37 protein-coding genes, 1 rRNA gene and 1 riboswitch (1 of these 39 running past the window's edge) are annotated in these 42041 nt (G+C 49.1%); of the genes, 6 read left to right on the plus strand and 32 right to left on the minus strand.

What is annotated here, in order from left to right:
- Positions 1–690: the 3' portion of a GntR family transcriptional regulator gene (locus KNO91_RS13015; RefSeq protein ID WP_074032977.1), read on the plus strand. Its footprint begins 39 nt before the window's first position; only the last 690 of its 729 coding nucleotides appear in the window; its start codon lies off the left edge, out of view; the stop codon is at positions 688–690.
- Positions 691–722: 32 nt separating this feature from the next.
- Here the strand turns inward: KNO91_RS13015 and KNO91_RS13020 are convergent, their stop codons facing one another.
- The 4 genes from KNO91_RS13020 to KNO91_RS13035 all read right to left on the minus strand — a co-directional run bounded on the left by KNO91_RS13020 (position 723) and on the right by KNO91_RS13035 (position 5362).
- Positions 723–1826 (minus strand): LCP family protein, encoded by a 1104-nt coding sequence (locus KNO91_RS13020; protein ID WP_214796268.1) that lies wholly within the window; start codon positions 1824–1826, stop codon positions 723–725.
- A gap of 150 nt (positions 1827–1976) precedes the next feature.
- Positions 1977–2741, minus strand: a complete 765-nt coding sequence (gene nagB / locus KNO91_RS13025; RefSeq protein WP_214796266.1) for a glucosamine-6-phosphate deaminase — start codon at positions 2739–2741, stop codon at positions 1977–1979.
- Positions 2738–3886, minus strand: coding sequence for an N-acetylglucosamine-6-phosphate deacetylase (nagA, locus tag KNO91_RS13030; RefSeq protein WP_371816669.1), 1149 nt, complete (start codon positions 3884–3886; stop codon positions 2738–2740). Before nagA ends, nagB begins: the two co-directional genes overlap by 4 nt.
- A 117-nt stretch (positions 3887–4003) precedes the next feature.
- Positions 4004–5362, minus strand: coding sequence for an MATE family efflux transporter (locus KNO91_RS13035; protein ID WP_214796262.1), 1359 nt, complete (start codon positions 5360–5362; stop codon positions 4004–4006).
- 39 nt (positions 5363–5401) lie between these two features.
- On the opposite strand from KNO91_RS13035, the gene KNO91_RS13040 reads away from it, so the two are divergent.
- On the plus strand, positions 5402–6175 hold the full coding sequence (locus KNO91_RS13040; RefSeq protein WP_214796260.1) for a CHAD domain-containing protein: 774 nt from the start codon (positions 5402–5404) through the stop codon (positions 6173–6175).
- Here KNO91_RS13040 and glsA read toward each other — a convergent pair.
- A complete protein-coding gene (gene glsA / locus KNO91_RS13045) occupies positions 6172–7113 on the minus strand; it encodes a glutaminase A (RefSeq protein ID WP_214790767.1) in 942 nt (313 codons plus the stop codon). The genes KNO91_RS13040 and glsA overlap by 4 nt on opposite strands.
- Positions 7114–7161: 48 nt before the next feature.
- Complete coding sequence (locus KNO91_RS13050; protein ID WP_214790769.1) at positions 7162–7326, minus strand: hypothetical protein; 165 nt, start codon at positions 7324–7326, stop codon at positions 7162–7164.
- Between the two features lie 115 nt (positions 7327–7441).
- On the opposite strand from KNO91_RS13050, the gene hemG reads away from it, so the two are divergent.
- The 3 genes from hemG to KNO91_RS13065 all read left to right on the plus strand — a co-directional run bounded on the left by hemG (position 7442) and on the right by KNO91_RS13065 (position 10260).
- Positions 7442–8806 carry a protoporphyrinogen oxidase gene (gene hemG / locus KNO91_RS13055; protein WP_214796258.1) on the plus strand — a complete coding sequence of 455 codons (1365 nt, stop codon included), beginning with the start codon at positions 7442–7444 and terminating at the stop codon, positions 8804–8806.
- On the plus strand, positions 8803–9888 hold the full coding sequence (locus KNO91_RS13060; protein ID WP_214818313.1) for a TIGR04053 family radical SAM/SPASM domain-containing protein: 1086 nt from the start codon (positions 8803–8805) through the stop codon (positions 9886–9888). Before hemG ends, KNO91_RS13060 begins: the two co-directional genes overlap by 4 nt.
- Before the next feature lie 69 nt (positions 9889–9957).
- Positions 9958–10260: a hypothetical protein gene (locus KNO91_RS13065; protein ID WP_214796254.1), complete on the plus strand. Its 303-nt coding sequence runs from the start codon at positions 9958–9960 to the stop codon at positions 10258–10260.
- A gap of 30 nt (positions 10261–10290) precedes the next feature.
- Here KNO91_RS13065 and clpB read toward each other — a convergent pair whose 3' ends face one another.
- The 24 genes from clpB to purE all read right to left on the minus strand — a co-directional run bounded on the left by clpB (position 10291) and on the right by purE (position 40845).
- On the minus strand, positions 10291–12882 hold the full coding sequence (gene clpB / locus KNO91_RS13070; protein WP_214818315.1) for an ATP-dependent chaperone ClpB: 2592 nt from the start codon (positions 12880–12882) through the stop codon (positions 10291–10293).
- A 19-nt stretch (positions 12883–12901) separates the two neighbouring features.
- Positions 12902–13771 (minus strand): DnaJ C-terminal domain-containing protein, encoded by an 870-nt coding sequence (locus KNO91_RS13075; protein WP_214796250.1) that lies wholly within the window; start codon positions 13769–13771, stop codon positions 12902–12904.
- 140 nt (positions 13772–13911) lie between these two features.
- Positions 13912–15084, minus strand: a complete 1173-nt coding sequence (locus tag KNO91_RS13080; protein WP_214818317.1) for a CamS family sex pheromone protein — start codon at positions 15082–15084, stop codon at positions 13912–13914.
- 130 nt (positions 15085–15214) lie between these two features.
- On the minus strand, positions 15215–16690 hold the full coding sequence (locus KNO91_RS15435; RefSeq protein WP_214818319.1) for an LPXTG cell wall anchor domain-containing protein: 1476 nt from the start codon (positions 16688–16690) through the stop codon (positions 15215–15217).
- 253 nt (positions 16691–16943) lie between these two features.
- Entirely contained in the window at positions 16944–18938 is a 1995-nt protein-coding gene (ligA, locus tag KNO91_RS13090) for an NAD-dependent DNA ligase LigA (protein ID WP_214818322.1), read from the minus strand.
- Positions 18939–18947: 9 nt separating this feature from the next.
- The gene (pcrA, locus tag KNO91_RS13095; RefSeq protein WP_214818324.1) at positions 18948–21164 is read right to left on the minus strand and encodes a DNA helicase PcrA; all 2217 of its coding nucleotides are present in this window, start codon (positions 21162–21164) and stop codon (positions 18948–18950) included.
- Positions 21165–21202: 38 nt separating this feature from the next.
- Positions 21203–21883: a heptaprenylglyceryl phosphate synthase gene (pcrB, locus tag KNO91_RS13100; RefSeq protein ID WP_214818326.1), complete on the minus strand. Its 681-nt coding sequence runs from the start codon at positions 21881–21883 to the stop codon at positions 21203–21205.
- Positions 21884–21972: 89 nt separating this feature from the next.
- The gene (locus KNO91_RS13105) at positions 21973–22206 is read right to left on the minus strand and encodes a hypothetical protein (RefSeq protein ID WP_214790791.1); all 234 of its coding nucleotides are present in this window, start codon (positions 22204–22206) and stop codon (positions 21973–21975) included.
- A 12-nt stretch (positions 22207–22218) separates the two neighbouring features.
- Positions 22219–23601, minus strand: coding sequence for a TrkH family potassium uptake protein (locus KNO91_RS13110; protein WP_214696732.1), 1383 nt, complete (start codon positions 23599–23601; stop codon positions 22219–22221).
- Positions 23602–23636: 35 nt separating this feature from the next.
- Positions 23637–23942: a YerC/YecD family TrpR-related protein gene (locus tag KNO91_RS13115; protein ID WP_026826878.1), complete on the minus strand. Its 306-nt coding sequence runs from the start codon at positions 23940–23942 to the stop codon at positions 23637–23639.
- Positions 23943–24009: 67 nt separating this feature from the next.
- Positions 24010–25752, minus strand: a complete 1743-nt coding sequence (locus KNO91_RS13120) for an adenine deaminase C-terminal domain-containing protein (RefSeq protein WP_214818328.1) — start codon at positions 25750–25752, stop codon at positions 24010–24012.
- Positions 25753–25933: 181 nt separating this feature from the next.
- A complete protein-coding gene (locus KNO91_RS13125) occupies positions 25934–28219 on the minus strand; it encodes a bifunctional diguanylate cyclase/phosphodiesterase (RefSeq protein WP_214818330.1) in 2286 nt (761 codons plus the stop codon).
- 90 nt (positions 28220–28309) lie between these two features.
- Positions 28310–29563 carry a phosphoribosylamine--glycine ligase gene (gene purD / locus KNO91_RS13130; protein WP_214818332.1) on the minus strand — a complete coding sequence of 418 codons (1254 nt, stop codon included), beginning with the start codon at positions 29561–29563 and terminating at the stop codon, positions 28310–28312.
- A 14-nt stretch (positions 29564–29577) separates the two neighbouring features.
- Entirely contained in the window at positions 29578–31098 is a 1521-nt protein-coding gene (purH, locus tag KNO91_RS13135; protein ID WP_214818334.1) for a bifunctional phosphoribosylaminoimidazolecarboxamide formyltransferase/IMP cyclohydrolase, read from the minus strand.
- Positions 31095–31673 (minus strand): phosphoribosylglycinamide formyltransferase, encoded by a 579-nt coding sequence (gene purN / locus KNO91_RS13140; RefSeq protein WP_214796228.1) that lies wholly within the window; start codon positions 31671–31673, stop codon positions 31095–31097. The genes purH and purN overlap by 4 nt, the downstream gene beginning before the upstream one ends.
- Positions 31670–32704: a phosphoribosylformylglycinamidine cyclo-ligase gene (purM, locus tag KNO91_RS13145; RefSeq protein WP_214796226.1), complete on the minus strand. Its 1035-nt coding sequence runs from the start codon at positions 32702–32704 to the stop codon at positions 31670–31672. The genes purN and purM overlap by 4 nt, the downstream gene beginning before the upstream one ends.
- 12 nt (positions 32705–32716) lie before the next feature.
- Positions 32717–34126 (minus strand): amidophosphoribosyltransferase, encoded by a 1410-nt coding sequence (gene purF / locus KNO91_RS13150; protein ID WP_214796221.1) that lies wholly within the window; start codon positions 34124–34126, stop codon positions 32717–32719.
- Entirely contained in the window at positions 34102–36321 is a 2220-nt protein-coding gene (purL, locus tag KNO91_RS13155; protein ID WP_214818337.1) for a phosphoribosylformylglycinamidine synthase subunit PurL, read from the minus strand. The genes purF and purL overlap by 25 nt, the downstream gene beginning before the upstream one ends.
- Positions 36305–36985 (minus strand): phosphoribosylformylglycinamidine synthase subunit PurQ, encoded by a 681-nt coding sequence (gene purQ / locus KNO91_RS13160; RefSeq protein ID WP_214790809.1) that lies wholly within the window; start codon positions 36983–36985, stop codon positions 36305–36307. The genes purL and purQ overlap by 17 nt, the downstream gene beginning before the upstream one ends.
- On the minus strand, positions 36982–37224 hold the full coding sequence (gene purS, locus KNO91_RS13165; RefSeq protein WP_074032936.1) for a phosphoribosylformylglycinamidine synthase subunit PurS: 243 nt from the start codon (positions 37222–37224) through the stop codon (positions 36982–36984). The genes purQ and purS overlap by 4 nt, the downstream gene beginning before the upstream one ends.
- Positions 37221–37925: a phosphoribosylaminoimidazolesuccinocarboxamide synthase gene (gene purC, locus KNO91_RS13170; RefSeq protein ID WP_147536348.1), complete on the minus strand. Its 705-nt coding sequence runs from the start codon at positions 37923–37925 to the stop codon at positions 37221–37223. Before purC ends, purS begins: the two co-directional genes overlap by 4 nt.
- A 48-nt stretch (positions 37926–37973) precedes the next feature.
- Positions 37974–39266: an adenylosuccinate lyase gene (gene purB / locus KNO91_RS13175; RefSeq protein ID WP_214790813.1), complete on the minus strand. Its 1293-nt coding sequence runs from the start codon at positions 39264–39266 to the stop codon at positions 37974–37976.
- Positions 39263–40357, minus strand: a complete 1095-nt coding sequence (purK, locus tag KNO91_RS13180) for a 5-(carboxyamino)imidazole ribonucleotide synthase (protein WP_214818339.1) — start codon at positions 40355–40357, stop codon at positions 39263–39265. Before purK ends, purB begins: the two co-directional genes overlap by 4 nt.
- Positions 40357–40845: a 5-(carboxyamino)imidazole ribonucleotide mutase gene (purE, locus tag KNO91_RS13185; protein ID WP_214818341.1), complete on the minus strand. Its 489-nt coding sequence runs from the start codon at positions 40843–40845 to the stop codon at positions 40357–40359. The genes purK and purE overlap by 1 nt, the downstream gene beginning before the upstream one ends.
- Positions 40846–40914: 69 nt before the next feature.
- Positions 40915–41016: riboswitch (purine riboswitch) on the minus strand.
- Between the two features lie 147 nt (positions 41017–41163).
- On the opposite strand from purE, the gene KNO91_RS13190 reads away from it, so the two are divergent.
- The gene (locus KNO91_RS13190) at positions 41164–41634 is read left to right on the plus strand and encodes an NUDIX hydrolase (protein ID WP_214818343.1); all 471 of its coding nucleotides are present in this window, start codon (positions 41164–41166) and stop codon (positions 41632–41634) included.
- Between the two features lie 44 nt (positions 41635–41678).
- Here the strand turns inward: KNO91_RS13190 and KNO91_RS13195 are convergent, their stop codons facing one another.
- Positions 41679–41870, minus strand: coding sequence for an NETI motif-containing protein (locus KNO91_RS13195; protein ID WP_015880702.1), 192 nt, complete (start codon positions 41868–41870; stop codon positions 41679–41681).
- Between the two features lie 84 nt (positions 41871–41954).
- Positions 41955–42041 (minus strand): 5S ribosomal RNA (gene rrf, locus KNO91_RS13200); the annotation flags it as partial.

The raw sequence follows: 42041 nt of genomic DNA on the forward strand, positions 1-42041 counted from the left end.
TATCAAATTGAAGCGTACTTAAAGCAACAAATTGATGACGGATTGTTAAAACCAGGAGACACCTTACCCTCAGAGCGAGAATTTTCCGAACAATTTCATGTGAGTCGTATGACGATTCGTCAAGCCATCATGAACCTCGTCAACGCTGGTTATTTGAGTCGGCAAAAAGGCCGGGGCACATTCGTTGCGAGTCAAAAGATTGCGATGACATTGTCCGGATTGACGAGTTTCTCTGAAGAAATCAAACATCGAGGTATGCGACCGCTCAGTCGTCTTTTGTCCTACGAGGTCATCCCGGCAACGGATCGAATCGCCCAGCAACTGAGTATCCCGAATCAAACGCCGGTATACGAAATGAAGCGACTCCGACTTGCAGATGATCATCCTCTCGCGCTCGAGACCGCCTACATTCCTGTCCGTTTATTGCCTGACCTGACGAAAGAAGACGCAACCGGTTCCATTTATGCGTACGCCGAACAGCACGGTTTACGTTTGAAAAATGCAACACAGACACTTGAAGCCCGTAGCGCCGGTCCCGAGGAAGCAAAACTGCTAACCATTTCTCCAAACGCACCGGTATTGCTGATCGATCAACGTACCTATCTCGAGAACGGTGACATGTTCGAGTATAGTCGTTCACTCTTCCGCGGAGACTCCTACTCCTTGACCGTCGCGATGGATCGCATATAAAAAAAGTTTGCCCCGAGAGAGGCAAACTTTTTTTATTGTGCTTCGTACGTTATTCCGTTCGGGTCTAACGTGTAAGACTCCAACTCCGTGTCCGTCATCGGCTCCACAGGATTGCCTGCGTCCGCTTGTTGTACACGATAGCGTACTTCTTCAAGAAGCGGTTCATTCAAGAAATAGTAGAAGTGGCCGTCATCTGCGCGGGCACCTTCACCTGTCAATTGATATTGCACCGTATTGTGCAACGCACCGACATCTTCAATCAAGCGCATATAATCATTCGGTCCGAGCGTCGTCTGCATGTTGTCACCGACGGCTTTCAAGACTTTATCGTAGTTATTGATCAGTGACGTGCCAAGTGATTGTTCGAGTACGGCGTTGATGACTTCCATTTGGCGTTGTCCACGGCCGATGTCACCACGTGGGTCGTCATATCGGTTTCGGACGTAGGCGAGTGCCTCTTCACCAGAAAGTTGCTGAAGTCCCTCTTCGATTTGAACGGTCTCACGCGAGGCGTCATAACTGTTTTGTTGTGATGAGAACGGTACGTCAATCTCAACACCACCTACCGCATCGATGAAATCAACAAACCCTTGGAAGTTGAGCGAGACGACATGGTCGATTTCAACGCCGACCAAGTCTTCGATTGTGTTCGTTGCCATGCGCATCCCGTTGTTCGGATTCGATTCATCCATCGAACCAAAGTAATAGGCGTGCGTAATCTTATCTTGATCAAGACCCGTCTTTCCATAAGGGATGTTGTATCCCGTGTAATCGATATTCACGTACGAATCACGTGGGATACTGAGCATCGTCGTCTGTTTTTCTTTCTTGTTCAAAATGACGACAATCATGACATCCGAGCGTCCATACTCTCCACGCGCTTTCTTTTGTGGAGAAAGGTCAGTCCCTAAAATCAAAAACGACTCTGTGTCTTCTTTATCAAAACGAGTCGGTTCGACTGTTGGGTCGTCCTCTAATGTGACCTGGGTACCGGACAACATGTTGTGGGCTTTATAAAATGCGGTACCGTAAATGCTAGACCCAGCAATAATCGCAATCAGCACGAGGGCACTAAATACCTTATAAAACGCAGACGGACCTTTGCGCTGTCTACGAGTATGTGTTCTAGAATTCATAATGGTCTCCTTCGAGTCAAAGTAATAAGCTTCACTCATTATAGAGGAAAGTGTGAAATTTGTCGAAAACGTTTTGATGACAAATTCATTTCTTTACATTTTCCCACAGTTGAAAACAGAAAAACCTGCGGAGATGTCTCCGCAGGTTAGTTAAGCCCGAATCGTGAAGAATCGTGTTGCCGCTTCTTGCCCTCGAGCTTGAAGGGCCTCTGCACAGCGCGATGCCGCCGCTTCATCGAGTACGACCGTTACACCAGGATGTGCTTGCAGAATCGTCGCCGGCCAGTCGACCGTCGGTACGCTTTCAATCATATGTTGTACAGCTTCCGCCTTCCGCTCGCCTGTCGCTACGAGAACAATCTCCCGCGCATTCATGATTGTATCGAGTCCCATCGTGATGGCGTGGGTCGGTACATCTTCAAGCCGATCAAAAAAGCGACGGTTTGCCTCCCGTGTTGATTCGGTGAGTTCAGTCACATGCGTCTTCGCGTCAAGCGCTGTACCCGGTTCATTAAATGCGATGTGTCCATTTTCCCCGATTCCAAGGAGTTGCAAGTCGACACCAAGTGTTCGGACGAGTGCTTCATACCGTTTCGCTTCCGCTTCGGGATCTGGCGCATCGCCTTGAGGAAGATGGCTTTGCTTGAATGGTACTTCGTCAAACAGTCGGTCTTTCATAAAGCGGTTGTAGCTTTGGGGATGCTCGGGTGACAGTCCGATATACTCATCCAGATTGACGCTCGTCACATGGCTACAATCGAGCGCGTCTTGTTTAAACATTTGATACATTCCGACTGGCGTGCTACCTGTGGCGAGACCGAGTACGAAGTCATGCTTCCCTGAAATCCGTTCTTTGATGAGCAAATATGCGATTCGTTCCGCGTCGTTCGCTGATTTGGCGACTAATACGTTCATCTTTGATCCTCCCGTTCATATGCGATGTTTCCTTTGACGATTGTCATCTGAACATGTGCTGTGTCATCCCAGACGACAAGGTCCGCATCAAACCCCGATTTGATGTCTCCTTTTGTCGTTAACCCGAATTCTTTTGCCGCATTCGTCGCAGTCATCTTGACCGCCTCTTCCACCGTACATCCGGTATACGCTTGAATGTTTCGGAATGCTGCATCCATCGTCAACACACTCCCTGCGAGATTGCCGGCTTCAAGGCGGGCAGCGCCGCCTTCTACGATGACCGGTTGTCCTCCCAATTCATACTGTCCGTCAGGCAAACCTTTCGCTCGCATCGCATCCGTGATGACGACGAGTTCATCTGCTCCTTTTAGACGGTAAGCAAAATCAACCATTTCCGGGCGGCTATGAATCCCGTCTGGAATGATTTCGGCCATGACACCTTTCTCTAACAGACAATATCCGACCGTTCCCGGTTCCCGATGATGCAAGCCTCGCATTTGGTTATATAAGTGTGTTCCATGTTTAACGCCCGCCTGTTTATTCTCTTCGAACGTCGCACTCGTATGTCCCGCAGAACCGATTGCGCCTGATTCGCGAAGCGCTTCTTCAAATTCACGGGCTCCTGGTCGTTCCGGTGCGTACGTGACGAGTCGAATATGGCCTCCAGCAAGCTGTTGCCATTTTCGAAACTGTTCCGCATCTGGGTCGATGATATATTCCACCGGTTGCGCCCCCGCCATCTCTACGTTAACGAATGGCCCTTCCAAATGAATTCCGGCGATGGTCGTATCTTCTGTTACCATGACGTTTCGAACGGCTATCAACGCTTGTTCAATCGCCTCTTTCGATTGAGTGATTGTTGTCGCAAAGAATGACGTGACGCCTTCTTGTAGCATGTCTTCACTCAATTGACGAAGCCGTGACTCGTCCGCGTCCATCGTATCGACTTCATATCCCCCGTGAATATGGATATCGATGAGACCAGGTGTGACGAGCGCACCCGAGACATCAATCACGTTCTCATCTCGTTGCACAAACTGTTCCATCGATCCGATTTCGTCAATCGATTGGCCACTCCACCTGATATACCCTCGCTCCCATGTTTGTTCTGCTGACACGATATGAGCATTGATCAATGTCCCCACCGGTTCACACTCCTTTTTGTTTTCCTCCATGTTATCATACTGGATAAAAGTATAGTTGTATAGACCAATTTATAATAAATAAAAGATTGTTCACAATTGCGAACAACCTTTACGTCCTTATGTCGATTGGAGCGTCCCGTAGCGCCGGACAATCCATACGAGTCGGAGGAATAATAAGACCGCTCCGGCGGCCAGCCCGGCAATCAATCCAATCCAATAACCGTCTGGTCCGAATCCAGCGTGTTCCGCCAATACATAACCGAGAGGTAAACCGATGACCCAATAGGCGACAAGAGAAAGGACCAACGTTATGTTGACGTCTTTGAACCCTCGTAAAATCCCTTGAATCGGTGCGGCGACAGCATCTGATAACTGGAAGAACACGGCGAAAATCATAAAGTGAGCTGCGAGGTCCACGACCGTCGGATCATTCGTATAAATGGCAGCGACCCGCTCATTTTGCCAAAACAACAATGCACCAGAAAAGATGGAGACAGCGAGACAAAGCGAGATCCCAATCTTCGCATATCGAACGGCATCTTGCAGCCGTCTCGCGCCGAGTTCGTATCCAACGACAATCGTTAGTGCGCTCGATGCCGAAAGCGGGAGCATATATACGAACGAGGCGAAATTAATGGCTGCTTGGTGTGCCGCGACGATTTGGTCCCCGTATGAGCTAAGCAGTAGCGTGACCGCCGCAAAGATACTAACCTCCGCAAAAATGGCAAGCCCAATTGGCGTCCCGAGTTGCAACAACTCTTTTTGTCTGAGCCAGATGATGCGCTCAGTCGTCCGTAAAAACTTATATTCACGGAATGGTTTTCCGTTTCTGACGAAAAAGAAAGCCATGAAAAAGAGCAACCAATAGGTGATGCTCGAGGCAATTCCTGCCCCGACGCCGCCATACGCTGGAACACCGAGTTTTCCAAAGATGAAGATGTAATTTAATCCGACATTAATGGGTAACCCTAATAGTATGAGGATCATCGAGACCCTCGTCTTGCCGAGCGCATCCATGAGTGTGCGAAGCACGTTGAACAAAAACATCGGTAAGACGCCGAAACCAAGTGCAAGTAAGTATTGGGTCGCGATTCGCTTCCCTTCCGTACTGAGTCCCATTCCCTCGATTGCAATCGGCACGAGGAAAGACCCTAATGTCAGCGTAACAATACTCAGTATGACGGCTAAGTAGATACCTTGAAATAGCGTGCGTTGAATCTGTTGACGATCCCGTGCGCCAAGCGCTTGCGATACAATCGGAGCCACCGCCAGCAAGATTCCGCTAAGTCCGGTATACACCGGCATCCATAAGCTTGATCCGACACCGACGCCTGCCAGATCGACCGCACCCGCGCGTCCGGACATGACGGTATCGAAAAAGCTAATCAAATAAAAAGACACTTGCGTGACTAGGATTGGGAAGAAAATCGTAAAGAATAGTTTTATTTTTTCGTTTAATGAATGTGTTTGGTACATGGACAACCCTCATCTCTTTTTCAGAAAGGAAACAATATCATGAATCAACGGCATGCAGAAAAACTTAAATTTGAGCTGTTAGAAACGTGGAACACGTTCAATCACTACGTGACCGAAGCTCTCACGTTCAACAATTCCGAGGATATTCACCGCGCCCGCGTTCATTTACGAAAGCTGATCACGTTCATGCAAATCTTTGAGACGAAGCCTGCGACGTTCCGGCAACTCAAACAATTGATGGAAGCACTCGGTCATGTGCGTGACCTCGACGTACTCGTCGAACAGTTTGATGCCGAAACGAATCTCGATGAAGCGTTTCTTCAAGCGATGGAAAAGCAACGTGCCATCGAACGAACGATTCTCTCAACTCGAGTCAGTGAAAAGATGACCCCTTCGCTCGATCAACAAATCCGCCGTTTCATCGGAGGACCTTTATTTCGTGCGTTTAAAAAAACGAACGCCTCTCCGATGTTAGAAAAGGCGAAAAGCGAGCGCAAACAGCGTATTCGCATCTATCATGAACAAACCAATGGGAAAGATCAAATCGAAGCGCTCCATAAAGTCCGCTTGGCCGTGAAACGTGAGCGATACTTACATGAATACTTGTTAAACTACGAGTCGGACGCGTCCATGGACACCGTCCGTACGTTAAAAAAGATGCAAACCGAACTCGGTGAGATGAACGACCATGACCAACTGTTGAAGCGTTGGCGTTCGTTCACACCGCCTGTCGACCTACAGTCTGCGTATGATACAAAAATCAAAACGTTGCAGCACGAACTGGATACATCCGTTGAACATCTAACCATTTAGCGCGATGTATACCGTTCAATCAACAGTTCGAGCAACTTCATCCCCGCAATCGAGTTCCCTTTTGAATCGAGCGCTGGACCGAAGATGCCAAACCCGACGTTACTCAAATCTAGTTCGTGGTTCCCAACCGCTAAAATGGCGCCGGACACTCCACTCTTACCTGGAAGACCGACACGGACGGCAAACTCCCCCGAAGCATCGTACATGCCACATGTCGTCATGATGGCTTTGACGATCCGAACAACACGACGCGGAATCAATTCTTCCCCTGTATCCGGGTCCTCCCCGTTCCCAGCGAAGACACGTCCGATTCGTGCCAAGTCAAAGCAGTCGATTTCAATGGCACACTGTTTCGTATACACATCAATAATTTCATCGACGTCTCCCTCTACAATCCCATGATGACGCATAAAATAGAGGAGTGCGCGATTCAAGTCGGTCGTCTCGTATTCAGAGCGGGCGACTTTTTCATCGTACGTAATTTCCTCCACCGGTCGATTTAACAACGTCGCTAAAAATTGACGGAACTGATAAATCTTTAACTCAGCCGTCTCCCCTAAAATCATACTCGTCACTGCTAACGCCCCCGCATTGATCATCGGATTCAGCGGTTTTGACGGGACCGTCTCCTCGAGTTTCGCAATCGAGTTGAACGCATCGCCCGTCGGTTCCATCCCTACTTTTGAAAACACATAGTCTTCCCCAAACTCCATCAGCACATAGCAAAGCGTCAGCGCCTTCGATACACTTTGAATCGTGAACTTATGATGAACGTCCCCAGCGTGAATATACGTACCGTCTGGCAAACAAATCGCCACCCCGAGTAAATCATTTTTCACATGCGCCAGTTCCGGGATATAGTCCGCTACTTTCCCTTGAGCTGTGTACGGACGACACTCATCAATCAAGTGGTTCAACTGTTGTTCGAGTACATTCATTCGATCACCTCATGTTCCATCAAATTTCAACCGGGTCATCTTATCATATTATCCGTCTGGCGGTCCATCTTCTTTATACCAGTCCTCATCCGCCCAAATCATCGATGGACTTTCCTCGTCCCCGACCAATTTTTCCCCATGTCGATTCATCGTCACAATAAATCCAATCACACCTGACACAATGACAGTCGCGACAATGATGAAGGCGATCATCTCATCGTCCCCTTTCGAATTCGTGACAAATTTGTCTAGAACTCCGTGACACTTATCCTATGTCTGCGTCTACATTCTCGGTACCGTTAGTAAGAAAAGAATTTTAAAGAAATGGGTGAATCGATTGAATCAGATTGCAATTATCGGAGGTGGCATCGCCGGGCTGGCCGCGGCACATTATGCCAAGGTCGCCGGCGCACACGTCACACTGTTCGAGGCACAGGACCGTCTCGGCGGAAAAATCAAAACCATCTATCGAGACGGATTCACATTAGAGACCGGACCGGATGGCTATATGGCACGAAAGCCAACTTTGACGACTCTCATTACCGACCTTGGCCTTGAGGACCAACTCGTTCGTTCTAAAACCGGGACCTCTTACATTTATGTCCGTCAACAACTGAGACAGATGCCAGAAGGATCGGTCATGGGGATTCCGACTAAGTTTTGGCCGATGGTTAAAACGGATCTCTTTACGTGGAGAGGAAAATTTCGTGCCGGACTCGACCTCGTGATTCCGCGTGTGTATGAAGGGGAGGACATCTCGCTCGATCGCTTCTTTCGGACGAGACTCGGTTCAGAAGTCGTCGACACGATGATCGAACCCCTTCTGTCCGGGATTTACAACGGAACGCTTGATGATATGAGCATCGAGTCTACTTTCCCTCAGTTTATCACGATTGAACAAAAAACTCGCAGTCTGATTCTCGGAATGAAAGCACTCACACCACCTGTTCAGGCTGGGGTGAAGCCGTCCGAGACCGGAAAGTTTTTATCCATCGACCAAGGGCTCGGTGCGCTCGTTGAGGCGCTCCGTCCTTCCATCGACCGCCTCGTGCTGAATACAATCGTCAAGTCCGTAAGACCGCATGAAATCACATTGGCGGATGGAACGGTCGAGCAGTTTGACGGCATCATCCTTGCGACTTCCCCAAACATGCTCGGGCCGCTACTCGGATTTTCTGAAGCCGAGCGTTTGTCGACTCGTAAGCGAACGTCCTCGATGACCGTTCTTGCCGCATTCGACGAATCAGAAGTCGAGGCGCTAGACGGAACAGGTTACGTCATCGCCAAATCGGAAGGCAACGCCTTGACCGCTTGCAGTTGGATGCATAAGAAGTGGCCGCATATGGCACCTGAAGGGAAAGCGTTGATTCGCATGTACATCGGTTCTGATTATGTTTCGTCCTTATTGCACGAGGACGATGATACGATTGCATCATTCGCTTTGCACGAGCTCCGTCGTATTCAACAAGTCGGGACACCACTCTTCACGAAAGTCGAACGCCACGTTCAAACGATGCCCCAATACGAGGTCGGTCATAAAGAGGATGTCCGCGCCTTTGAACAAGCACTCTCGAAGTGGGACGGAGTCGAGGCGTGTGGCGCCATTCTCCATGGGGTTGGTTTACCAGATTGTGTTGATTCTGCAAAACAAGCGGTTAACAACCTAAACCTCAAGCAGGGGGTGATGGTATGAAGCACATCGACTATCACGAGAACCCGTTTATCGTCATTTGGGAAGTAACGCGTGCCTGCGCGCTCTCCTGTGTCCATTGCCGGGCCGAGGCACAGTTTCACCGATACGAAAATGAACTCGACACGGAAGAAGGAAAGGCGCTCATTCGAGAGATTCATGCGATGGATAATCCGATTCTCGTCTTCACAGGTGGCGACCCCCTCATGCGTGAAGATTTGTTTGCATTGACCGCGTACGCTTCTTCTCTCGGGATGCGAGTCTCGATGACACCTTCTGCCACACCGCGTGTCACGCATGACGCCGTAAAACGAGCAAAAGCTGCCGCTTTGTCACGCTGGGCGTTTTCTATCGACGGTCCGGACGCACAGACGCACGATTACTTTCGAGGGACACGTGGCAGTTTTGAGCGTACCATCCGAGGAATTTCCTACTTCCGAGAAGAAGGGATGTCTTTTCAAATCAACACGACGGTGACCGAATACAATGTCGATCGCTTGCCCGAAATGGCGAAACTCGTAGAGTCCCTCGGTGTATCCGTCTGGACGCTCTTTTTCCTCGTCCCGACCGGACGCGGTTCACTGTTACAGCCCATTTCTCCCGAGCGACATGAAGAAGTGCTCAAGTGGGCGTTCTCACTACAGGAGACGGCACCGTTCATCATCTCGACAACAGAAGCCCAGTTCTATCGGCGGGTGGCACGACAAGAAAATCAGCGGCGAAAAGCAGATGGGCTCCCCCCAATCGGACATCCGCATGATGATTTAGCCAAGGCACCACGTGGGACGAATGACGGGAACGGGTTTGTCTTCATCTCGCACACAGGAGACGTACAGCCTTCCGGGTTTTTACCGATCCATTGCGGAAATGTAAGAACGACACCCCTCGCTGATATTTATCGTCACCATCCGACGTTCAAGGCGCTACGTGACCCCGATACACACCAAGGGAAATGTGGCTATTGTGAATATCGCTATCTTTGTGGTGGTTCACGGGCGCGGGCATACGCAGTTACGGGAGACTATAAGGAATCAGAGCCATATTGTATTTATCAACCTGAGCGACGAAACGCTTCACCTTTTTGATTCCCATTTATTTCCTCGAGGTGTAAGATGAAACTATATGATTCTTATGCTGTGAGAGGAGACATGTAGATGCAGTCTTTGCCGATTGATGGATTGTTCTATGTTGGGCTAGGTACGATTTTTCTTGTAACGGCTTTACTCGGGTTCGGAATCAAACGATTGACGAAACATGGCATGACGGGGTTTTATGCCCTACTCGCAACGAGTCTTGGTTTATTCTTTTGGTTACTGCTTTGGTTCCAGGAAGCGACACGCGCCTTGTTCATGGGGACCATCCCGTGGCTATTCAATTTATTTTTCGGAACGGTGCTTTACCTCATCTTTGTAGGCATCAGTTTTCTACTCTTGAAACGACAACCTCGGCATACATAAAAAGAGGAATCCGATCGGATTCCTCTTTTCTTATGCATTGACCGTCGACGGACGTAACGTCAATTCCCCGTTTTCGACATCGATGACGACCGTTTGGCCATCCTCGACATCTCCCGCTAGGATACTCCGGGCAAGCTTCGTCTCAATCGTTCGTTGCACGTAACGATTGATTGGACGAGCACCGAATTGAGGCTCGTACGCTTCATCGGCGACGAACGTTTTAGCTGCATCCGTGATTTCAATATGAATCGAGCGCGTCGTGAGCCGTTCACTCATTCGACCGACTGCTTTCTCGACGATTTGACCGATTTGATCTTTCGTAAGTGGATGGAACAAAATCGTTTCATCGACCCGGTTCAAGAATTCAGGACGGAAATGTCGGCGGAGCTTATCAAGCACTTGACGCTCTTCATCCTCATCGATCACACCATCTTTCGCCGCTTCGAGCAAAATGTCTGCTCCAATGTTCGACGTCATGATAACAATCGTATTTTTGAAGTCGACGATGCGACCGTGCGAATCGGTCAATCGACCATCATCGAGCAGTTGCAACAAAATATTGAAAACATCTGGGTGTGCCTTCTCGACCTCATCTAACAAGAGAACGGAGTAAGGGTTACGGCGAACCGCTTCCGTCAACTGCCCGCCTTCTTCGTAACCGATATATCCCGGAGGTGCACCGACAAGTCTTGATACGGCATGTTTCTCCATATACTCACTCATATCGAGACGAACGATATGATCTTCTGAATCAAACATCGCTTCCGCGAGCGCCTTCCCGAGCTCGGTTTTACCGACACCCGTCGGTCCAAGGAAGAGGAAGGAACCGATTGGGCGGTTCGGGTCTTTGATTCCGGCACGAGCCCGGATGACCGCGTCACTGACCAAGCGAATCGCATCATCTTGACCGAAGACACGCTTGTGTAGCACCGTTTCTAAGTTGAGCAGTTTATCCCGCTCTCCTTCTGTCAGTTTGGTCACCGGAATACCGGTCCATTTCGAGACGACCTCGGCAATTTCTTCTTCCGTCACTTCTTCGCGTACGAGTTCACGCGTCACCGAACTCGCTAGCTGTTCCGCTTCTTCTAGTTCTCGCTCGAGTTCTGGGATTCGTCCATATTTCAGTTCTGAAGCCCGATTCAAGTCGTAGCGACTTTCTGCCTCTTGTAATTCGAGACGTACTTTTTCAAGGTCTCCCCGGATTTGTTGCACGCGGTGCGTTGACTCTTTCTCATTTTCCCAACGAAGACGTAACGAGTCAGACTGTTCACGGAGTGATGCCAATTCTTGTTGAAGTGCTTCGAGACGCTTCATGGAAGCCGCGTCACTCTCTTTTTTAAGCGCCGCTTCTTCGATTTCAAGTTGCATGACCCGACGGACCAATTCATCGAGCTCAGCCGGCATCGATTCCATCTCAGTCCGAATCATCGCACACGACTCATCGACGAGATCGATAGCCTTATCCGGCATGAACCGGTCGGTGATATAGCGATTTGATAGCATCGCCGCCGCGACGAGAGCGTTATCGTGGATGCGTACTCCGTGGTGAATCTCGAAACGTTCTTTTAAGCCACGCAAGATGGAAACCGTATCCTCGACGTCTGGTTCAGCGACGAGCACTTGTTGGAAACGCCGCTCGAGTGCAGGGTCCTTCTCGATATATTGGCGATACTCGTCTAACGTCGTCGCACCGATACAGTGCAATTCTCCACGGGCGAGCATCGGTTTTAACATGTTTCCGGCATCCATCGACCCTTCCGACTTCCCAGCCCCAACAATCGTATGCAGTTCATCAATGAAGAGGATAATCGTGCCTTCTGCTTCCTTCACTTCTGATAGGACGGCTTGAAGTCGTTCCTCGAATTCACCGCGATATTTCGCACCAGCGACGAGTGAACTCATGTCGAGACTGAAGATTGTTTTGTCTTTCAAACTCTCCGGCACGTCTCCGCGAACGATTCGCTGAGCGAGTCCCTCGACAATCGCCGTTTTCCCGACACCCGGTTCCCCGATGAGGACCGGATTGTTTTTCGTTTTCCGACTCAAAATCCGGATGACGCGACGAATCTCACTATCGCGTCCGATCACCGGATCAATTTTACCAGTCTTCACTTCTTGAATGAGGTCTCGTCCGTATTTCGTCAAGACGTCATACGTCGCTTCAGGCGATTTCGATGTGATGCGGCGATTGCCACGTACGGCGACGAGCGCCTCGCGGAGTCGTTCTTCCGTGATGCCTTTTCGCTCAAGCATCACCTGCGCCTGACTGCTGTTCAACAAGATACCGAGTAAGATATGTTCGACCGATACGTATTCATCGTTCATCCCTGTCGCTTCCCGCTCGGCCGTCGTCAACACGCCTAACAAAGAAGCAGAAATCATCGGTGTCGTCGGATTTTGAAGTTTTGGCGCATTTTTCAAAGAAAGCGCGACTTCTCCTTCAATCTCAGATACGTTGATCTCCATTTTTTGAAACAGCAACGGCGCAATCCCGTCTGTCTGTGAAATCATAGATGCCAACACGTGCCACTCATTGATTTCACTATGATGATATTGTTTTGCTAACGCCTGTGAACTGACAATGCATTCATGTGCTTTATCTGTAAAACGATTAAAGTCCATCACGATTCCTCCTTATCCATTAACGTTCGATTTGCTCATAGACAGAACGGTATGTTTCATCAAGAGGCAGGTCGACCTCGAGTTGTACGAATAAGTCAGAACGTACTTTCGAACCGGTCATGACACCGCGACCTGGAATGCGCATCCGTTGCCCCGGTCGGCTTCCAGGTTTCACTTTCAACTTCACCCGTCCTCCGTCGAGTGTTGAAATGATGACGCTCGATCCATCTAAAAACTCGAGCGGACGCAATCGTTTCAACGTCACGATATGCTCTCCTTCACGTCGGTACGTATCGTCATCCGCAAAATGAAGCTCGACGTATACATCTCCTCGGTTCCCTGATTGTCCGACTCGGCTGCCTTTTCCTTTCAACCGCAACTTCTGACCTTCATAGGCACCCTGTGGAATTTTGACATTCACCGTGCCTGTTTGAAGTCGAAGGCTCACTTTCGATTCCTTCGTCAATTGGCTGAGTGGGATATTCACACGAACGGTCTCATCCAAGTCTTCTTCGACAGCTTGATCAAAGAAGCTCCCGAACATATCTTCAAATCCGAATGTTCGCGAAGTCGTACGCGACCCACCTCCGAATTGTCGGAATAAATCTTCGAACTGGGACGAACCTTCCCCGTAAGTTTCTCCACCGCCACCAAACCCCTGTCCGAACGACGGTCCATCCGGGCTACCATATCGATCATAGTTCGCTTTTTTCTCTGGGTCGCTCAACACGTCAAACGCTTCTTGGACTGACTTGAATCGCTCTTGTGCGCCAGGATCTTTATTGACGTCCGGATGGTACTGTTTCGCCAACTTCCGGTATGCACGTTTAATCTCTTGTTCGCTCGCCCCTTTTGAGACACCGAGCTCGTCATAATAGTTTTTAGCCATATGGATTCACCTCACCTATCCCTTTCCCGTTTCTGTTAACTCTATTCTACTCAATTGGTCAAATAAGGTCAAAGATAATCCTTTCACTTTTCATACGAAAAAAAGAAGAAGTTCGTTTCAAAAAACGAACCTCTTCTGAATTAGAAGTATACTTTTGGACTATCCATGCCATCCTCGAACACAATCGTCACTTCAGGGTCGCCACCGAGTGATGTCACGTTGATGCGGACCGGGACATTCCGGCTATATTCCCATCGGTTTTCAAGCAAGCCGACAACGTGTTGGGTGAATCCGACAAGTTCGGCACGACTATAGAATTGAATCGGGATATCGATTTCAAGTCGTGACAAATCGCCGTTCTGATAAAAGCCTTTCCCAATCATCCCGCTATAGTCTGGGAACAAATCGGCAATTCGGTCACTGAAGAGCGTAAATTTCTGTGCATCCTCGCGTACGTCATTCGTTGCCGTCGCAGATGGGAAGTAGTAGTACTTCTCATCGATGGCTTTCCAGTCACCTGATGTGACCTCATCATCCGTTCCGACGAAAGCGGATTTGATATAGTTCCCCGGCGTCGGTGAACCTTGCGTCGACTTCATATAAAGCGCGACGTTTACATCCAAATCTTTAAAGTCTTCTCGCTTCCGCAATTGAGCGACGAGTTCGTTCGCCATCCGTTCCCCTTCTGCGATCACTTTTTTCTGATCGAGTTTCACCGTATAGGTCGGTCCGTAGTTCGGTGCCTGGAAGACATACTCACGGTTCAAAATGAGTGCAAACGACACACCGCCAAGCTGATATCCGCTATCCTCTTTTGTCATATAGTTCTGTTCCACGATCGAAGCCAAATATAGAGGTGACTTCTTGTTCGCATCGACGAACTTGTCGTCTTCGACTTCGGCCTTCCCATCCGCATAAGCCGGGTTGAGCGGCGTCAATCCTTCGTTACTCCCTCCTTTACGTCCGAGTAAATTGGATACGTCTTCCGCGTTTAGAAGTTGCCCCTCTTGATAAGCGAATTTGTCTGGGTCAAACGCATCTGTCGAATGGCGCATGAGACCGAGTTCGACTTCTTCAAGCTCTAACGACGAACTCACTTGACGCTGGGCAAGTCCTCGCGCTGCTGCGGCTTTGAAGGGAATGACCATTTGATAGTAGGAATCACGTGCTTCGATCGCTTGTGTGACGCCTTCTGTTGCTGTTTCTTCGCCGGTCGGTGTCGCTTCTTCTTCACCCATCGGGATTTTCATTGAACATCCGCTTAACAAAAGCGCAGAGGCGATTGTCGGGATGACGAGTTGTTTCCATTTCATCTATGTCTAGCTCCTTTGAACATCGTTTCCTATTTCACTTTGTCCATTATAACAAAATCGTTCCACGAAAAAAGTATCGAAGCGGAATCAGAACAAATCCCTCCTTGATCAAACAAGAAGGGATACACGATTATTGTTTTGTAGATGGGTGCTTACGACGAATCATCAAAAGGAGTCCAGATGCAAACAAGAGGAGTCCAATCATCATATGCCACGTCTCGTTCGTCTCCCCGGTCATCGGGAGTACATCTTGCGAATACGTGTCGACTTCATCGTCAGGCTTCACTGGAGGAGCCTCTCGCTCTTTTACAACCACTTTCACGACTGGTGGTTCCATCTTTGTTTCTTCTTTCTCAGGCACTTGCTTCGGTTCATCCTCTTTTACCGGAACGGGTTGTTTCACCGCAACCGGTACATCGACGGAACGGATCACGTTCACTCCTTCATTCACTTGGAGGGTAAACGTTGCCTGTTGTACTAATTCTGCCCCAGCTCGTGTGTCATAGGACGGGAGCAGTGGGAGTTCAAATGAAATGGTGACCACTTCTTCCGGTCCGAACCCGTTTACGAATTCAGGGATGGCTTCGACTTGCTTCACGAATCGTTCATTCGCCATCTGTTGCTCCTCATACGTTAAGGCACCACTCGGCCAAGTGAGCATCACGTCAGACAAAAACAAGGTAACGTTAGAAGTGTTGCTCACTGTATAGGTGTATCGAATTGGTTCACCTGGCTGAACGGTCGCCATCTCACTCGTCCCTGTCACTGTAAAATCAGGTTGTTCCAAAAGGACGATTTGTTGACTTTCTGCTGTGACGATGCGGTCGTATTCATCCACTCCTGTCACACGAAACAGACTACCAATCTCAGGATGCGTGCTGAATGAATAGTCAGACGGAACGGATAAGACAGCTGTCACCTCGACCCGTTCATCGGGTAAGAGACCATCTTCTCCTATCAATTCATACAAGCGATCAAACACGTGTTGATTCAACGATTCGATGGCAAGACGGTCAACGTCCCCGCTCACATACTCGTGGGAGAAGTTCGTCACCGTTAACGGTGCGTCTCCTGTATTCTCTACGATGAACGTATACGACAGTTCACCTCCGACAACGGCTTTGTCGACCCCGGCAATGTTCTGCGCTTCTAGCGCGAGCGCCGGTAAGATCGGCTCGATTGCTGGTTCTTCGATAACCGGTTCTGGTTCTGTTGGTGGTGTCACCTCTTCCGGTTGATTTGGTTCTGTGACAACAGGTGGTTCCTCCACTTCGACAGGATACGCTTCCGTGATGGAGTTCGGGATGAACGTATACGGAACGCCTTCAGCGTTGTAAAGTGTCACCAAATCAATCAACGAATCATCGACTGTTTCCGCATCGATCATAAATCGCCAAACATTGGCTGATTCACGAACTCCATAATACGTGACATCTTCGTATACAAGACTTGATTCATATAATGTCTCGACTTCCTCGTCTGTCAAATCCACTTGAATATATCGGAATGTGGTCGTGTCTGCATGTGCGACGTGGTAGGGGATCAGTGTTGAAAAGAGCATGAGGATGGTGAATATAGCAACGAAGCGCTGGATGTTATGTGTCATGGTGTCGGTCCCTCCTCTAAGGTGAAAAATGAGCGCGCACATCGATGTTTGCCCGATGACGGATTTCACCACGTAGAGGAATGAGGGGATGTGTGTGTGAAAGTCATGGTGTCAAAGGGTTCTCCCGCAAAAATATATTAGCATTTTGATATAGTTAATCTATACCCTTCGAACGCTTGTGCGAACCTGTTCAATCTCATAAATTTTTACAACAGGACACGACAAAAAAAGACGTTCGCCGTAGCGAAACGTCTTATGCATGTTCACTTAAAAAATCGAGAAGCTTTACCTCATCCCATACTTCGATGCCTAACGATTCAGCTTTCGTCAGCTTCGAACCAGCCTTTTCACCTGCGACAAGTAAGTCTGTATTTTTACTCACACTTCCCGTCACACTCGCGCCGAGGAGTTCAAGCTGCTTCCCTGCCTCCCCCCGCGTCATCTCATGTAATTTCCCGGTCAATACGACCGTCTTACCAGAAAGGGGTGCCCCTTCAGCCGTTTGGCGTTTTGTTCCTTTGAAAAACAAGTTCACACCCGATTCTGCTAGTTCACTGACGAGTTCACGTGCTTCTGGTTTTTCAAAGTAAAGAACGATTGACTCGGCCATCTTCGTCCCGATTCCATCAATCGACGTCAGTTCTTCGACCGTTGCATCGATGATGGCTTCCATCGTCTCGAACCGCTCTGCAATCAACGAAGCCGCTTTTTGTCCGACGAGACGGATGCCGAGGGCGAAGAGCACACGTTCGAGCGAATTTTGTTTCGACTGTTCAATTGCCGAGAGCAAGTTCGTCACCGACGTCTCACCCATACGCTCGAGTCCAAGTAAATCGTCTCGGTTCAGACGATACAAGTCGGCCACGTTATGGACGAGTCCTGCTTCATGGAGTTGCGTAATCACTTTTTCACCGAGTCCGTCGATATTCATCGCTTGTCGTGAGACGAAATGGATTAGCCCTTCGAGCAGTTGAGCCGGACACTCCGGATTGACACAGCGATGATCGGCCTCACCCTCTAATCGGATCAATTCGGACCCACACGCAGGGCAATGGGTTGGGAATTCGATTGCTCGTTCTTCCCCGCTTCGTTCACTAGCAAGTGCTGATACGACAGCCGGAATGACATCCCCAGCTTTTTTAATGACGACTCGGTCACCGATATGAAGGTCTTTTTCTTTTATAAAATCTTCATTGTGAAGTGTCGCATACGTTACCGTTGATCCTGCCACAGATACCGGAGCGAACCGTGCCCGCGGTGTGACCTTCCCAGTGCGACCGACGCTGAAATCGACGTCTTCAATTGTCGTCACGACTTCTTCTGCCGGGAACTTATACGCGACGGCCCAGCGTGGACTTTTCGCTGTGAAGCCGAGTTGTTCTTGTTCTTCGTATCCAGCCACTTTAATGACGATTCCATCGATTTCGTACGGGAGTTCACTACGCTTCGTCACATACGTTTCGATATAGTCCCAAAGTTCATCTGCCGTCTTACATGTCGTATAGTCTCCGCTTACGGCGACGCCAAGGCGTTTCAAATAAGCGAGTGACTCATCGTGTGACGCGACGAGATCGTCTTGTGACACCAAACCGTAGGCGAAGAAAGCCAAATTTCTCGATGCGGCAATTTTAGAGTCGAGCTGTCGGAGTGAACCGGCCGCTGCGTTTCTCGGGTTGGCGAACAATGGCTCACCGAGTCGTTCCCGTTCATCATTCAATTGTTCGAACGAACGCTTCGGCATATACGCCTCACCCCGCACCTCAAACGTCACATCCTCTTGGAGACGAAGCGGAATAGCGCGAATCGTCTTCAAGTTTTGCGTGATGTCTTCACCTATCGTACCGTCCCCGCGCGTCGCGCCTCGAACGAGACGACCGTCTTCGTATTTCAAAGAGACGGCGAGCCCATCAAATTTTAGTTCAGCTACGAATGTCGGTGTGTAGCCAAGGTCTTTCTCGATTCGCTCCACCCACTCTGCAAGCTCTTCTTTTGAAAAGACGTTCCCGAGTGAAAGCATCGGTGTGTCATGCGTCACTTTGACGAACGCGTCGAGCGGGGCTCCTCCGACGCGTTGTGTCGGGGAGTCCGGAGTCCGAAGTTCTGGATAGTCTGTTTCGATTTGAATCAGCTCGTTCATCAAACGGTCGTACTCTGAATCCGGTACACTCGGCCGATCGAGCACATAATATTCATAACCATATTGGTTTAACGTTTTGCGAAGCTCTTCTACACGTTCTGCCATCTCCATATCTTCACCTCATGCTTTTTCGATTGGGGCAAATTTAGCCAATAGACGCTTGATGCCGACTTCTGGGAATGCGATGTCGACTTCGAGTTGGTCGCCTTCTCCACGCGTTTGGACGACTGTCCCTTGTCCCCACTTTTTATGATTCGCTTTGTCACCAACGTTCCAGCCGACCGTTTCGGCGCCTGAAGATTGAGCGAGCTTCGGCTTCGGTTTTGAGCTAAAGCCGTTCACCGGCAACTTCCCTGGTGATTCAACCGGGTTCCACGGCATCGGCTTTCTCGCCTTACCGGACCGTTCTAACAACGTTTCTGGCAATTCATGCAAGAACCTTGACTCCGGGTTGTTTTGGAAACGACCGTACAACATCCGCGACTGAGCACGTGTCAAATAGAGACGTTTCTCGGCTCGCGTAATCCCAACGTATGCGAGGCGACGTTCTTCTTCCATCTCTTCTTCATCGTTTAATGCACGGCTATGTGGGAAAAGACCTTCTTCCATCCCGATTAAGAAGACGACCGGGAATTCGAGTCCTTTGGCCGAGTGCAACGTCATCAACGTTACTTGATGCGACTCGTCGACTTCATCAAGTGAATCGAGGTCGGACACGAGCGTCAAATCAGTGAGGAAGGCGACGAGTGACTGTTCATCGCTTTCTTTTTCAAAGTTTTGAGCGACTGACAGGAACTCTTGTAAGTTCTCAAGTCGACTTTCTGCTTCGAGCGTCTTCTCAATCTTGAGCATCTCTTCATAACCCGTCTTCTTCAATACTTCTTCGACGAGCTCTGAAATCGAGAGATAGTCCGCCATTTGTCGTAAGTCCATCATCATCTGGCGGAAATCTGCGAGCTTCGTCGCCGTACGCGGCGCAATCCCAGACAGTTCGATGTCACGAATCGCATCCATGAGTGAGACGCCCTGCATATCCGCAAAGTCTCCTAGTTTGTCGATTGTTGCGGCTCCGATGCCTCGTTTCGGTTCATTGACGACTCGAACAAATGAGATATCCTCGTCCGGGTTTGCGATCAAGCGCAAGTACGCCAAGACGTCCTTGATTTCTTTTCGCTCATAGAACTTCGTCCCGCCGACCATTTTATACGGGATGTTGGATTTAAGGAGCATCTCCTCGAGACCACGTGACTGGGCGTTCGTCCGATACAGGACCGCCATCTGACCGTAGTCCATCCCTTCCATCTTCAGTTCTTTCATCTGGTTCATGATGAAGAACGCCTCGTCACGGTCATCGGAGGCGACGTGGAGTAAGAGTTTCTCTCCTTCATCGTTCTCAGTCCACAAGTTTTTATCTTTACGGGAAGCGTTGTTTTGAATCACGCCGTTCGCCGCTTCCAAAATTCGCTTCGTCGAACGATAGTTCTGTTCGAGTAAGATGACGTGAGCGCTCGGATAGTCTTTCTCGAACGTCAAGATGTTGGCGATATCGGCACCGCGCCAACGATAAATCGACTGATCTGAGTCCCCGACGACACATAGGTTCTCGTGTGCTTGTGCGAGAAGTTTGACGAGCGTGTACTGTGCCCGGTTCGTATCTTGATACTCATCGACGTGAATGTATTTGAATTTCTTTTGATAAAACGCCAAGACGTCCGGCGCCTCTTGGAATAAATGGATCGTCTTCATGATCAAGTCATCGAAGTCGAGTACGTTGTTCTGTTTCAACTTTTTCTCATACGCCGTGTAGACGTCAGAGATGATTCGTTCATATGGATTGTTGCCGACAAGAGCCGCTGCGTCCTTTGCCGTGCGCAACTCGTTCTTATGATTTGAAATCATCCCGAGAAGTGTACGCGGTTCATACTTTTTCGGGTCGAGGTTCAACTCTTTCAACACTTGTTTGATTGCCGTCAATTGGTCCGAGGCGTCTAAAATCGAAAAGCTTCGGTCATATCGAATGCGATCGATATCGCGTCGTAAAATACGGACACACATCGAGTGGAATGTGGAAATCCAAATGTCTTCGGCGACTCCACCGACGAGGCGCGCAATCCGGTCTTTCATCTCGCGTGCTGCCTTGTTCGTGAATGTGATCGCTAAAATGTTCCACGGTGCCACTTGCTTTGCCGCCATCAAATAGGCGACACGATGTGTCAAGACACGGGTTTTACCAGACCCCGCACCCGCCATGATCAACAGAGGACCATCCGTGTGCTTGACCGCTTCCGCTTGTTCCGGGTTCATGCCTTTGACTAATTCTTCGCTAAGATTATACATAATCGTTTCCTTCCTTGTTCCAAACGTTTGTTCTTATTTTATCGGAGTGCTTGCACAGTCGCAAGTGCTCCCGCTAAGTCTTCATAAATGATATTGCCGACGACAATCGTATCGGCGTACGCTCCCATCAACTGAGCCGATTCCGCCCCATCGATGCCACCTCCGTAAAAAAGGTGCGCCTGTGGTAACGCCAATCGAATTTCTTTCAAGACGTCGACATCGCCGAGTCGTCCGCTGTATTCGATATAAAGTGACGGGAGTCGGAACAAATGATGTCCGACTTCGGCATATGCCACGGCTTCTTCTAGCGACAAGTCGCATCTTGATTCCGTCACGTGCGCCACTTTCGCGTCTGGATTCAAGACGAGATAGCCTTGTGCCGTGACATGACGTGAATCAAAGAAATGACCGTAGCGCTCAAATGCACGCGCATGGTGTCCGACAATCCATTCTGGCATTCCGGCGTTAAGCACGGTCGGTACAAAGTAGTGATCGAAGCCATCGATGACCTGGCTCGGTTGACTGATTTCAAGGGCGACCGGTAATCCGGCATCCCGGACTCTCGCAAAAAGTGCGAATGTATTCTCCGCATTGACCCCGTCCGTCCCACCAATCAAAAAAGCGTCGGTGCCCGAGTGAATGAGCGCATGGAGCGCCTCCTCGTCGAGATGCTTATTCGGATCTAATTTAAACACATGTCGCCATGACTGAAATTTCAACTTGTTCCCTCCCATCGAATCCTTCTCTAGTGTATCGATTTTTTGCATCGCGTGCATCTCTCCATTAAAAAAAGACTTGCCGAAGCAAGTCACGAGCGTGCCGTACGATTCCGTTCCCGATCCGTTAACCATTTCGCAACTAGCAATGCGAATAGTGCATATACCGGGACAAACCAGAGCGGATTCGCTAAAAAGAATCCGAGCACTGGAATATCGAGTAATGGTGAGTCTGGCGAACAGAGCGCCGTTCCATTGACGACCGCGATGAACGGAAGGACCGGAACGATAAAAACATATCCAAAGTTAATCCAAAATGCTTTCATATGACGATCTCCTTATCCTAAGATAATTGATTCTTTCGGATAGTTATACATCCGCTTCGGTTGTCTACGTTGCAAGATGAGAATAAAGGCAATGACCCCGATTCGACCGATGAACATGAGAATCGTCAGCACCCATTTTCCGACGTTACTGAATTCAGAAGAGAGGCCAACAGAGAGTCCTGTCGTCCCGAACGCGGAACATGCCTCAAATAAGATTCGTGTCAATGAGGCATCTTCGAAATAAGCCATGACCATGACCCCAGATAATAAGACAGCAAGCGACACCGTAATGATGACGAATGCTTTCCAAATATCCTCGAGAACAATCTCACGACCGAAAATTTTAATCGACGAGTCACCACGAATAAACGCGACGACACCGAGAACGGCCACGGCAAATGTTGTCGTCCGAATCCCCCCACCGACAGACGATGGGGAAGCTCCGATAAACATGAGGATTGATAAGAGCAACATGCTCGCTTCTGAGAACAAGTTGACATCGACCGTCGATAATCCACCGTTACGTGTCGTCACGGACTGGAATAATGAATCCGAGAGAGATAGCCAAAGTGGCAAGTCTTTGAATGCATTGTTGTACTCAAAAATGAACAAGCCGACCGTTCCGACAGCAATTAAAATAAAGAATGTCGAGACCGTCAATTTCGTGAACAAAGAGAATCGACTCGGGAACGTATGACGTTTCCGCGTGATGCGACTCACCAAATAGGTCCGAATCTCTACAAGAACGGGGAATCCGATGGCACCACCGGTCATGAGCGCAATCTGCGTGAAGATGACAAATGGGTCTTCACGGAATGGCGCGAGCGAGCTACCGGTAATATCAAAACCGGCGTTCGTCGTCGCACTGACCGACCCAAATAACCCTTGCAAGAAGGCTTCCCCGGCGGTATCGAAATAATTTAAGTAATGGACACCGAGTAAGACGGCACCAACCGCCTCGATTGCGATAACGGTAATCACGATTTCCGTGATGTATTTGACAATCCCCGACATCGATGTCTGGTTTTGGTCACGTAAAATCAGTTGTCGTTCCCGAAATCCAATCCGTTTCCCGAGCAAAATCCACATGATGACATGCAAACTGATCAACCCGACCCCGCTCACCTGAACGATGAACAAGATAATAAATAAACCAAACGTCGAAAACGTATCGGTGACCACGATCGGTGTGAGTCCGGTGACACTGACACAACTCACCGCAAAGAAGACGAGGTCCGTAAACGTAATCGTCACACCTGGTTTATGGGCGATCGGTAAGGCGAGGAGCAACACGGATAAAACGGCTGCCGCGCTATAGATTAACACGAGTGTTTGGACTGGTGTTAAATTTCGAAAGAACAATTGTAAGTTCCGCTTCATGAATTTTTGTTGCATCTCGCCCCTCCCCTCCATCAAAAACAAGATGACTCTTACGAGTCACCTTTTGTTTGTTGTAGACGTTCAAGAGCGAGATCGTATCCGCCTGTCCCATAGTTCAAGCAACGTTTCACACGAGAAATCGTAGCCGTTGAGGCACCCGTTGCGTCCTCAATCTTATGATACGTATTGCCTTCACGTATTTGACGCGCCACTTCTAGTCGTTGCGCAAGTGCCTGAATTTCATTGACAGTCGCTAAATCTTCAAATAATTGATAACAGTCTTCGAGCGTATCGAGCTTCAAAATTGCCTCAAACAATTGATCAAGCTCTCGACCTCGTAATTTATCGAGTTGCATCCGCAAGCATCCTCTCTACTCATACTTCTTTATCATTCTAAAGCAGGGGCGGCTCGGACTCAACTATTCATCGCAAAATCGCAGGAAATAGTACTTGTTTTTTCATCACTTCATAAATACCGAGTGGAGTCGCCCGAACGTACGGCAAGTGTGTGGATGCTAAAAACAGTAACGTGTAAATCGGATCTTCGAACTGATACCCCCGTGACACAAGCTCTTCACGTAGTTGTTTCTCTTGACCGATGAGCGTCTCGAGCGGCTCTGTCGAGGTCATGCCGCAAAGCGGTAACGGAATTTCAGCAACGATTTCTCCTTTGTCGACAAGGACGATTCCTCCTCCGAGTTCGTTCATCCGTTCAAATGCCTGTAACATGTCCTGTTTACATTTTCCTAAAATCAAATAGTCTCCACTAATTGAGTACGAACTGACGAGACCGCCGAAATCTTTCGCAAATCCTTTCAGAACCGTGTTCAATCGCCACTTTCCTTCTTTATCAAGTAACATCAAGAACGATTCATCCTCATCGCGCGGCAATTCGTCTTGCCCTGTATCGTGCTTGATTTTAAACAGTTTCATGATGACCGAGTTGACCATGTCGAGACCGACGGGCATGCTGAACGACAAATCTTGTGGTGTCAATTCAATCGAGACGTCTGTCGACGGCATCTTATCGAGTACCGCTTCCACCAATTCGTTCGGGAACAAGGACACACCATCTCGGAAAATCCATTGCCCTTTCGCGATGACAGCCGACGGGCGTGGTTCCTCGATTGCGTCAAGAATGTTCAGATGGGCGATACGACCTGGAGCAATCGAACCGAGAATATGATCGAGATCGAAATGCCGCGCTACATTGTGAGACACAATCCGATACGCTTCGATCGCAGGTAACCCTTCTTCCATCAAGATGCGAACGAGAGCGTCCTGCATCCCGTCTTCATAAAAGCCAGGGGTCGAACCGTCCGTCGTCACCATGAGATGATCGAATGCGGTTAATCCGTTCGCGAGCAGGTCACGAATCATTCCCGGTAGGTCCGGTCGAATCGAAGAATGACGAAGTGTCGTCGTGTAGCCCAGTTCGAGTCGGCTAAGCGCCTCTTCCGCTGTCATCGCCTCATGGTCGCTGTGAACACCCATCAACGCCATTTTAGTCAATGTCTTTGGTGAGGCACCCGGAAAGTGCCCTTCGACCGGTAAACCGCATGTCTCTGCGTCAAGCATCCACTGAAGCATTTCATCATCGCCCTTCAAGGCGCGTGGCCACGCTGTCAGTTCTCCGGCCATCACGACGTCAGGATGATTGAACCATTCGTGAACCCGTTCTGAATCGACGGCGACACTCTCACGATCGAGCTCGGTCTGCGTGTCGAGTCTTGCCCACCAATACGTGCTTGTTGGCAACTGTTGAATCGCCTCAAGCTGCGCAAACGCTTGCTCTTTTTCTTGTAAAAAAAGAAGCATGTTGTCGTTGACGAGCGTCGTCGTTCCGCGCTCTCCTGCGTACTTAGACAACGTCGCCGGATTGTATAATTGAAATGGATGAGCGTGAGGCTCGATATAACCAGGTACAATATACTTTCCTGACACATCGACCGTCTCGACCGCCGATTCTGGTAGATCTGGACCGACATATACGATACGGTCTCCCTCAATCCAAATGTTCGCCGTTTTCCATTGTTTCACGTATACGTTCAAATACGTCGCGTTTTGTAAGACGAGCGAAGGTGGTCGTACTCGATCTACGACTTCAAGTTGCGAACGAATCATCACTTTAGACCACGGTGCCCGCGCCGTTCTTTTTGTTGGCATCGAACCCAATCCTCCCTTTTCCCTTTCAATGCTATTAAGAAATAGTTTTGAAAGCGTTTTCTTTCCCTGTTTCAAGTTTACCTTTTCTCTGAAAGGGTCGCAAGTTATGTTCCCTATTGTAACAAATTTCACATATATTTTTCACAAAAAAGGCGGCTCTTCGCATGAAGAGTCGCCTACGTCAAATTTGAGTGATCACCGTTTTGCGTAAATAGTGATGCAACTGTTCCATCGGGATCGGTTTACTGTAATGATATCCCTGGATGAGCGAACCACTATATTCTAATACGAATGCTAATTGTTCTGGTCGTTCGACCCCTTCCGTAACGATATCGAGGCCGAGTGTATGGAACGTTTGGTATAACCCTTCTAACAACGCACGATCAAACTTATTCTCCGGAATCCCTTTGACGAAGTTCTGGTCAATTTTAATGATATCGAGACGTAGGGACTGAAGGTAAGATAGCGATGACGTGCCGACACCAAAATCATCAAGTGATATTTTGACACCGATTGTCTTCAAGGCATGAATGAACTGTTGAAGTTCATATACATTCCCACCGACTTCGCTCTCTGTGATTTCTACATGAAGACGGTGAGGTGGAAAGTCCGTTCGGGCGAGCGTTTCTTCCAACGCCTCTAAAAACGATCCATCTAAAATCTGACGTTTCGATACATTGACAGATAAGAATAAATCAAAGCGTTCCGCGTAGTCTTGAATCTCTGTAATGGCTCGGACGAGTACCCATCTCCCCACATCCGAGATGAGTCCGAGTTGTTCTGCGACGGGAATAAAAATGCCCGGTGAAACGAAACCTTTTTGAGGGTGGTTCCAACGAATCAATGCCTCCACCCCTCTCACTTGAAACGGTTTCGGGGAAACGATTGGTTGATAGTACAGTTCAAATTCATCGTGACGTAGCGCATATCGTAAATCTCGCTCCATCTCGAGTGCCTGCAAGTAATGGCTTCCATCCTCGATGTCCTGATACGTAAGGATGTTGTCTTTCCCTGATGCCTTGACTTCGTGTAAGACGACGTCGAGACGCGCCATCATGACCTCGTATGAATGATGGGACGGTTCCAACTCATCGATTCCGATACTTAATGTCAGATGATTCATTCCTTGCTTCAAACCCCATTCTCTCAAATCCTTCACCAATTGATTCGCAACAATCAGTAACTCTTCGGTCGCCCATCCGGGATGAATCATAATAAACTCATCGGCCCCAATCCGCGCAACAAAACCTTCCTCTTTGTAAAACATTAACCGAGATGCAAAGAAGGTCAGCATCGCATCACCTGTCCGTTGACCGAATTGGTCGTTAATCCGTCGGAAGTTATCGAGGTCAATCCCCATCACCCCGATCGAACGGGAAGTATCCGGTATATTCATAAACATGTCTTCGACGGCCAAACGGTTCGGTAGACGTGTCAAGGAATCTCGAAAGGCACGCGTCAACGACTCTTTCTGTGTCTGTTCCAGCGCATCGAGCACTTCGTTCATACTGATGGCCATCTCTTCGATTTCATCCCGCTGGCTCGGGTTTAAGCGAATTCGTAAACGACTATTTCGCTCTTTCGTAATCCACTTCAATTCTTTGACGATGGCCATTAATCGTTTCGTGATGATTTGGTTCACGGTCCAAAACAATGTCAACAACAGACCAATACCGAGGACCAATAGCCCGAGCATGCCTGTTTCAAGCATCGTCTGCGTGTTGGTATAGTACGTACGCTTCACTGAGAAATTGACTTCCCAGTTCGCATCTTGATAGACCGACTGCAATGGTAAAGAGACACGGGCAAACTGATTGTCTTGTTCAATCGTTAACCGTTGATGCGAAAGCGGACTGATGGATAATTTCGTTTTTGCCTGTACACTTAAAGCCGCCATGAAGTCCGGACCAATTTTTTGAATCAGGACAAGCGTCCCCCCCGGCTCGCCTGTTCCATCACTTTTCACAATCGGATGGCTCATGAAAACGACGGGACCATAGTCGGTACCATATACCGCACTTTGTGTGACTCCAGACGAGTTGACGTGTCGCACCAGTTCGTTCAGGAAAACATTCTTTTCTTCTATATTGTCCAATTCATAAAATTGATTGAATTCGGAGTAGACAACCTCTCGATTTTGGTCGAGGAAAATCATCGCCCCGACTCCTAAATTGTCGAGCGTTTCTTCCCCCATATTATTTTCGATAAAGGCATCGTTTTTGTTTTGTACGAAATCGTAAGCGTTCGTCCAAACCGACCAGTCGACAAGGATGCGTTCGAGTGTGCTTCGATGATTGGCGAACACTTCTGACACGCTCTCGATTTGATCGCGGGTCATCGCCTGATCCTGCTCAATGCTCTTTTCTACAAAATACGGTTTGATGACAAACAGAATGACACCAATGAAGAGTACGATGTTAACGGCAATCGCAATGAATAATTTTGTTTGAACACGCAGGTCGACCACCCTCTTTCTACAAACTACTTTAATATTGTAGAACAGGATATCGGGATTTCCTTTTTTTCGCATGAAAAAAAGGATGGGTTGACCCATCCTTTAAATAATCTGTGTAAACGCTCGCGACCCGATGTCCGTTCGATGGAACGTCTTCGGCAAATCGAGTTGTTCAATCGCTTCATATACGGCTGTCTTCGCTTCAAGTAACGTCGGTTTCGTCGCGGTAACGACGAGCAAGCGGCCACCGTTCCCAATGACTTGACCTTCCTGTTGTACAGTCCCCGCATGAAAGACGAGAACGTCCTTCGGGAGCGTCTCAAACCCAGACAACACTTGCCCTGTAACAGGTCGATCCGGATAACCCTTCGCTGCGATGACGACACCCATCGTATACCCATCAATCCATTCAATCGGATACGTTTCTTGACGGACGACCGCTTGAATCACATCAAGGAGTGGTGATGTCAAATTCGGTAAGATGACTTCCGTTTCCGGGTCACCGAAGCGCGCATTGAATTCGATTACTTTTGGACCAGTCGATGTCAAGATGAGACCAGCATACAAGAATCCCTCAAACGGCGTCCCTCGTTTGACCATTGTTTGAGCGAGCGGTTCTAACACCGTCTTCACCGCTTCTTCGTATACATGCTCTGATAGATGCGGCATCGGGCTGTAAGCACCCATACCGCCCGTATTCGGTCCCTGGTCACCGTCATAAGCACGTTTATGATCCTGAGACGTAATCATCGGAATGACACGCTCTCCCGAGACGAATGCCATGAGTGAAAACTCTTCCCCATCAAGGAATTCTTCGATGACGACCTGTGATTGTTGTCCGAATTTATCCGTCGTGAAAATATCACGTACAGCCGATTCCGCCTCTTCCACCGTGAATGCGACCGTGACACCTTTCCCAGCAGCTAGTCCATCCGCCTTGACGACGAGCGGGGCCCCAAGCTTCTGAATATAGGTGAGCGCCGACTCTGCGTCCGTAAACGCCTCATACGCCGCTGTCGGGATGCCCGCCTCCATCATGACCTCTTTTGCGAACGCCTTGCTTCCCTCGAGCAAGGCCGCTGCTTTCGTCGGTCCGAAGATGTTCAATCCTTTGGCACGGAACGTATCGACGACCCCTGCCATCAAGGAAGATTCTGGTCCGACAATCGTCCACTCGATGTCCGTCTCTTCTGCAAACTGAGCGAGCGCCTCGACGTCCGTCTCATTGATTGACACAGACGTCATGCCCTCCATAAAGTCATTACCTGGTGCAACGAAGACGTGATGTCCGTCTTGTTTTAATTTCCATGCGAGCGCATGCTCGCGTCCTCCTCGACCGATGACCATTACGTTCATGACGCGAACCCCTCTCAGTGTTTGAAATGTCTGACGGATGTGAATACCATCGTGATCCCATGACGATTTGCCGCTTCAATCGATTCGGCATCGCGGATTGACCCACCTGGTTGGATGATGGCTGTAATACCTGCCGCTGCTGCCGCTTCGACCGTGTCTGCCATTGGGAAGAACGCGTCACTTCCAAGCGCTGCACCTGTCGCACGTTCACCCGCTTGTTCGAATGCGATTTTTGCAGCTCCGACGCGGTTCATCTGCCCAGCACCGATTCCAATCGTCGTCTCATCTTTCGCTACGACAATGGCGTTCGACTTCACGTGTTTGACGACACGCCATGCGAGTTTTAAATCTTCCCATTCGGATGCAGTCGGGCGACGGTCCGTCACGATTTGGCACGCGGCGTCGTCGAGCGTCATGTCATCCCCATCTTGGACGAGCAATCCTCCAGCGACAGCCGTTAAGCGCATCCCTGTCATTTGTCCCATATCCAACGTTAACAAGCGAAGATTCTTCTTCTCTTTCAATCGTTCAAGTGCTGCCTCACTAAAGGATGGAGCAATGATGATCTCTAAAAAGATGTTGTGAAGGGCGTCTGCCGTTTCTAAATCGACTTCGCGGTTCAGGGCCACAATCCCGCCAAAAATAGAAACCGGGTCAGCCGCATGTGCACGTTCGAACGCCTGATGAATCGTCCGTCCGACTGCTACACCACAAGGATTCATGTGTTTGACGACGACGGCAGCCGGCTCGTTCAATTCACTGAGTGCTTCAAGCGCCGCGTTCGTATCTTGAATGTTGTTATACGAAAGTTCTTTCCCGTGAAGCTGTGTTGCATTCGCAAGTGTCATCCCGTCATATAAAGGCGTCTTATAGAACGCTGCTTGTTGATGCGGATTCTCCCCATAGCGAAGGTCTTGAACTTTTTCATACGTGACCGTCAACTGTTCTGGGAAGGTTTCCCCGATTTGGCGACCTAAATAGTCGGCAATTAACGCATCGTAAGCAGCCGTATGACGGAATGCTTTCGTAGCAAGACGTTGACGTGTCTCAAACGATGTGCCGCCTCCACGTACCTCATCTGCAACGAGTGTATAGTCACTTGGGTCGACGACGACCGTGACGCTCGCATGGTTTTTCGCAGCCGAACGCAACATGCTCGGTCCACCGATATCGATGTTTTCAATGGCTTCTTCATAAGTCGTGTTCTCTTTTGCAATCGTCTCTTTAAATGGATAGAGGTTGACGACCACGTAATCAATTGGCTCGATATCATGGTCTTTCATTTGTGCGACATGCGTCTCGAGGTCGCGACGCCCGAGCAATCCACCGTGAACGAGTGGGTGCAACGTCTTGACACGACCGTCTAACATCTCGGGAAACGCTGTCACTTCAGAGATGTTTTTGACTGGTAAACCGGCTTGTTGGAGTGCCGCCTCGGTTCCTCCTGTCGAGATGAGTTCAATGCCCGCCTCATGCAAGACTTTTGCTAATTCCACAATCCCTGTTTTATCAAAAACACTTAATAATGCTCTCACTTGAAAACCTCCTGTTGATTCAACACTTGTTGTAATACGCGCGGATACAGTTGATGTTCAATCGCTTGAATGCGTCGTGTCGCCTCAGTACGATCGCATCCTTCAATCTCTACAGTCGCTTGTGCGATGATGGGACCTGTGTCCATCCCCGCATCCACATAATGAACCGTCACGCCACTCGTAGGCACCTTAGCGTCAAGTGCCTGACCGATCGCGTCTTTCCCCGGAAACGCAGGTAAGAGCGAGGGATGAATGTTAATGATTCGGTTCGGATATGCGGATAGTAACACATTTCCGATTAGGCGCATATACCCCGCCAACACAATATAGTCTACTTGAAGTGAATCGAGAAGAACGAGGATTTCTTCCTCGAACTCCTCTTTGGACGAATATGTTTTCGGCGTAAAAGAAAAGCTAGGGATGTTGTAACGCTCCGCACGATCGAGAACCGTCGCTTCTGGTTTGTCCGTCACAAGCAACACGCATTCAGCTGATAATTGTCCATCGGCAATCGTCTTCCAAATGGCTTCAGCGTTACTCCCCGATCCTGACGCAAAGATGGCAAATCGCTTCATTGGTCGACTCCTGAGATTCGGATTCCCGGACGACTCTCGACTTTCCCAATTCGATGCGCTGTCTCACCGACACGTTCGAGCGCCGCTTCGACCACTTCTACATCTTCAGGACGTACCGTAATCATATAACCGATTCCCATATTGAAGACGTTGAACATTTCCTGTTTCGAGATGTTTCCGACTTGTTCGAGCCAGTCGAATACAGGAAGGCTTGGCCAATTGGATGCATCGAACGTAATTCCGAGCCCTTCCGGCAACATGCGAGGGACATTCTCATAAAAGCCACCGCCTGTAATATGTGCCATCCCTTGTACTTTCCCTGTCGAAATCGCTGCTTTCGCCGCTTCGGCATAAATTCGTGTCGGAAGAAGTAAGGCGTTCCCAAGTGTCGTGTCGAGCATCGCAATCTCATCCGTGTATTGGAGGTGTTGCGCGTCGACGATATGTCGGACGAGGGAGAACCCGTTTGAATGAACACCTGAAGAAGCGAGTCCGAGTACAATGTCTCCTACTTGAATCTTCGAACCGTCTAACAGGTTATCCTTTTCAACGACCCCGACCGCAAATCCGGCGATGTCGTACTCTCCATCCGGATACATACCTGGCATCTCAGCCGTTTCGCCACCGACAAGGGCACAACCGGCTTGGACACATCCTTCAGCGACCCCGGCGACGATGCGCTCGAGTTTAGCTGGTTCCGCTTTTCCGGTCGCGATATAGTCGAGGAAGTAAAGCGGTTCCGCTCCATGAACGAGGCAATCATTCACACACATGGCGACGCAATCAATTCCAATCGTGTCATGTTGGTCGAGTGCGAAAGCCAACTTCAGCTTCGTTCCGACCCCATCCGTCCCACTCACGAGAATCGGATGTTTCATGTTCATCGAGCCGAGGTCAATCATCGCCCCGAAACTACCGAGACCTGTCATCACTTCCGGACGCATCGTCCGAGCGACGTGACGTTTCATACGGGATACGGCTTCGTATCCTGCTTCTAAATTCACACCCGCTTGTTCATATCGAACGCTCATCGGTTATCCCCCTTAAGCCTTTGTCTCTGTCACGAGTTCTGCAAGTTCAGTCGGATAAAGTCCCGTGAAGCATGCAGCACACTGCCCGCGTAACGCTCCTTCGAATGGACGATCGATGGCTTCGACCGTTCCATCTAATGTGAGGAACGCTAGTGAATCGGCACCAATCTCTTCTCTGATTTCTTCAACGGATTTGGTTGCCGCAATTAACTCTTCCTTCGTTGATGTATCGATTCCGTAATAGCATGGATGCTTGATTGGCGGTGACGTGATGCGCACATGCACTTCCGTCGCGCCTGCCTCTCGAAGCAAGGTAACGATTCGGCGGCTCGTCGTTCCTCGGACGATGGAATCATCGACCATGATGACCCGCTTCCCATTCACGACACCGCGTAACGCCGACAGTTTCATCTTCACGCCGCGCTCCCGTAATTCCTGAGAAGGTTGAATGAATGTCCGTCCGACATAACGATTCTTAATGAGTCCCATCTCGTATGGGATTCCGCTCGCTTCGGCGTAACCGATTGCCGCGGAAATACTCGAGTCTGGTACACCCGTGACGACATCTGCTTCGACCGGCGCTTCTTCGAACATCTTTTTCCCCATGGCTTTACGCGCCGTATGCACGTTGATGCCATCGATGATCGAGTCTGGTCGTGAGAAGTAGATGTATTCCATCGAACACATCGCACGAACTGCCGCTTCACTGAAGCGTTCGGATGTGATGCCTTCACTCGTGATCATGAGTAGTTCCCCTGGTTCGACATCTCGGACGTACGTTGCTCCGACGACATCAAACGCACATGTCTCCGATGCGAAGACGTATGCACCGTCTTCTGTCTGTCCGAGTGACAAAGGACGTAATCCATGTACGTCGACTCCGACGTAAAGCGCGTCTTCCGTCAAAAACAAGAAAGCGAACGCTCCTACGAGGCGAGCCAAACTATCCGCGATCCGTTCTTTCAACGAATTGCCACGACTTCGCTTAATCAAATGAGCTACAACTTCCGTGTCAGACGTCGTCTGGAAGATGGCACCTTCCGCTTCGAGCATATGTTTTAACTCTGTCGCGTTCACGAGATTTCCGTTATGTGCCATCGCCAAATCACCTGTTAACGATTTGAAATGAAGTGGCTGAACGTTCTCTAGCGTGTTACCTCCCGCTGTCGAGTAACGCACGTGACCAATCGCATGATTCCCCGTGAGTGCGTCAAGTGACGTCTCATCAAACACCTCGGTGACGAGACCGAGTCCGCGCTTCGCATGGAGACGTTCTCCATCCGCCGTTACGATTCCCGTTCCTTCTTGGCCACGGTGTTGCAAACTGTGAAGTCCGTAATAGGCGAGGTGTGAAGCTTCGATGTGACCGAACACACCGAAGACTCCACACTCCTCATTCATGCCTCGGATGTCATATAACATGGAATAGCTCCTTCCCATACACGTTCCAACTCTTGCACATCCATTTCAATCAAACGGTCACTCGCACGAACGATAACGGTTGCCGCTTCTGTGACCGTTCCGATTGCTGTTCCGTTCGTCATACTCGCGAATGCCTCAGCTTGCGCTTGATCGACCGTCACGAGGAAGCGTGACTGTGATTCACTAAATAGCGCAGTGACGAGATCTGTATCGATTGTGACGTCAACACCGAACTCGGTTCCGAAAACAAGTTCCGGTAACGCTGCCGCAAGGCCGCCTTCTGACACATCGTGTGCCGCCGTGACAAGACCTTTACGAATCGCTTGAAGCAATGCCTTTTGCGTCATTTGCTCTTCTTGAAGATCGAGTGTCGGTGCATGACCGCTCACTTTTCCGTCTTGGAGCATTTGAAGGGCGCTTCCACCGAATTCTGCTTTCGTCTCACCGAGTAAGAAGACGACGTCTCCTGCTTGTTTCGCGAACGATGTCGTAATGTGCTCCGGCTTCTCAATGAGCCCGACCATTCCGACGACCGGTGTCGGGTAGATCGCTTGTCCGTTCGATTCGTTGTACAACGATACGTTCCCACCAATGACAGGTGTATCAAGCGTACGGCACGCTTCCGCCATCCCTTCAACGGCTTGGTCGAGTTGCCAGAATCCTTCCGGTTTATCTGGGCTTCCGAAGTTGAGGCAGTCCGTCAAGGCGAGTGGTTCTGCACCACTTGCGACGATGTTTCGAGCCGCCTCAGCGACAGCGATTGCCCCACCGACCCGTGGATCGAGATAGACGTACTTTGCGTTACAGTCTGTCGTCATCGCGAGCGATTTCTCCGTCTCACGGATGCGAATGACCGCGGCATCACTTCCTGGTGCGACGACTGTCGATGTTTGTACCATATGGTCGTATTGCTCATACACCCAACGTTTCGAAGCGATACTCGGCATCGCAAGGACGTCTTTCCATGTCGTCATCACGTCGTTGACGACCGGCGTAATTGGTTTCATCGCCTGGAACGCTTCGTAATATGCGGGTACTTTTGACGGTTTATGATAGACAGGAGCGTCTTCGGCGAGCGCGTCGACCGGTACTTCGGCTGCGACTTCTCCTTGGTGAACGAGGCGAAGCACTTTCTCCTCGATGACTTCTCCTACCTTGATCGCGTGAAGTCCCCACTTCGTCACAATCGCTTCAATCTCGGCTTCATGTCCGGCTTTGACAACGAGAAGCATCCGTTCTTGCGATTCCGATAACATCATCTCGTAAGGCGTCATGCCTGTCTCACGTTGCGGGACGAGGTCCAAGTTCATCTCGATCCCCATGCCAGCTTTTGAGGCCATCTCCGCTGAAGAAGATGTCAATCCGGCTGCTCCCATGTCTTGAATCCCGACGAGCGCTGGGTGCTTGATGACTTCGAGACACGCTTCAATCAATAACTTCTCCATGAACGGGTCTCCGACTTGTACGGCTGGACGTTTCTCGTCTGCGTCTTCCCCGAGTTCTTCAGAAGCGAACGTGGCACCATGGATCCCGTCGCGTCCTGTCGTTGCACCGACATACATGACCGAGTTCCCGACACCTTCTGCGATTCCTTTTTGAATATCTTCATGCCGGATGAAACCGACACACATCGCGTTGACGAGAGGATTTCCTGAGTAAGCCGGATCAAATGCGACTTCACCGCCGACAGTCGGGATGCCGACACAGTTTCCATAACCGGCGATGCCTGATACGACATGACCGAATAAATGTTTCACACGTGATTCGTTCAAATCTCCGAAACGGAGCGAGTTCAACAATGCAATCGGACGGGCACCCATCGAGAAGATATCGCGGATGATTCCACCCACCCCAGTCGCGGCGCCTTGATAAGGTTCGATTGCTGACGGGTGGTTATGACTCTCGATTTTAAAGGCGACAGCTTGACCGTCTCCGATATCGACGATTCCTGCCCCTTCTCCCGGTCCTTGTAAAACGTGCTTACCGGTTGTAGGAAACTTCCGGAGCACAGGTTTCGAGTTTTTGTACGAACAGTGTTCAGACCACATGACCGAGAAGAGACCGATTTCTGTATAGTTTGGCTCTCGACCAAGTAGTGAGACGACGAGTGCATATTCGTCGTCTGATAATCCCATCGTGGCATAGATCTTTTCATCACGGATTTGTGTAGCTGTCGGTTCAGTTGTAAGTAACATGTCGTGCCCCCCATTTTACGATTGACGTGAATAACCGTTTACCGTCTTCCCCACCTAGTAGCGCTTCGACCGCACGCTCCGGGTGTGGCATCATGCCGAGTACATTTCCTGCCTCGTTCGTGATACCAGCGATATTTTCGACCGACCCGTTCGGATTCTCTTTATAGGTGAACGCGATCTGACCTTTTGCCTTCAATGTCTCAAGTGTTGCCTCGTCACAGTAGTAGTTGCCCTCACCGTGTGCGATTGGGACCCGAATTGTTTCCTGTGCCGCATAATCACTAGTGAACATCGTCTCATTATTTTCGACGACGAGTTCGACTGTCTTACACATGAATTTCAAATCACGGTTTCGCATCAACACACCTGGAAGTAACCCTGCTTCGACGAGTACTTGGAATCCGTTACATACCCCAAGAACCGGACGTCCTTCTTCTGCGAAACGCTTCACCTCAGCCATAATCGGTGAAAATTGAGCAATCGACCCACAGCGCAAGTAATCGCCATATGAGAAGCCACCTGGTAAGAGGACCCCATCGAATCCTTCAAGTGATGTTTCTGTATGGAACACGTATTCCGCTTCTTCCCCGAGCACGTCTTTTACCGCATGGTACATGTCGAGGTCACAGTTTGATCCTGGAAAGACGATGACCGCGAACTTCATGCAAGTACCCCCATCTCGATCTCATAATTCTCAATGACCGTGTTGACGAGTAACTTCTCACACATTTCTTTGACCATGTCTTCTGTTGTCTCGTCAGCAACTTGAAGCTCAATGACCTTCCCGATGCGGACCGACTCAATCCCAGCGAATCCAAGATGTTCGAGTCCACCTTTCACGGCAACTCCTTGTGGGTCGAGTACACTTTCACGTAATGTCACATACACGTTTACTTTTTTCATTGTCCGTTTCCCCCTATGCGTGTTAACAATTGTCCATACGTCTCAGTCAAAGAACCTAAATCGCGACGAAATACATCTTTATCGAGCTTTTGTTTCGTCTCTTTGTCCCACAAGCGGCATGTATCTGGTGAAATCTCATCCGCTAAGATGATCGTTCCGTCTACTTTTCCAAACTCTAGTTTGAAATCAATCACGTCAATGCCATGTTGGCCGAAGAAATCGAGCAATACATCGTTTACCCAAAGACCTAGTTGTCGCAATGTTTCGACTTCTTTATGTGTAGCGACTTGCAACAAACGGATATGGTCTTCCGTAAGCAACGGATCCCCAAGGGCATCATCTTTATAGTAGAACTCGACAATCGGTGCGAGGAGCGGCGTCCCTTCTTCCCAACCGAGTCGTTTCGCCAGACTACCGGCCGCTACGTTTCGAACGACTACTTCTAACGGAATGATGTCCACACGGCGGACTAACTGTTCCCGCTCTGAGATTCGTTTGATAAAGTGCGTCGGAATCTTGTTATCATGCATCAATTCGAACAACTGGGTCGTGATGGCGTTGTTGAGAATCCCTTTTCCATCAATCGACTCTTTCTTCTCTCCATTGAATGCCGTTGCATCATCTTTGTAATATACGCGAAGCACACCCGCTTCTTCTGTCTCAAATAACGCTTTCGCTTTGCCTTCATAAATTGCTTTCATCTGAACCGTCCCCCTTAAAAGTGAGAGGGGCATATCGCCCCTCAACGATTACAAACCACAGCGTTCAAAAATCGTATCGACACGGCGTACATGATAACGCGGGTCGAACAACTCATCGAGCTCTTCACTCGTAAAGAGTGCGCCCATTTCTTTGTCCTCTTCAATCAATGTCCGGAACATTGTTTCTTCTTCCCATGCCTGCATCGCCTTCGGTTGAACCGCGTCATATGCAGCCTCGCGCGACCAGCCTTTCTCGATGAGACCGAGTAGAATACGTTGTGAGAAGATGATCCCAAACGTACGGTCCATGTTACGACGCATATTCTCTGGGAACACCGTCAAATTCTTCACAATATTACCGAAGCGATTCAACATATAGTTGAGAAGAATCGTCGCGTCCGGGATGATGATGCGTTCTGCCGATGAGTGCGAGATGTCACGTTCATGCCAGAGCGGAACATTTTCGTAAGCCGTCACCATATGACCGCGAATCACACGTGCAAGACCTGTCATGTTTTCAGAACCGATTGGATTCCGCTTATGCGGCATCGCCGACGATCCTTTTTGTCCTTTTGCGAAAAACTCTTCCACTTCGCGTGTCTCTGTTTTTTGAAGACCACGAATCTCGGTTGCCATTTTTTCAATCGATGTCGCAATCAATGCGAGCGTCGACATATACTCGGCATGGCGGTCGCGTTGTAGCGTCTGTGTCGAGATTGGTGCAGCTTGAATACCGAGCTTGTCACAGACGTATGACTCGATGAACGGGTCAATATTTGCGAATGTCCCAACGGCTCCACTCATTTTCCCAAACTCAATCGTTTCGCGTGCTGCCATGAAACGTTTTTTGTTGCGTTTCATTTCTTCATACCAAAGGGCGAGCTTCAAGCCGAACGTCGTCGGTTCCGCATGTACACCGTGTGTACGTCCCATCATGATGTCATATTTATGTGCTTTTGCTTTTTCTGCAAGAATGCCGATGAAGCGATCTAAATCGGCTTCTAAAATATCATTCGCCTGCTTGATTAAGTACGAGAGCGCCGTATCGACGACATCCGTCGACGTCAATCCGTAGTGTACCCACTTTTTCTCTTCTCCGAGTGTCTCGGAGACCGCACGCGTGAACGCAATCACATCGTGACGCGTCTCTTGTTCAATTTCTAAAATACGGTCAACATCAAACGATGCTTTGTTCCAAAGGACCTGTACATCTTCTTTCGGGATAATCCCAAGTTCACTCCAAGCCTCACAAGCGTAAAGTTCAACTTTTAGCCAAGCCTCGAACTTGTTTTGATCAGTCCAAATGTTCGCCATCTCTGGGCGGGTGTAGCGTGAAATCATAAAACGGTCTCCTTCCAAATTGCCAGTTGTTCGATGGTATGAAGCGCATCCTCGACCGTGTCACCGAGAACATTCAAGTGTCCCATTTTGCGACCTGTCTTCGCTTCATCTTTTCCATACAGATGTAGTTTAACATTCGAAGGCAATGCTTTGACATTGAGTCGTTGCATATGCTCGCCGAGAAGATTGACCATCACGACAGGCGTTTTCAATGTTGTCCGTCCGAGACGCATTCCCGTCACGGCTCGAATGTGTTGTTCAAATTGTGAGGTTTCACAAGCATCAATCGTATAGTGCCCAGAATTATGGGGACGTGGTGCGAGTTCGTTTACGTAAAGGCGACCATCTGACATGACAAACAGCTCGACAGCGAGTGTTCCCATTAATCCGATATGGTCAGCAAGCTGAAGCGCAAGGTGTCTCGCATCTTCTTGAATCTCATCCGCCACACGAGCTGGTACGATCGATAGATGTAGAATGTTGTTATGATGAATATTTTCACTAATTGGGAACGTTGACGTTTCTTCTTCTCCACGTGTCACAATGACCGAGATTTCTTTTTCAAAAGGCAACCAAGCTTCAGCGACATATTCTTGCTCGGTGAACTGTTCAATGAATGCCTGAACATCTTGTTCCGTCCGAATGACCGTCTGTCCTTTTCCGTCATAACCAAAACGACACGTTTTGATGACAAATGGCAACCCGAGCTCCTCTCTCGCCTCACGAACATCTCGAACGGTACGGACTGAACAATAAGGCGCGACTCGTAAACCAGCTGACTCAATCATTTGTTTTTCTAAAATACGATGCTGCGTCGCTTTCAATACATCCATTCCTTGTGGACATTTCTCTTCAATCGCTGCAATCATTTCTGTGTCAATATTCTCGAATTCATACGTTACAACGTCTGAACGGTCAGCAAGTTTCTTTGCGGCATCAACATCATCAAATGAAGCAACGATTGAATCCGCCACTTGAGCAGTCGGTGCATGTGGGTTTGGGTCTAGACAAAGTGTCGTGTATCCCATTGCACTTGCACTAAGAGACATCATTCGTCCGAGCTGTCCTCCGCCTAAGATTCCGATTCTCATTAGACTAACTCCTCCGTTCCTCGCATAGCCATCTCTTGTTTTTTCTCCCGAAACGATTCAAGTCGCTGCGTGATTTCTTTGGAGTTAATACTGAGAATTTGAGCAGCGAGTAGTCCCGCGTTCGTCGCGCCAGCCTTACCGATTGCCACAGTTGCTACTGGCACTCCCGCAGGCATCTGAACGATTGATAGTAGTGAATCCATTCCATTGAGTGCTTTGGACTGAACTGGGACACCGATGACAGGGAGTGTCGTTTTAGCAGCCACCATTCCAGGAAGATGAGCTGCGCCACCAGCACCAGCGATAATAACTTGAATGCCTCTACTTCGTGCCTCTTCCGCATATTCGAACATAAGGTCTGGTGTTCGATGAGCCGAGACAACTTGTTTCTCGTATGGAATCTGTAACTCATCTAACAAGTCACAAGTATGTTTCATCGTCTCCCAATCAGATGAACTACCCATAATTACTCCAACCACTGCGTTCATTCCAAATGTCCCCCTTACAAAAAGAAATCCCTAAACCGAGCAATCAGTTTAGGGTATAGGCATGACAAATACACGTCAGCTACACCCCATAGTCTGATCAGAGTCGGTGATCAGGTAGAAACTTGCAAGCCATTTCCTTGCGATTATATGGAGCACTATTTATTTTTCCTATCTCACACGCCTATCGTACCTTGTTCTTTGAAAACATGTCAATAAACTGCGAACATTTTAATTGTCTGAATATTTATCGTTCGCTTTTTTGATATTATCGGCGCAAGTTTCTCTGATAATGTATGCTATTGAAAAAGGGGGAGTTAGATGAGTTATATCGCAGGTCTACGTGAAGTGATTGGGAATCGCCCAATCATCAGTGTGGGAGCGACCATTTTGGTCATCAATCAAAAGCAAGAGGTACTGATGCAATTCCGATCGGATACACTTGATTGGGGTTTACCAGGAGGATCGATGGAACTCGGGGAAACATTGGAAGAAGTCGCTGCACGAGAATTGAAAGAAGAAACTGGGCTTCTCGCTGAGCACTTTGAATTAATCCAAGTCTTTTCCGGTCCAGACGGTTACTTTAAATATCCGAACGGAGACGAGACATACGGTGTCATTCATTTATACCAAGCAAAAGGAGTACGTGGAGAACTCGTCATGGAAGATGGTGAAAGTTTGGCTCTTGAGTACTTTAGTAAAGAAAACCTTCCTATAAAGATAGAGAAACGTGCTCAAACTTTATTGGATACGCTTGGAGATCGATGCTTTGAGCGTGAGCATTCATTTTGAGACATAAAAAAAGCCGTCACACAGAGTCGTGTGACGGCTTGGCATTAGGATTCTTTAGAGACGCATTCAAATAAAATCGATTGATGGGAATGGACAGGTTCATCTTTGGCTCCCGTTTGCTCAAAGACGGGCTTTTCAATGCGGCGTATAGGACGATAACCCATTTCGTTGATTCGATCTAAACATTCGCTGACCGTTTCATTTGGTTCGACATATACTTTGATCTTCTTAGCCATTTCTTACGTCCTCTCTTCCACTAAACTGAATCGATGATAAGAAAAAACGGCGGCCCTTGAGCGAATGCTCCAGAACCACCGTTTGCCTGGCAACGTCCTATCCTCACAGGGGGAGATCCCCCAACTACTTTCGGCGCTGAGACGCTTAACTTCCGTGTTCGGCATGGGAAC

Origin of the sequence: Exiguobacterium sp. s59 (genome assembly GCF_018617475.1) — a bacterium.
Lineage (GTDB): Bacteria > Bacillota > Bacilli > Exiguobacteriales > Exiguobacteriaceae > Exiguobacterium > Exiguobacterium aestuarii.

Coding starts and splice junctions, on each gene's coding strand:
- purL (WP_214818337.1), bottom strand. CDS start 36,321: ATGTTACTTACAACTGAACCGACAGCTACACAAATCCGTGATGAAAAG.
- purE (WP_214818341.1), bottom strand. CDS start 40,845: ATGAACGCAGTGGTTGGAGTAATTATGGGTAGTTCATCTGATTGGGAG.
- nagB (WP_214796266.1), bottom strand. CDS start 2,741: ATGAACGTATTAGTCGCCAAATCAGCGAACGACGCGGAACGAATCGCA.
- purS (WP_074032936.1), bottom strand. CDS start 37,224: ATGAAAAAAGTAAACGTGTATGTGACATTACGTGAAAGTGTACTCGAC.
- purN (WP_214796228.1), bottom strand. CDS start 31,673: ATGAAGCGATTTGCCATCTTTGCGTCAGGATCGGGGAGTAACGCTGAA.
- purQ (WP_214790809.1), bottom strand. CDS start 36,985: ATGAAGTTCGCGGTCATCGTCTTTCCAGGATCAAACTGTGACCTCGAC.
- KNO91_RS13110 (WP_214696732.1), bottom strand. CDS start 23,601: ATGCAACAAAAATTCATGAAGCGGAACTTACAATTGTTCTTTCGAAAT.
- KNO91_RS13190 (WP_214818343.1), top strand. CDS start 41,164: ATGAGTTATATCGCAGGTCTACGTGAAGTGATTGGGAATCGCCCAATC.
- purK (WP_214818339.1), bottom strand. CDS start 40,357: ATGAGAATCGGAATCTTAGGCGGAGGACAGCTCGGACGAATGATGTCT.
- purB (WP_214790813.1), bottom strand. CDS start 39,266: ATGATTTCACGCTACACCCGCCCAGAGATGGCGAACATTTGGACTGAT.
- purF (WP_214796221.1), bottom strand. CDS start 34,126: ATGTTATATGACATCCGAGGCATGAATGAGGAGTGTGGAGTCTTCGGT.
- KNO91_RS13050 (WP_214790769.1), bottom strand. CDS start 7,326: ATGATCGCCTTCATCATTGTCGCGACTGTCATTGTGTCAGGTGTGATT.
- KNO91_RS13040 (WP_214796260.1), top strand. CDS start 5,402: ATGAATCAACGGCATGCAGAAAAACTTAAATTTGAGCTGTTAGAAACG.
- KNO91_RS13060 (WP_214818313.1), top strand. CDS start 8,803: ATGAAGCACATCGACTATCACGAGAACCCGTTTATCGTCATTTGGGAA.
- KNO91_RS13035 (WP_214796262.1), bottom strand. CDS start 5,362: ATGTACCAAACACATTCATTAAACGAAAAAATAAAACTATTCTTTACG.
- purC (WP_147536348.1), bottom strand. CDS start 37,925: ATGAAAGCAATTTATGAAGGCAAAGCGAAAGCGTTATTTGAGACAGAA.
- KNO91_RS13075 (WP_214796250.1), bottom strand. CDS start 13,771: ATGGCTAAAAACTATTATGACGAGCTCGGTGTCTCAAAAGGGGCGAGC.
- KNO91_RS13195 (WP_015880702.1), bottom strand. CDS start 41,870: ATGGCTAAGAAGATCAAAGTATATGTCGAACCAAATGAAACGGTCAGC.
- KNO91_RS13120 (WP_214818328.1), bottom strand. CDS start 25,752: ATGCCAACAAAAAGAACGGCGCGGGCACCGTGGTCTAAAGTGATGATT.
- ligA (WP_214818322.1), bottom strand. CDS start 18,938: ATGGAGATGGCAGAACGTGTAGAAGAGCTTCGCAAAACGTTAAACCAA.
- KNO91_RS13105 (WP_214790791.1), bottom strand. CDS start 22,206: ATGAAAGCATTTTGGATTAACTTTGGATATGTTTTTATCGTTCCGGTC.
- purD (WP_214818332.1), bottom strand. CDS start 29,563: ATGAACGTAATGGTCATCGGTCGAGGAGGACGCGAGCATGCGCTCGCA.
- KNO91_RS13080 (WP_214818317.1), bottom strand. CDS start 15,084: ATGAAATGGAAACAACTCGTCATCCCGACAATCGCCTCTGCGCTTTTG.
- glsA (WP_214790767.1), bottom strand. CDS start 7,113: ATGAATGTACTCGAACAACAGTTGAACCACTTGATTGATGAGTGTCGT.
- KNO91_RS13065 (WP_214796254.1), top strand. CDS start 9,958: ATGCAGTCTTTGCCGATTGATGGATTGTTCTATGTTGGGCTAGGTACG.
- purM (WP_214796226.1), bottom strand. CDS start 32,704: ATGAGCGTTCGATATGAACAAGCGGGTGTGAATTTAGAAGCAGGATAC.
- KNO91_RS13020 (WP_214796268.1), bottom strand. CDS start 1,826: ATGAATTCTAGAACACATACTCGTAGACAGCGCAAAGGTCCGTCTGCG.
- pcrA (WP_214818324.1), bottom strand. CDS start 21,164: ATGTATAATCTTAGCGAAGAATTAGTCAAAGGCATGAACCCGGAACAA.
- KNO91_RS15435 (WP_214818319.1), bottom strand. CDS start 16,690: ATGACACATAACATCCAGCGCTTCGTTGCTATATTCACCATCCTCATG.
- clpB (WP_214818315.1), bottom strand. CDS start 12,882: ATGGACTTTAATCGTTTTACAGATAAAGCACATGAATGCATTGTCAGT.
- KNO91_RS13115 (WP_026826878.1), bottom strand. CDS start 23,942: ATGCAACTCGATAAATTACGAGGTCGAGAGCTTGATCAATTGTTTGAG.